This window comes from Bradyrhizobium lablabi (assembly GCF_018129385.1).
GTDB lineage: Bacteria > Pseudomonadota > Alphaproteobacteria > Rhizobiales > Xanthobacteraceae > Bradyrhizobium > Bradyrhizobium lablabi_C.
Genome location: NZ_JAFCLN010000007.1, coordinates 1 through 54189 on the forward strand (window position 1 = coordinate 1; position 54189 = coordinate 54189).

General features: G+C 63.3%; 60 protein-coding genes, 1 pseudogene and 1 riboswitch (1 of these 62 only partly in view). Of the genes and pseudogenes, 34 read left to right on the forward strand and 27 right to left on the reverse strand.

Annotation, left to right across the window (positions count from 1 at the left end; genetic code table 11):
• Positions 1-543 precede the first annotated feature (543 nt).
• A complete protein-coding gene (locus tag JQ628_RS15640; RefSeq protein WP_212223496.1) occupies positions 544-732 on the forward strand; it encodes a hypothetical protein in 189 nt (62 codons plus the stop codon).
• 162 nt (positions 733-894) lie between these two features.
• On the opposite strand, the gene JQ628_RS15645 is transcribed toward JQ628_RS15640, so the two are convergent.
• Together JQ628_RS15645 and JQ628_RS15650 are read right to left on the reverse strand one after the other, a co-directional pair.
• Positions 895-1926, reverse strand: a complete 1032-nt coding sequence (locus JQ628_RS15645) for a patatin-like phospholipase family protein (protein ID WP_433996139.1) — start codon at positions 1924-1926, stop codon at positions 895-897.
• A gap of 409 nt (positions 1927-2335) precedes the next feature.
• Positions 2336-2563 carry a hypothetical protein gene (locus tag JQ628_RS15650; protein WP_212223500.1) on the reverse strand — a complete coding sequence of 76 codons (228 nt, stop codon included), beginning with the start codon at positions 2561-2563 and terminating at the stop codon, positions 2336-2338.
• A 324-nt stretch (positions 2564-2887) separates the two neighbouring features.
• Here JQ628_RS15650 and JQ628_RS15655 point away from each other — a divergent pair, with 324 nt between their 5' ends.
• On the forward strand, positions 2888-3067 hold the full coding sequence (locus JQ628_RS15655) for a hypothetical protein (RefSeq protein WP_212223501.1): 180 nt from the start codon (positions 2888-2890) through the stop codon (positions 3065-3067).
• Positions 3068-3559: 492 nt separating this feature from the next.
• On the opposite strand, the gene JQ628_RS15660 is transcribed toward JQ628_RS15655, so the two are convergent.
• Positions 3560-4300: a hypothetical protein gene (locus JQ628_RS15660; protein ID WP_212223502.1), complete on the reverse strand. Its 741-nt coding sequence runs from the start codon at positions 4298-4300 to the stop codon at positions 3560-3562.
• A 76-nt stretch (positions 4301-4376) separates the two neighbouring features.
• On the reverse strand, positions 4377-4718 hold the full coding sequence (locus JQ628_RS15665) for a hypothetical protein (RefSeq protein ID WP_212223503.1): 342 nt from the start codon (positions 4716-4718) through the stop codon (positions 4377-4379).
• Positions 4719-5060: 342 nt separating this feature from the next.
• Between JQ628_RS15665 and JQ628_RS15670 the strand changes: the two genes are divergently transcribed.
• From JQ628_RS15670 to JQ628_RS15680, 3 genes are read left to right on the forward strand one after another with little or no spacing between them, the layout of a single operon-like run.
• Complete coding sequence (locus tag JQ628_RS15670; protein ID WP_212223504.1) at positions 5061-5750, forward strand: TetR/AcrR family transcriptional regulator; 690 nt, start codon at positions 5061-5063, stop codon at positions 5748-5750.
• The gene (locus JQ628_RS15675) at positions 5747-8434 is read left to right on the forward strand and encodes a molybdopterin-dependent oxidoreductase (RefSeq protein WP_212223505.1); all 2688 of its coding nucleotides are present in this window, start codon (positions 5747-5749) and stop codon (positions 8432-8434) included. Before JQ628_RS15670 ends, JQ628_RS15675 begins: the two co-directional genes overlap by 4 nt.
• Complete coding sequence (locus tag JQ628_RS15680) at positions 8431-9342, forward strand: FAD binding domain-containing protein (RefSeq protein ID WP_212223506.1); 912 nt, start codon at positions 8431-8433, stop codon at positions 9340-9342. Before JQ628_RS15675 ends, JQ628_RS15680 begins: the two co-directional genes overlap by 4 nt.
• 233 nt (positions 9343-9575) lie before the next feature.
• On the opposite strand, the gene JQ628_RS15685 is transcribed toward JQ628_RS15680, so the two are convergent.
• From JQ628_RS15685 to JQ628_RS15695, 3 genes are all read right to left on the reverse strand, one after another.
• Positions 9576-10361 carry a hypothetical protein gene (locus tag JQ628_RS15685; protein ID WP_212223507.1) on the reverse strand — a complete coding sequence of 262 codons (786 nt, stop codon included), beginning with the start codon at positions 10359-10361 and terminating at the stop codon, positions 9576-9578.
• A gap of 109 nt (positions 10362-10470) precedes the next feature.
• Positions 10471-11694 (reverse strand): extensin family protein, encoded by a 1224-nt coding sequence (locus JQ628_RS15690; protein ID WP_212223509.1) that lies wholly within the window; start codon positions 11692-11694, stop codon positions 10471-10473.
• Positions 11695-12038: 344 nt separating this feature from the next.
• Positions 12039-12290: a hypothetical protein gene (locus tag JQ628_RS15695; RefSeq protein ID WP_212223511.1), complete on the reverse strand. Its 252-nt coding sequence runs from the start codon at positions 12288-12290 to the stop codon at positions 12039-12041.
• Positions 12291-12709: 419 nt separating this feature from the next.
• Between JQ628_RS15695 and JQ628_RS15700 the strand changes: the two genes are divergently transcribed.
• Positions 12710-15064 carry an FG-GAP-like repeat-containing protein gene (locus JQ628_RS15700; RefSeq protein WP_212223513.1) on the forward strand — a complete coding sequence of 785 codons (2355 nt, stop codon included), beginning with the start codon at positions 12710-12712 and terminating at the stop codon, positions 15062-15064.
• A 48-nt stretch (positions 15065-15112) separates the two neighbouring features.
• Here JQ628_RS15700 and JQ628_RS15705 read toward each other — a convergent pair whose 3' ends face one another.
• On the reverse strand, positions 15113-16006 hold the full coding sequence (locus JQ628_RS15705; protein ID WP_212223515.1) for a DUF2147 domain-containing protein: 894 nt from the start codon (positions 16004-16006) through the stop codon (positions 15113-15115).
• Positions 16007-16290: 284 nt separating this feature from the next.
• Here JQ628_RS15705 and JQ628_RS15710 point away from each other — a divergent pair, with 284 nt between their 5' ends.
• The 6 genes from JQ628_RS15710 to JQ628_RS15735 all read left to right on the forward strand — a co-directional run bounded on the left by JQ628_RS15710 (position 16291) and on the right by JQ628_RS15735 (position 22749).
• Entirely contained in the window at positions 16291-17025 is a 735-nt protein-coding gene (locus JQ628_RS15710) for a DUF2147 domain-containing protein (protein ID WP_212223517.1), read from the forward strand.
• Positions 17026-17267: 242 nt separating this feature from the next.
• Entirely contained in the window at positions 17268-17591 is a 324-nt protein-coding gene (locus JQ628_RS15715) for a hypothetical protein (protein WP_249127961.1), read from the forward strand.
• A gap of 266 nt (positions 17592-17857) precedes the next feature.
• Positions 17858-19540 carry a FecR family protein gene (locus JQ628_RS15720; protein WP_212223519.1) on the forward strand — a complete coding sequence of 561 codons (1683 nt, stop codon included), beginning with the start codon at positions 17858-17860 and terminating at the stop codon, positions 19538-19540.
• A gap of 186 nt (positions 19541-19726) precedes the next feature.
• Positions 19727-20404, forward strand: a complete 678-nt coding sequence (locus JQ628_RS15725; protein ID WP_212223520.1) for a L,D-transpeptidase — start codon at positions 19727-19729, stop codon at positions 20402-20404.
• A 237-nt stretch (positions 20405-20641) separates the two neighbouring features.
• Entirely contained in the window at positions 20642-20947 is a 306-nt protein-coding gene (locus JQ628_RS15730; protein WP_212223521.1) for a GIY-YIG nuclease family protein, read from the forward strand.
• 236 nt (positions 20948-21183) lie between these two features.
• The gene (locus JQ628_RS15735; protein WP_212223522.1) at positions 21184-22749 is read left to right on the forward strand and encodes a DUF4403 family protein; all 1566 of its coding nucleotides are present in this window, start codon (positions 21184-21186) and stop codon (positions 22747-22749) included.
• 52 nt (positions 22750-22801) lie between these two features.
• On the opposite strand, the gene JQ628_RS15740 is transcribed toward JQ628_RS15735, so the two are convergent.
• The 5 genes from JQ628_RS15740 to JQ628_RS15760 form a co-directional block, all read right to left on the reverse strand.
• Positions 22802-23017: a dodecin family protein gene (locus tag JQ628_RS15740; protein WP_212223523.1), complete on the reverse strand. Its 216-nt coding sequence runs from the start codon at positions 23015-23017 to the stop codon at positions 22802-22804.
• A 284-nt stretch (positions 23018-23301) separates the two neighbouring features.
• Positions 23302-23844: a PRC-barrel domain-containing protein gene (locus tag JQ628_RS15745; RefSeq protein ID WP_212223524.1), complete on the reverse strand. Its 543-nt coding sequence runs from the start codon at positions 23842-23844 to the stop codon at positions 23302-23304.
• 84 nt (positions 23845-23928) lie between these two features.
• Positions 23929-24303: a PRC-barrel domain-containing protein gene (locus JQ628_RS15750; protein WP_212223525.1), complete on the reverse strand. Its 375-nt coding sequence runs from the start codon at positions 24301-24303 to the stop codon at positions 23929-23931.
• Between the two features lie 63 nt (positions 24304-24366).
• Positions 24367-24567 (reverse strand): hypothetical protein, encoded by a 201-nt coding sequence (locus JQ628_RS15755; protein ID WP_212223527.1) that lies wholly within the window; start codon positions 24565-24567, stop codon positions 24367-24369.
• A gap of 352 nt (positions 24568-24919) precedes the next feature.
• Positions 24920-26410, reverse strand: a complete 1491-nt coding sequence (locus tag JQ628_RS15760; protein ID WP_212223529.1) for a hypothetical protein — start codon at positions 26408-26410, stop codon at positions 24920-24922.
• A gap of 198 nt (positions 26411-26608) precedes the next feature.
• On the opposite strand from JQ628_RS15760, the pseudogene JQ628_RS34950 reads away from it, so the two are divergent.
• From JQ628_RS34950 to JQ628_RS15795, 7 genes and pseudogenes are all read left to right on the forward strand, one after another.
• Positions 26609-27028, forward strand: a pseudogene (locus JQ628_RS34950) (transglycosylase SLT domain-containing protein); the annotation flags it as partial.
• 287 nt (positions 27029-27315) lie between these two features.
• Positions 27316-27443: riboswitch (TPP riboswitch) on the forward strand.
• Complete coding sequence (locus JQ628_RS15770) at positions 27431-28444, forward strand: FAD-dependent oxidoreductase (protein ID WP_212223531.1); 1014 nt, start codon at positions 27431-27433, stop codon at positions 28442-28444. (Overlaps the previous riboswitch by 13 nt.)
• The gene (gene thiS / locus JQ628_RS15775; RefSeq protein ID WP_212223533.1) at positions 28435-28632 is read left to right on the forward strand and encodes a sulfur carrier protein ThiS; all 198 of its coding nucleotides are present in this window, start codon (positions 28435-28437) and stop codon (positions 28630-28632) included. Before JQ628_RS15770 ends, thiS begins: the two co-directional genes overlap by 10 nt.
• 322 nt (positions 28633-28954) lie before the next feature.
• Complete coding sequence (locus tag JQ628_RS15780; RefSeq protein WP_212223535.1) at positions 28955-29737, forward strand: thiazole synthase; 783 nt, start codon at positions 28955-28957, stop codon at positions 29735-29737.
• Complete coding sequence (locus JQ628_RS15785; RefSeq protein ID WP_212223537.1) at positions 29724-30332, forward strand: thiamine phosphate synthase; 609 nt, start codon at positions 29724-29726, stop codon at positions 30330-30332. The genes JQ628_RS15780 and JQ628_RS15785 overlap by 14 nt, the downstream gene beginning before the upstream one ends.
• Before the next feature lie 147 nt (positions 30333-30479).
• On the forward strand, positions 30480-32378 hold the full coding sequence (thiC, locus tag JQ628_RS15790; protein ID WP_212223539.1) for a phosphomethylpyrimidine synthase ThiC: 1899 nt from the start codon (positions 30480-30482) through the stop codon (positions 32376-32378).
• A 214-nt stretch (positions 32379-32592) separates the two neighbouring features.
• On the forward strand, positions 32593-33363 hold the full coding sequence (locus tag JQ628_RS15795; protein WP_212223542.1) for a hypothetical protein: 771 nt from the start codon (positions 32593-32595) through the stop codon (positions 33361-33363).
• 17 nt (positions 33364-33380) lie between these two features.
• Here the strand turns inward: JQ628_RS15795 and JQ628_RS15800 are convergent, their stop codons facing one another.
• The gene (locus tag JQ628_RS15800) at positions 33381-33812 is read right to left on the reverse strand and encodes a hypothetical protein (protein WP_212223544.1); all 432 of its coding nucleotides are present in this window, start codon (positions 33810-33812) and stop codon (positions 33381-33383) included.
• A gap of 217 nt (positions 33813-34029) precedes the next feature.
• Between JQ628_RS15800 and JQ628_RS15805 the strand changes: the two genes are divergently transcribed.
• Positions 34030-34575 carry a mismatch-specific DNA-glycosylase gene (locus JQ628_RS15805; protein ID WP_212223545.1) on the forward strand — a complete coding sequence of 182 codons (546 nt, stop codon included), beginning with the start codon at positions 34030-34032 and terminating at the stop codon, positions 34573-34575.
• A 2-nt stretch (positions 34576-34577) separates the two neighbouring features.
• Positions 34578-34961, forward strand: a complete 384-nt coding sequence (locus JQ628_RS15810; RefSeq protein ID WP_212223546.1) for a RidA family protein — start codon at positions 34578-34580, stop codon at positions 34959-34961.
• A 6-nt stretch (positions 34962-34967) separates the two neighbouring features.
• Here JQ628_RS15810 and JQ628_RS15815 read toward each other — a convergent pair whose 3' ends face one another.
• A complete protein-coding gene (locus JQ628_RS15815; RefSeq protein WP_212223547.1) occupies positions 34968-35765 on the reverse strand; it encodes an FRG domain-containing protein in 798 nt (265 codons plus the stop codon).
• A gap of 309 nt (positions 35766-36074) precedes the next feature.
• On the opposite strand from JQ628_RS15815, the gene JQ628_RS15820 reads away from it, so the two are divergent.
• The 4 genes from JQ628_RS15820 (at position 36075) to JQ628_RS15835 (ending at position 38546) form a co-directional block, all read left to right on the forward strand.
• Positions 36075-36956: a DUF2971 domain-containing protein gene (locus JQ628_RS15820; protein ID WP_212223548.1), complete on the forward strand. Its 882-nt coding sequence runs from the start codon at positions 36075-36077 to the stop codon at positions 36954-36956.
• 141 nt (positions 36957-37097) lie between these two features.
• Positions 37098-37349, forward strand: coding sequence for a hypothetical protein (locus tag JQ628_RS15825; RefSeq protein ID WP_212223549.1), 252 nt, complete (start codon positions 37098-37100; stop codon positions 37347-37349).
• A 182-nt stretch (positions 37350-37531) separates the two neighbouring features.
• On the forward strand, positions 37532-37783 hold the full coding sequence (locus JQ628_RS15830) for a hypothetical protein (protein ID WP_212223550.1): 252 nt from the start codon (positions 37532-37534) through the stop codon (positions 37781-37783).
• Between the two features lie 67 nt (positions 37784-37850).
• A complete protein-coding gene (locus JQ628_RS15835; RefSeq protein ID WP_212223551.1) occupies positions 37851-38546 on the forward strand; it encodes a glutathione S-transferase family protein in 696 nt (231 codons plus the stop codon).
• A gap of 95 nt (positions 38547-38641) precedes the next feature.
• Here JQ628_RS15835 and JQ628_RS15840 read toward each other — a convergent pair whose 3' ends face one another.
• On the reverse strand, positions 38642-39115 hold the full coding sequence (locus JQ628_RS15840) for a hypothetical protein (RefSeq protein WP_212223553.1): 474 nt from the start codon (positions 39113-39115) through the stop codon (positions 38642-38644).
• Positions 39116-39246: 131 nt separating this feature from the next.
• Here JQ628_RS15840 and JQ628_RS15845 point away from each other — a divergent pair, with 131 nt between their 5' ends.
• Positions 39247-40014, forward strand: coding sequence for an SDR family NAD(P)-dependent oxidoreductase (locus JQ628_RS15845; RefSeq protein WP_212223555.1), 768 nt, complete (start codon positions 39247-39249; stop codon positions 40012-40014).
• Between the two features lie 107 nt (positions 40015-40121).
• Positions 40122-40616 (forward strand): collagen-like protein, encoded by a 495-nt coding sequence (locus JQ628_RS15850; protein ID WP_212223557.1) that lies wholly within the window; start codon positions 40122-40124, stop codon positions 40614-40616.
• A 54-nt stretch (positions 40617-40670) separates the two neighbouring features.
• Here the strand turns inward: JQ628_RS15850 and JQ628_RS15855 are convergent, their stop codons facing one another.
• Together JQ628_RS15855 and JQ628_RS15860 are read right to left on the reverse strand one after the other, a co-directional pair.
• Positions 40671-40904, reverse strand: a complete 234-nt coding sequence (locus JQ628_RS15855; RefSeq protein ID WP_212223559.1) for a hypothetical protein — start codon at positions 40902-40904, stop codon at positions 40671-40673.
• Positions 40905-40988: 84 nt separating this feature from the next.
• Positions 40989-41255, reverse strand: coding sequence for a DUF2277 domain-containing protein (locus JQ628_RS15860; RefSeq protein WP_212223561.1), 267 nt, complete (start codon positions 41253-41255; stop codon positions 40989-40991).
• Between the two features lie 204 nt (positions 41256-41459).
• Between JQ628_RS15860 and JQ628_RS15865 the strand changes: the two genes are divergently transcribed.
• The 3 genes from JQ628_RS15865 to JQ628_RS15875 all read left to right on the forward strand — a co-directional run bounded on the left by JQ628_RS15865 (position 41460) and on the right by JQ628_RS15875 (position 43699).
• Positions 41460-42521, forward strand: coding sequence for an alpha/beta fold hydrolase (locus JQ628_RS15865; protein ID WP_212223563.1), 1062 nt, complete (start codon positions 41460-41462; stop codon positions 42519-42521).
• A 154-nt stretch (positions 42522-42675) separates the two neighbouring features.
• The gene (locus tag JQ628_RS15870; RefSeq protein WP_212223565.1) at positions 42676-43029 is read left to right on the forward strand and encodes a hypothetical protein; all 354 of its coding nucleotides are present in this window, start codon (positions 42676-42678) and stop codon (positions 43027-43029) included.
• A 67-nt stretch (positions 43030-43096) separates the two neighbouring features.
• The gene (locus JQ628_RS15875; RefSeq protein WP_212223567.1) at positions 43097-43699 is read left to right on the forward strand and encodes an MSMEG_1061 family FMN-dependent PPOX-type flavoprotein; all 603 of its coding nucleotides are present in this window, start codon (positions 43097-43099) and stop codon (positions 43697-43699) included.
• Positions 43700-43848: 149 nt separating this feature from the next.
• Here JQ628_RS15875 and bfr read toward each other — a convergent pair whose 3' ends face one another.
• The 3 genes from bfr to JQ628_RS15890 all read right to left on the reverse strand — a co-directional run bounded on the left by bfr (position 43849) and on the right by JQ628_RS15890 (position 45229).
• Positions 43849-44334 carry a bacterioferritin gene (gene bfr / locus JQ628_RS15880; RefSeq protein ID WP_212223568.1) on the reverse strand — a complete coding sequence of 162 codons (486 nt, stop codon included), beginning with the start codon at positions 44332-44334 and terminating at the stop codon, positions 43849-43851.
• A gap of 140 nt (positions 44335-44474) precedes the next feature.
• Positions 44475-44774, reverse strand: a complete 300-nt coding sequence (locus JQ628_RS15885; protein ID WP_212223569.1) for a (2Fe-2S)-binding protein — start codon at positions 44772-44774, stop codon at positions 44475-44477.
• Between the two features lie 155 nt (positions 44775-44929).
• A complete protein-coding gene (locus JQ628_RS15890; RefSeq protein WP_212223570.1) occupies positions 44930-45229 on the reverse strand; it encodes a hypothetical protein in 300 nt (99 codons plus the stop codon).
• 176 nt (positions 45230-45405) lie between these two features.
• On the opposite strand from JQ628_RS15890, the gene JQ628_RS15895 reads away from it, so the two are divergent.
• Positions 45406-45723 (forward strand): hypothetical protein, encoded by a 318-nt coding sequence (locus tag JQ628_RS15895; RefSeq protein ID WP_212223571.1) that lies wholly within the window; start codon positions 45406-45408, stop codon positions 45721-45723.
• Between the two features lie 224 nt (positions 45724-45947).
• The gene (locus tag JQ628_RS15900; RefSeq protein ID WP_212223572.1) at positions 45948-46229 is read left to right on the forward strand and encodes a hypothetical protein; all 282 of its coding nucleotides are present in this window, start codon (positions 45948-45950) and stop codon (positions 46227-46229) included.
• A gap of 240 nt (positions 46230-46469) precedes the next feature.
• On the opposite strand, the gene JQ628_RS15905 is transcribed toward JQ628_RS15900, so the two are convergent.
• The 3 genes from JQ628_RS15905 to ettA all read right to left on the reverse strand — a co-directional run bounded on the left by JQ628_RS15905 (position 46470) and on the right by ettA (position 50087).
• Positions 46470-47666 carry a lytic murein transglycosylase gene (locus JQ628_RS15905; RefSeq protein WP_212223573.1) on the reverse strand — a complete coding sequence of 399 codons (1197 nt, stop codon included), beginning with the start codon at positions 47664-47666 and terminating at the stop codon, positions 46470-46472.
• Positions 47667-47720: 54 nt separating this feature from the next.
• A complete protein-coding gene (locus tag JQ628_RS15910; RefSeq protein WP_212223575.1) occupies positions 47721-48305 on the reverse strand; it encodes a TIGR00645 family protein in 585 nt (194 codons plus the stop codon).
• A 132-nt stretch (positions 48306-48437) separates the two neighbouring features.
• Entirely contained in the window at positions 48438-50087 is a 1650-nt protein-coding gene (ettA, locus tag JQ628_RS15915; protein WP_212223576.1) for an energy-dependent translational throttle protein EttA, read from the reverse strand.
• Positions 50088-50365: 278 nt separating this feature from the next.
• Between ettA and JQ628_RS15920 the strand changes: the two genes are divergently transcribed.
• The gene (locus tag JQ628_RS15920; RefSeq protein WP_212223578.1) at positions 50366-50557 is read left to right on the forward strand and encodes a hypothetical protein; all 192 of its coding nucleotides are present in this window, start codon (positions 50366-50368) and stop codon (positions 50555-50557) included.
• Positions 50558-50693: 136 nt separating this feature from the next.
• Positions 50694-51656 carry a D-2-hydroxyacid dehydrogenase family protein gene (locus JQ628_RS15925; protein ID WP_212223579.1) on the forward strand — a complete coding sequence of 321 codons (963 nt, stop codon included), beginning with the start codon at positions 50694-50696 and terminating at the stop codon, positions 51654-51656.
• 195 nt (positions 51657-51851) lie between these two features.
• On the opposite strand, the gene JQ628_RS15930 is transcribed toward JQ628_RS15925, so the two are convergent.
• From JQ628_RS15930 to JQ628_RS15940, 3 genes are all read right to left on the reverse strand, one after another.
• A complete protein-coding gene (locus JQ628_RS15930; protein WP_212223580.1) occupies positions 51852-52820 on the reverse strand; it encodes an NAD-dependent epimerase/dehydratase family protein in 969 nt (322 codons plus the stop codon).
• A 101-nt stretch (positions 52821-52921) separates the two neighbouring features.
• The gene (locus tag JQ628_RS15935) at positions 52922-53719 is read right to left on the reverse strand and encodes a creatininase family protein (protein WP_212223581.1); all 798 of its coding nucleotides are present in this window, start codon (positions 53717-53719) and stop codon (positions 52922-52924) included.
• Between the two features lie 56 nt (positions 53720-53775).
• Positions 53776-54189, reverse strand: the 3' portion of a protein-coding gene (locus JQ628_RS15940; protein ID WP_212223582.1) for a DUF4336 domain-containing protein. Its footprint extends 345 nt past the window's final position; 414 of the gene's 759 nt are visible here — the last part of the coding sequence; its start codon lies beyond the right edge, outside the window; its stop codon occupies positions 53776-53778.

A 54189-nucleotide genomic window follows, 5' to 3' on the forward strand; every position in this document is an offset into this window, starting at 1 on the left:
TGCCGGGTGCGCGCTGCACCCGCGGTCTCGTGTGCGCTGCTTGCGCAACAAAAAAATGCACACGAGCATACAGGTGAGCGGAGAACACTCCGACATCCCCTGCGCAATGGCTTTACGGCTTATATCGCGCTCTCCCTGGTGAGCGGGCTTGTTGTCACCATCGCCTCGCGGAAAGTTCCGCAAGGTTTAGCGCCAGCGTCGCGGCGCCAGGACCACACGACTTCGCCGTACGCGGACAGCGCTTCGTCAAGCACGCCGCCCGCGTCCACCGCATCCCATCCCAGCGTTTGGTGGCGATGGCCAACGCCCCTCCTCGGGGATGAGGTGCCGCCGTTATAATTCTGATTTGCCGAATTTGGCCAGCGGAATATTTTTACTAAAGGGGCTTGACATTGATTCTGATAATCAGAATTGGGCTTTGCCCGACGGGTGAATTGTGGCGCCGGCCGCCGCTATTTTTCCCCACACGCTTGTGATCTCGATCACATGGAAACCCGGCCACTGGGCCTATATCTCCGGGCAGGAAATCCAGGAATCATTGACATGAAACGTGCATTGCTTCTGCTTGCATTCGCCGCGCTCGCGGGCACGGCCGTGCTGCTTCCGGTCCGGACGACGCCGCCGACCGTGCTGTCGGATGCCTCAGGAACCGAATGGAGTTGCAGCACCTCGGCCCTGGTGTTCACGACCTGCGCGCCGAACCACAGCCTTCGCCTAGCTGCGTCCCACTAGTGCGCGATGACGTTTCTTCGAATCGTCATCGCACTCTATCTTTTTGTTTGAGCATGATCTCCGCGCAAACGCTTCGCGTTTGTCGCAGGGAAAACCGGTGCCCACTTTTCCGGATCATGCTCTAGTATCGTCGGGCCGCCGCGCGGCCCGACGCGCATTTCGTCATAGATAGACCTTCTCTGCGTCCACCGACGACTCGACGCCGAGCTTTGCAAAATTTTGCGCAAGCCACTCGCCCGCGCATTTGCGGCCCTGATCGCGCAGGAAGATCAGAAAATCCCAATCGGCATTGTACTTGCTGGTGGGAGCGAGCGCGCCCATGAAGGCGTCGTCGGCGATGCTGTGGATCAGCACGTGCTTGAGTCCGTCATCAACGACGCGCTTTTGCGTGACGAGCCTGGTCACGAAGCTGATCGCGCGCATTTCCCGCATCAAGGATGAGTTGAAGCTGATCTCGTTGATGCGGTTGAGGATGTCTTCCGCGCTGCGCGGCACCTCTTCGCGGTACAGCGGATTGATGTGGACGATGACGACATCGGCGCTATCGCAGCCGTAGATCAGCGGGAAGATCGCGGGGTTTCCCATATAGCCGCCGTCCCAATAGGCTTCGCCGTCGATCTCCACCGCATGAAACATGTTGGGCAGGCACGCCGAGGCCATCACGGCGTCGGCCGTAATCTCCTTTCCGGCAAAAACCTTCACCTTGCCGGTGCGGACATTGGTCGCCGACAAGAACAGTTTTACCGGACAGTCTGTCCGCCGCAGCACCTCGAAATCGATCGACTGCTCGACCACATTGCGCAGCGGGTTGTAGTTTGTCGGATTGAACTGATAGGGCGACAGCACCCGCGTGACGAAGCCGATGACGGAGAAGATCGGCGACCATGCCAGCTTGTGGTCCGCCAGCATCCGGTCAAAGGGAGTCGGCTGTAGCGGACCCAATCTGGCCGCATCGCTGACGCGCTTCCAGTAGCCGGCAAGCGCCGTGCGCGCCCCTTCCCGCCCGTCGACCGCAAGCCCATAGGCGAAAGCCGCAGCGTTCATCGCGCCGGCGCTGGTCGCGCTCAATCCCTCGAAGGCCAGGTTCTCTTCGTCCAGCAACCGGTCGAGCACGCCCCAGGTGAAGGCGCCATGCGCGCCGCCGCCCTGAAGCGCGAGGTTGACCGTCCTGACCTGGTTGGAAGAAGCCAAAATCCGAAAACCCTGCTGATCCGCACGCACACAATGGCAAGGTCCGCTCGCCAGAGGCAGGCCATTATTGGCATGGCGAGCCAGCGTGTTGAAAGTGCGGGATCGGCGGCCTCATGCCGCATCAAGCAATCGTGTGACGCAACCATGAGGCAGCAGATTGCGCCGCGTATGTCCTTCTCCCGGGAAATCGGACGTCGAACTAATGCCGCTGGCCGGATCCACTGCGGTAAGTGTGCCGGCGCAAGGTTTCGAGCAGGTCCGCCTGACAGCGCATGCAAATCTCAAATCGGACCGGCGCGCCTCCGATACCGGTTTCCGGGAAAACCAGAATTTCAGTCAGCCGCCTGCGGCAGGCGGGGCACGACGAACGATCCTCTCCACCACCCTTGAGCATTGCAAGACCGGTTCTGTCCTATGAAACCAACGCCAGAGCGTGATCGGCGCGATAGCGCTTGTAGGCATCGATCGCCTTGTTCGACAGCATGAGCTTTCGACGCTCGCCCTTGCGAACCAGGCCTTCGATCGAATCCATCAGCACCCGGCTGGCAATATCGGGATCGCCGAGCTCGCCTGTCCGCTCCAGGTAATCCCAGGCGATCATCATCGAACTTTCCATCAGGATCGGAAGCGGCTCGTCCATGTCACGGCAACGCCGGTTGCAGTGCTGCGTTCCTTTTCGCCCGATGCCGTCAGCGTTCAGCCATGCGCGGGCGAAGCGCGTACGCGCGCTCGCGGCAGAGCGGCACAGGGAACAAAATCGAACGACGACGCCGCATAAAACAAGGGGCCCCGGATGCGGCTCCAGGGCCCCTTGCGTACGGGGGATTTAAAGTGTCGCCGGGGCAGGCACGGCCGAACCATAACGCGGCGGCTTGCCACTTGTTCCCGGCCCAAACGCCGATTTGCCGAGGAACGAGAGCTTGCGCCCGGCGGTTGCCATTTGGGACTCGCTGAGGAGATGAAGATGCCGGAGTACCGGGCGTGTCTGATGAATGACGACGGCAGCGTGCTGAGATCGGTGCAGCTCCTTTGCCCCGACGACGACACGGCGAAGGAATATGCGCGGCAACTGGTCGACGGTCACGCCATCGAACTCTGGAGGGGAGGGATTCGAATCGGACAATTCATGAAGCGCGAGATCTGATCGAACGATCGCGCGGTCTCGCCATCCCTGCGCAACGGGGAGCCAAATAGCCGCGGGCGCATGACCCCTCTATCCCTTGCAGGCCATTGAACGGACACCGCGGATCGGTCAGGATGCCTTCATTGCATCGCACTTGATTTATTGCCGTGACCAAACTTCCCGAAATTCCATCCCTGCAAGTCGGTGATCGCGTCAGGCTATCGGCACTGGGCCGGGAGCGCAGTCCGAAAATGGCGAGGACCGGACTGATCGTCCACGCGATCGGATCGAGCTTTGACGTGCTGTTGGATGGCAGCAAGTTACCGGTCCGGCTGCACCGGACCTATCTGGAGAAGGATGGCCCCTAGCGCAGGATGACTTTTCTTCGAATCGTCATCCCGCTCTATCTTTTTGTTTGAGCATGATCTCCGCGCAAACGCTTCGCGTTTGTCGCAGGGAAAACCGGTATCCACTTTTCCAGATCATGCTCCAGGACACCGACGGCGGCGTGTTCTACTGCGGGTCGTCCGACGGCTTCTGCCCGCTCTCTTCCAGACACTGGATGATGAAGGAGGAAGCATCGCGCGGCAGCACTTTCGCCTGCACGGCGCGGCGGCGGCATTCCTGCAATCCGCGCAAATGCGCGCGCCGCCTTGCCGCTTCCAGCGGCTCCTGGCTGACACGCTGGATCCTCACCGGCTGGTTGTCGGAATCGAACTGCAATTCGTACTTCCTGCCGGCCCGGTCGGTGGCGAGGCACGTGACCTTCGAGATCATCCCGGTCGCGAGCGTGCCGATCTGCTTGCACGTCCCGCTGGAGGGCTCGGCCAGCGGCACGCGCAATCCGTCGACCTTCGGCCGCTCGCTGGAATTGAGCAGCATCTGGTCGATCGAGAGTTCGTAAAAGCTGTCGCCCTCGCGCCTTGCATCCTCGCCGGAGAACGAAACGATGTGGCTCCTGTCCAGGGGATCGTCGATCGCGATGGTGAAATAAGCGCGCCCTGCCCGGCTGTGAAAATATTTTACGGCGCGGCACGGCAGATCGCGGCCGGCGATCTTCAAGGTCGTGCAGCGGCCCGACATCGTCACGATCAGGTCGATGTCGTAGCTCTGCTGCCTGTCGCCGGCGATCGCGATGACGGAAGCGCGCGGAAGATCGAAAGTGTGCGGCGCAAGCGGACCGCCGTATGACGGGCTGACTGCCGGTGTTGCGAGGATGATTGCCAGGACGAGGGCCTGCCGGCAGAGGCGCATCTTGCGAATTCGGGGTCCGTGAAAGGTTTTTACGAATCGAACTTAGACGCGGAAATCCGGCATGTCGATGGTGGCGTCAGGCGAACGCCGGCCGGCGGGCAAGCCCGTTGTGCGACTTGACGAAATCCGCAACGTGCTCCGGCACCGGCTGGCCTTCCATGTCGCAGCGCGACTGGATTTCGGCGGCGACCGCCACCGAGACATCCTCGGTCCAGTGCTCCAGCGTGTTGTAGGCGATCACGCCGACCGGGTTGTTGAATACCCCGTCCAGCATGTCGGCAATCACCCGCTCGAGCTCGGCGCGCTCGAACTCCGCCTCGCGATAGACCTCCTCGCGCGAGCCAAAGCTGTCGACGACGAGATAGATGGTCTGGTCCGCGCCATAGGGCACGGTTGCCGGTGACTTGCGGGCTGGCATATTCGGCTCCGGCCGTGTCGCGATACAAATCGGGGAGTGGCGTGCGGTTCCTATCGCCAAATGAAATATCGGTGAAGCGCGGGCGCAAGCGAACTGAGCTGCCTTCCCTCTCCCTGTTTATGGCGTGGCTTATCGCATTTGGTCAGCGTTTAGCGATTGCGGCCATCCTTCGAGACGCGCGCGATGCGCGCTCCTCAGGACGAGGTCTCGATTTGCGGCGACATAACAGACCCTCATGGTGAGGAGCCCGCAAAGCGGGCGTCTCGAACCATGCAGGCCGAGCAGCGCGCCCTACACGAAACCGTCATTTGACACTTCGTCTTGTTTTGTCAATTTCGTCAAATGAGGCCGCGCGACCGCATCATCGATGCCGCCATGCTGGTGTTCCGCCGGCACGGCTTTCGCCGTTCGTCGATCGAGCAGACGGCGGAGGCCGCCGGGCTGACGCGGCAGGCGCTGTACCATCACTTCGAATCCAAGGAAGCACTGTTCCGCGCGGTGATCGAGCATGTGCATGAGAGCGCGCTCGCCGCGGAGCTTGCGGCCGTGAACGCGGCGGAGAAGGACGGCCGCGCTCTTGCGGACGTGCTGATCGCCGGGATCGCAGCGCGGATGAGGCATTTGCTCGGTTCGTTCGACGGCTCGCCGCACATCGAAGAATTGTTCTCCGAACATCTGCTACAGGCGCGCGACCTCTATCAGAAGTATGGTGCGCTCTATGCCGCGCGGATCGCGGAAACGATCGGGCGGGTATGCCGCAAGCAAAGGCTTGCACTGGCGCCCGGCATGAGCGCTGCTGAACTGGCGCGCTGCGTCGAGATGGCAATGCACGGCGCCAAGACCGCCAATCCCGGCATGCAGCCGGTCGAAAGCTTCCTGCGCGACCTCGAGATCATGGTGCGCACGCTGGTTGCCGGCGCGCTTGCGCCACCCTCGAAATCGCGTCCGGCCAAATTCGCCGGCAAAAAGGCTGTCGCGAAAAAATCTGTCCGCAGCAAACCACCCAGCAAAACGCCAGGAGGTCGCAGATGAGTACCATGACGATCAACGGACGCGCCGCTCCCCTGCCCGACGATCCCGATGCATTGCTGATCGACGTCGTGCGGGGCGATCTCGATCTCACCGGCAGCAAGCTGGTGTGCGGAGCCGGCGTGTGCGGCGCCTGCACCGTGCTGGTCGACGGCGCACCGGTGGTGAGCTGCCTGATGCCGGCAAGCGCGGCCGCGAACAAGGCGGTGACGACGGTCGAGGGCATCGGCGGCGGCGCGCTGCATCCGATGCAGAAAGCCTTCATGGCGTACGACGCGCTGCAATGCGGCTTCTGCACGCCCGGCTTTGTCGTGGAGGCTGCGGCATTCTGCGACCGCTGGCGCGCGGCAAAGGGCACGGCTACGCCCTCGCGCGAAGAAATCGCCGCGGCGCTGTCGGGGCATCTGTGCCGCTGCGGCGCCTATGACGGCATCTTCAATGCGGTGGCGGCCGCTTGCGCCGGCCAGTTCGACGGCCGCGACATCCAGCCGCCGCGCGTCGAAGCGCGCGACAAGGTGACGGGCGCGGCAAAATACACCGTCGATATCAGGCATGATGGCCAGCTCGAAGGCGTGATCCTGCGTTCGCCGGTCGCGCATGGCCGCATCGACGGCCTCGATCTTTCGCCTGCGCTGGCGCTGCCGGGCGTGAGCGCCGCCGTGACGCTGCTCGGCGACGACCGGATGGTGCGCTTTGTCGGCGATCCCATCGCGGCGGTGGCGGCCAGGGACCGCAAGACCGCGCTGGCGGCGATAGCAGCGATCAAATTCACGATCGAAAAGATGCCGTCGGTGATCGGGCTGGACGCCGCGCGAAAGGAAGATGCGCCTGTCGTATTCGACAAGGCGAGCCGCAAGCGGGCGGGCAATGTTTCCGAAGGCGCCGGCGGGCCGGCGCCCTGGAAGGGCAATCTGCGCGGGCCGTCGGCGGCGTTCTCGACCAGAGCGAAGAAAGCGCGAGGCTGGGTCGGCGATGCACGCCAGGCGCGCGACCCGCTGCTGGTCGAGGGCACGTTCCGCACCGCCACGCAGCAACATTCGTGTCTCGAGCCGCATGCGGCGGTGGCGCGCTTCGACGGCGACCGCCTCACGGTGCACGTGTCGACGCAGGCGGTGTTCCATCTGAAGGAGCTGATCGTCAAACGCTACAAGCTCGGCCACGACAAGGTGCGCGTGATCGCCAATCACGTCGGCGGCGGCTTTGGCTCGAAGAGCAGCTTTGGCATGGAGACGGTGGTGGCCATCGAGCTGGCGCGCGCCGCAAAAGCGCCGGTTCGCGTCGTGTACGACCGGCATGAAGAACTTTCGGTCGCGGGCTATCGTCCCGCCGCCGAAATGCAGATTGCTCTGCTGCCCTCGCCGGAAGGAGCGCTCAAGGCGATCTCGTTCACCGCCTATGCCGATACGGGCGCGGCGACCAATTCGATCCTCGCGGGGCTGGCGCGGCTGATCTATCCGGCGGAAGCCAAGGAGCTCAGCGATTTCGACGTCATCAGCAACCTGCCGCCCGGCGCGCCGTTCCGCGGGCCCGGCGGGCCGCCGATGGCCTTTGCACTGGAGCAGGCGATCGACGAGGCCGCGATCCGGATGAAGGTCGATCCGATTGGCTTGCGCAAGCGATGGGATCCCAATCCGAACCGGCAGCGGCTGTATGACTGGGCGCTGGGCCTCGATGTCTGGCGCAACAGGAACGCGGGCGCGCAGAGCGGACGCTACCGACGCGGCGTGGGCGTCGCCACCGGCTACTGGCTCTACATCTGGCAGCCCGGTTCGAAGATCGAGGTGGCGGTGAAGAACGGCCGGCTGATCGCGAGCACGTCGACGCAGGATATCGGCCAGGGCAGTCGCACGGTGATCGCCAACACCGTAGCGCAGGAATTCGGGCTCGAGCCGCATGAAGTCGAGGTGCGCATCGGCGATTCCGATCTGCCGGAGGGACCCGGCGCGGGCGGCAGCCGCACCACCGCTTCGGTGATTCCGCCGACGCTGCTCGCGGTGCAGAAATTGAAGGATGCGATCCGGGAAAACGTGAAGCGACAGCCGGCGCCGGGCTCGAACGCGCCGTGGCGCGAATTGCTGGCGGCTTCGCCCGATCTTTCCGCCTCCGGCGTACGGCCGGAAGATTCGAAGCCGACGCTGCCCGGCATCCGCTCGCCGATGCGGGACGCCGGCTTCATCGGCATCATCTTCGGCTGGATGATGCGGCGCTTCTCCAACCTCGCGATCGGCGCCGGCGTGCCTAGCTCGGTGCAGGTGGTGGAGGTCGAGGTCGACACTTGGCTCGGGCATGTGCGCGTCGTGAGCGTGCACACCGGGATTGCGGTCGGAAAGATCGCGGCCCCCGCGCTGGCGCGCAGCCAGGCGGCCGGCTCGGTCATTCAAGGCATCGGCTATGCGCTCTATGAAGCGCGCGAGACCGATCCGGCGCGCGGCGACATCCTGTCCGGCGGCATGGAGGATTACCGCATTCCGGGGATCGCCGACACGCCGGAGATCGACGTGCACTTTGACGAAGGCGGCTTCGATCACGTGATGGGCGGCAGCGTCGGCATCGGCGAAGTCGCGACCGTGCCGACATCGCCGGCGATCGCGAACGCGATCTACAACGCCATCGGCGTGCGACCGATGGAGGCGCCGATCCGGCCCGATCGCCTGATCGCGGCATTGAAAGGGAGGGACGCAGCATGAGCATGGCGACAGCTACAGCCGAATTCCGCGCCGCCGGCACCGATCTTTCCGAGCGCCGCCGTAGCGGCGTTTCACGCGGGCCGCTGGTCGATATCGCAGCAAGGCCCGAACTGACTGATATCGAATGGGGCGCGGGCGGCGCAGCGCGCATCGGCGCGTTCGTCACCATCGCCGCGCTCGCCAGCAACGAGCGGATCGCCGCCGCCTATCCCGGTCTGGCGGCTTCCGCGCTTGGACTTGCAACGCCGCAGGTCCGTCACCTCGCCACGCTCGGCGGCAATCTCGCGCAGCGCTCGCGCTGCTGGTATTTTCGCAATCCGCACATCGATTGCCTCAAGAAGAGCGGAGCGGATTGCCCGGCGCGGGATGGCAATCATCTCTATGGCGTCGCGTTCGATCTCGGCCCCTGCGTCGCGCCGCATCCCTCCACGATGGCGGCGGCGCTGCTCGCCTATGATGCGCGCGTTGCGACTGACCAGCGCAGTGCGCTCACGATTGGAGAACTATTGGGCGATGGCTCCGACGGCTCGGCCGATCACGCGCTGCGACCGGGCGAGATGATCCGCAGCATCGCGCTGCCGCCGCCGCAGCAGAGCGAGCGCGCACTCTACAAGCGCGCCATCAGCCGCACGCATGCGGAATGGCCGCTGGCGGAGGTCTGCGCCCGCGCTGTGGTGAAGGACGGCGCATTCCAGTTCATCCGCCTCGCCGCCGGCGGCATCGCGCCTCGGCCGCTGCGGCTGGCGGCGAGTGAAGCTGCATTACAGGGCAAGCCGGCAGACGCCGCGACGATTGCGGAAGCTGCGAAGCTCGCGACATCGGGCGCCAAGCCGCTGCCGATGACGGGCTACAAGCTCGATCTGCTAAGCGGGCTGGTGAAGGATTTGGTGGAGCGGCTGGCGAGTTAATCCAGCGACGCTGTTTTCACAAACCAAGATTCGTCATGCCCGGCCACCCGGTCCGGCCTTTCGGCCGGCCGGATGACAAGCTCCGGCGGGGCATCCAGTACGCCGCGGCCCATCGGCTCTATCACTACTGCCTCTGGAATACTGGATCGCCCGCCGGAGCCTGTCATCGGGCGCGCGTTCGCGCGACCCGTTGGCGGGCGATGACGCCTGGTTTGTTGCGACAAGTGCGTTCGTCACTGCCCCTTCACAAATTGCAACCACCTCTCCTGCCCCGACTTGATCGCCGTCTTGCGTTCCGCGTCTACCCCGGTGACCCGGTTCTTCGCTGATAGCATGGCATTAGCCGCGACGTTGTAGCGAGCAAGAGTCCGCTGGGACGGGAAGACGAGCTGACCGTCGACGACCTTGTACTTGCCGAACTCGTCGATCAGCACAGCGACAAAATCATCGTAGGCCCGATAAAAGTCACCGCGCGCTGCCAGCAATCTGGACATCACGGCCGTCATGTCGGCGTGCCGCTTGTCGATGTTGTCGAGCAGGCCGGCCACCGCATCTTCCTTGAGAGACCAGAGCGCGTTGGTCCTGACGGCGTCGCGCTCGCGCTTGAGCAGTTCGGCAAAGCGCGGCATGAACGCCGCCGCATTGGCCTGCGCCGTCTTGATGTCGCGGCGAAGCGCCTCCAGATCGGCCCGGCTTGCCGCGCCGAAATTGAATTCCCTTGCAGCGGCAGGCGGCGCGACTTCGCTCATGAGCTTTTCGGTGGCAGTGCCGGTTTCGGCCGCTGCCCTGGTGGCCATCGCGATCACCTGAAGGAGTTTGCTCGAGCCGTATTTTCTGGAAACCGCCTCGATCTGGCTGACATCGGTGATGTCCTGCACCGCCTGCCGGCTTTCGCCCGCGGAAATGTTTTCCTGTAGCTTGCCGAGATCGGCAACGAAGTAAGCGCCCGCCGCAAGTGCAGCGATCAGGACAGCGAACGCGATCCCGATGCGCCACTTCGAATTTTGGCCGGAAGGCATTTTGGATCGGCCTCCCATTGCAATAGGGTGATCAGGAATCAGGCAGTGGGATTATAGATCGTTATGACGAGCGGGAAATCTGGACTTGTTCGGGCGGCGCGACCGCCTCTCACTCGTCCACCAACTCGTCTTCCTCGTTGACCTTGCCCTTGTGGCGGTGCGTCACCGACTTGCCGCCGAGCGCGCCGGTGATCCAGGAATCGCGCGAGGCGTAGGGGTTGCGTCCGCCGGCGCGTGAGGCAACCGCATCGCCGGAGACGGCGGCGGGCTGGCAAATGACGCGGCCGCTCGAGCGACGCATCAGGTCGAAATGGAAATGATCATAGTGATAGACGTTGGAGCCCGGCGCCAGCACGGTGTTGAACATCTGGCAGGCGCCGCCCTGGATGTCGCGCAGGAAACCCTGCTCTTCCGGCATGCCGCGCCAGCCGTTCTTGACGGTGACCTTGCGGCCGTCGGCGAGCGTGAAGCCGGCGATATCGAGCGCGTTGCCGAAGGCGTGCTCGGAAATATGCGCATGCGCATTGCCGTTCATGCCGCGGCAGGAATAGGCGGAGATCTGCTTGATCTCGACCACGCGCGAGCCGAACCAGCGCTGTGCCGCCGGCTGCACGGACTCGGCGAGCCAGCGGTCGAGCATCGACACGATCGGACACGCCAGCGTCGCGGTCGGCTTGATCGAGACCGGGCCGACCGATGCAACGGGATTGCCGCGGCCGGGGCCGAGCGCCGGCAGCGGCTGCGTGTCCTGCCGTTCGGAATACGGCGCGGGATTTCGCTCGCGCGCGGGATAGGACGGCGCACCCATATAAGGTGAGCGGCCGGCCGGCTGCCGGTAATCGGGCGTGCCCTCGGATGGAAGATCGATGTCATCGCCCTGCTGCGCGACGCCGGGCGCTGCGAGCGAGATCGGTCCCGACTGCGGCGCGCCATAACCCGGCTGGGGTGCAGCGCCGTTGGAATAGGTATTGGCCGGATAGGAATTCGAATAGGTCGGCGGCGGCGCAGCCTGCTGCCGCTGCACCGGCCAGCGCGGCTGGTTGCCGATGGAAGCGGGCGGGCGGAGTTGTTCATCGGCAAAGCCGAAACTGCTGCTGCTTTCGCCGAGCGCTGCGACCTTCAGCGGATATTGCGCACCGCACACGCCGGGGCCGGAAATCGGCTCGACCCGAACAATCTCAAGGCTTTCCTTGACCGCGCCGGATTTCAGGCACGCCACCTCGGCCTCGGCCCGCCACGGCTCGCGCTCGGCGGAAAAAAATCCGCGCCCGCAGCCTGCCAGCGATACAAGGACGAAGGAGCCGACGAGATACAAACGAACTCCACGCGTCATGCGCGCAACTTCGCGCGAATTTATTTAAAGACTCTTCAACGCGTTGATTTTACGACTCTTTAACCACGTTGGGCGGTGCTCCCGCCCTGTGGACATCCCGGAGCGACAGGGAACCTGACTTTTTTCGCCGGGAACGCGCTGTTAGCCTTGTGCGTTAAATGCGGGCAGCGACGACGTGAACCAGGGGAGTTCTCCCATGACTTTCGTCAGCAGACTGAGCGTTGTTACCGCCTATGTCGCCCTCGCCTTCGTCGGAGCCGTGGTGCTCGGCGTGTTCTAGGCGATCCACTCCGAAAGACTTGGATGAATGATGGCCCGGCGATTGAAATGATCGCCGGGCGTTTTCATGTCTTCACCACGAATAGCGCGCGACGCCCTTGCCGGCGTAAGCCGGCGTAAGACTGTGTGACGTTGGAAAATTCGGCCTCGAAGGCGCCGGCGAGCGAGAACGTCGCCACCGTGCCATCGGTATTGTAGTCGCGCCCAGGCAACGCGTTGGCGCGATGTCTTGCTAAGCTAACTTGCCGCGGCCAGCAGACGACATACGCTCCTGCCAAACTCAATCCGATCAGCCGGGTTTCTTTCCGCGATTCCATTGTGAGCTCCGACGATGGGACCGCCTCAAAGGCGGATAATCCGCTCGCATTGTGGGTGTAATCGATCTCAGGTGGACGCCGAAGGACGTCGTCGCGAAGCGGATGGCTGATCAACCAAGCTCACGCACGCTGCGTTTCGCGCGGTTGCTCGTTGGGCCGTGTCATTGCGGCCGCGACGTGCCGGCCTGCCCAATTCCTCATCGCTGGCGGACCAATCGCGGAGATCGTGACGAGGCGGTTTTTGCTTTTCAACTCATGAAGCTACGCAATAGAATTGGCGCAACCGCTGAACCCGCCGGGTGCAGCGGTTTATTGATGGCCGGCGTGACATCGTTTCCTTGAACGCGCCCGGTATTGCTTTTTGCTGTGTCCCTTTGGTCGTGTCAGCGAAACGACCCGTTTTCAAGAGGAAGAAGAACATGGCCGTAACGATTACCTATAATTGGACCGGCGTCGTATTTGGCGGCTTCGTCAATGATGTCGTCACGGGCGGGGCGCAGAACTCGGTGGCTGCCGTCCCCTTTGGCGATGGCGGATGGGCAGCGGCGTGGAACGATGCGTTCCCGCCGGGCAATGTCAGGGCGCGCGTCTTCAGCTCGGCCGATACACCAATCGCCAGCGAGTTTGTCGCCAACGCAACCACAACCAATACTCAGACCGATCCGGCCGGCGCGCGGCTGAACGACGGCCGCGTTGTATTCGCCTTCACCGACACGAGCGTCGATGCAGGTGGAGATATTCACGCACGCCTCATCAACACCTCCGGCTCGCCCACGGGAAGCGACATCGTTATTTCGAGCAACGACAGCGTCGACCGTTCGGCTGATGTCGCCGCGCTCGCCAATGGCAACTACGTCGTGACATGGACGCGCGTCTTCGCCGGCGGCAACAATGATATCCGCGCCCAGATCATGAATGACGCTGGCGCCGTGGGAGGTACTATCGCCATTCAATTCGGCGCCGAGAGCACGGACTTTTCGTCGGTCGCCGGGCTGACGAACGGCAATTTCGTGGTCGTCTGGCAGGAGGAGCCAGCCGGGGGAGGCAGTCAGCAGGTCCGCTTCCAGCGCTTTAGCTCATCGGGAGCGTCGGTGGATGCCAGCTCGGTCCTGATCGACAATGTCGGAACCATCAACTCGGATATCCAGGTGATCGGGCTCAAGGACGGCGGCTTTGCCGTCGCCTATACCGACAACGGCTGGGGCGTTGACGGCACTGAGATCACGCTTGCGATCTTCAACGCCGATGGGACTGCGCGATCGGGCTTTGTGAGAGTCAACCAGACCATCACTGCCGGCAATCAGAACAATCCGGCCCTTACGCAGCTTGACAACGGCTACATCGTCGTCGGCTGGTCGGATGCTGCCACGGGAAGCGGTTTTCAGAAGGCCTTCACCTCCTCAGGCGCGGCGATCGCCGGCTCGGAATTTGATAGTGCCGTCAATGTGACCGAGGCCGAGCTGGTCGCGCTCGATCAGGGCAAGGTGGTATTCGTGCGGTCGAGTACGTTCGCCGACAGCGGTGGCGATGGCTCGATACGCTATAGCGTCACGAACCTGACGCGAACTCAGACGGGCGACGGCGCCAGCGACAACATCATTGGTGACGGTTTGAGCGACGTGATGAACGGCGGCGGCGGCAACGACTTTTTTGTGGCCGCTGGTGGCGACGACTTGCTTGCAGGTGGCAGCGGAAGCGACACGGTCATATTTGGCGGCAATGAAGCCGATTATCTCTTCGCTTACAATGCCGTTTCGAAGATCTTTACGATTACCGACAAGCTTGGCGCCGCCAGCAGCAGCTTTGACGACGGCACCGATACGGTGAACAGCGTTGAATTCTTCCAGTTCTCCGACCGCACGATTGCGACTGCGGCGCTCGTTGGCCCCGAAAGGGACTTCAACGCCGACGGCTTCAGCGACATTCTCTGGCGCAACGATGCCGGCACGACTCAAATATGGAACATGAACGGCGGCACCCTTGCCGGCACCGGCAACCTGGGAAACGTGCCCGCGCCGTGGACGATAGCCGGCACCGGTGATTTCAACGCCGACGGCAAGGAGGACCTGCTCTGGCGCAATGAAAGCACCGGCATCGCCCAGATCTGGCATATGAACAATGGCACCATTCTGGATGCGCACTCGCTCGGCGTGGTTCCGTTGGCCTGGAAGGTCCTCGACACCGGCGATTTCAATGCCGATGGCATGAGCGATATTCTTTGGCGCAACGACAGCACCGGCGTGACCCAGATCTGGGACATGAACAACAACGGCACGATCCTGAGCGCGCAAAATCTCGGGGTGATGCCTGCGGTCTGGAGATTCGAAGGCTCCGGCGACTTCAACGGCGACCTCAAGACCGACCTCGTATGGCGCAACAGCAGTTCCGGCGAGCTCCAGGTCTGGAACATGGATAACGGAAACATCGCGAACGCCCAGTCGCTTGGAGTCATCACGGCGAACTTCAAGATCGAGGGCATCGCCGACTTCAACGGCGACGGCAAGAGCGACTTCCTCTGGCGCAACGACAGCACCGGCGTGACCCAGATCTGGAACATGGACAACTTCACGATCCAGAGCACCCGATCGCTCGGGTCGATCCCCGCCAATTTCCAGGTCGAGGATATCGCGGACTACACCGGCGACAGCAATGCCGACATTCTCTGGCGTAACACGACCAACGGCGTGACTCAGATCTGGGAAATGGACGATGGAGCGATCACCAGCGCCCCGTCGCTCGGCGTGGTGCCGGCCAACTGGCACGTCATGGCCTAGCTGATCATTTTGCTGACGAACGGCCCCATGTGGCGCCGTTCGTGCCGTCTAGCTGCGCGGCCGCGTCTCCATCTGGCGCTGCGTGACGAGCGGTCTCGTCGAAATCCGGATCCAGTTATTGCCCGAGCAATAGAACCGGCCGAGCGCGCAGGCTTCGACGCGCAGCGTGTTCGGGCCTTTCAGGTCGAGCGTGCCGTAATAGGTGTCGCCGCTGTCCTTTGAATAGACGTTGCCGGTCCAGCGCGTGTCGTTCTTCGGCTTCATGTTGATCAGCACGGCCTCGCCCTTTTCATTCGACGAAGGCTGTAGCGTGTAGCCGCACAGCGCGGCGCCGCATTGCGCGATGCGGACGACGCCCTTGTTTTCGGTCTGCCAGTCGCCGATCGGAGTGTCGCCCTCCTCTTCATGCAGCGTCTTGACGACCTGCGGCGTTGCCGGCGCCGGCGGAGGCGATGGTGTGGTTTCGACGGGCTGCGGCACCGGCGGCGGCGCGACACAAGGCTGTGCCGTCACCGCAGGCTGCGCCGGTGGCGGAGGCACGGGAGGCAATGGTCGCGTGGCGACGGTCTGGGTCGAGACCGACGCCGTCGAAAATCCCACGGCAGGAGGAGACGTTGGCGGCGGCGCTGCCGGCGGAGGCGCAGCGGCGACAATCGGGTTTGGCCGGACCGGCAGGGCGGGCGGCGGCGACACCTGCGTTGGAGGCGGTGCGGCCGCCGGAGGCGGCGGCGGGGGCGGAGCGACATCGCGTTCGTCATCGTCGCGGTCGCGGCGGCGCGATTTGTAGATTCCGGAAACCGAGATGGAAGCGCAGGAGGTCGAGCGGCAATGACGTGGCGCCTCGATGTGAATGCGACGTCCTCCGACCGAGAACGAGATTTGGCCGGCATCGGCTGATGTCGTCAGCATCAGCAGCGCGGCAAGACCGTAAAGTCGCTTCATCGGAGCCTCCCATCTCACGGGCCGAGGCTAGGCTCCGGCAGGTCAATTGAATGTGATTTGAGTCACCTCCGCCTGGTCACGTCATGGCCGGGCTTGTCCCGGCCATCCACGTCGTTTTTGCGCCAAAAGCGACGAAGTCGTGGATGCCCGGGTCAAGCCCGGGCATGACGAGCGGGGATGCCGAAACTCCCGTGACGTCGGTCACAGAACGCGCCGACGGGCCGGCGTAGGTTGGCGTCAGGTTCACACGCCTGCCAGTTCACACGCCACACCGGGAGAGTCCCATGAAGAAGCTCTACCTCGCCGCCGCCGCCGCGATGCTGCTGGCGACCACGTCCGCCCAGGCCGGCGGCAATTCGTTCTCCTTCCAGATCGAGGGCCACCGCATCCGCATCGATGCGCCGCGCAACTGCACCTCGCTCGATTGCATCAAGATTTCCGCGCCCAGCCTGAAGGGCAAGTTCGACGGCTTCGGCAAGAAGGATGATGACGACGATGTCGTCGACCAGAAGTCCGCGCCGGCCCAGGCTACCGTGACGCCGCCGCCTGCCGCTCCGGCTCCTGCGCCGACTGCTGCGGCCCCGGCTCCGGCCACCAGCGTTACGACGGCTGCGCCGGTTACCACTGAAGCTGCTCCAGCTCCCGCCCCTGCTCCGGTTGCCGCTGCGCCTGCTCCCGTTGCCGCTCCGGCCGCTCCCGCGCCGGCTCCGGTTGCCGCTGCGACAGCGGTCGCGCCGAACTCGCCGATCGGCGTGTGGTCGACCGAAGAGAACAAGGGCAATGTCCGCATCGAGCAATGCGGCCAGAATCTCTGCGGCTTTGCCGTCAATACCGGCGAGCGGATCCTGATCAACATGAAGCCGCAGGACAACAAATGGTCCGGCACGATCCGCGATCCCGACTCCGGCCGGAAGTACGACTCGACGATCGCCCTGAAGGGAACGAATACGCTGCGTGTGCAGGGTTGCGCCTTCGGCGGCATGTTCTGCGGTGGCCAGACCTGGAAGCGTGTGAGCTAACTGAACCTGGTGCCGTGCAAGAGGCCCCGCGGATTTTCCGCGGGGCCTTCTTCTTACCGCTGCAAATCCGTTAAGCGTTCGTTAACACCGCGCGCCACGAAACATTTCTCCGCTGCGACGAAATCGTTTCGCGTTACGGACGAAAAATTGCGGAAACGGACGCCGCATATCCCTGTTGGCAACGAGGACGCCGACACGGCGCTCGGGCGCAGCAAAAAGCGCAACACTCGAGGGGACATTCAATGACATTTTCCGGTTCGATCTTCCGCGGCGGCAAACTGCTGGTCGCGAGTGCGATGACGCTTGGCCTGCTGACCACGGCCGCTTTCGCCTATACGCAGGAACAGCAGCAATTGTGCACGAGCGATGCGATGCGGCTTTGCGGCCCGGAAATTCCCGACGTCGACCGCGTCACTGCCTGCATGATCCGCAATCAGGCGCTGCTCAGCGACGGCTGCAAGTCGGTCTTCCGGAAGGAGCCCGCCGCGCCCGCGACGCCGGTGAACTACGCGCCATCGGCAAAGCCGTCAAAGCCGCTTCAGATCACCCCGCATAAGCGCGGCTGAAGTGGGATGACGTCTCTTCGAGCCGCCATCCCACTCTAGCTCTTGTTTGAGCATGATCTTGTCGGAAAACCGGTACCCACTTTTCCGGATCATGCTGTAACCGTTTACTCAGGCCGGTCAGGCGCCGTGTCCCACGAACAGGGGCGCGGCGCTTGATCGTTTTGCGGTGCCATGACAAGAACACGCCTCATTCATCCGGCATTCAGCCGGATCAGACTGAAATACATATCCCGCCGTTTGTTTTCTTCCTTCGGAATTTCCCCTTGATGTGGCGCCGGTTTTCATTCGCGCTTCTGCTGATGGCCGGCCTGATGCCGATCGGCTTTGCGCAGGCATCCTCCGATCTGACGCAACTCGCGCAGGCTGAGCCCACGCCGGCGGATTCGACGACGCAGACGCCCGCAGCACCTGCCACGCAAGCCCCCTCAACAACGACGCCCGATCCGGCCGCGCCCGCCGCCGATGACACGCCGGAAGAGCCGATCGGCAGTGTCGCGACCGTCACCGGCAAGGCCACGGTGAAGCGCGATGACAAGACGATCCCGCTTAAAGTGAAGGATGACATCTACCTGAACGATTTGGTGCAAACCGCCGCAAGGTCCTCGCTCGGCATCACTTTCAGCGACGGCACCACCTTCAACCTGAAGGCCAGCTCGGAGATCACCATCGACACGTATGTGTATGAGGACGGCGGCAAGCAGAATGCCGGCGTGTTCGACGTCGCCAAGGGTACGGTGGCCTTTGTCGCCGCGGCGGTTGCAAAAACCGGCGACATGAAGATCACGACGCCGACCGCAACGCTCGGCATTCGCGGCACGTCAGGCCTTGTCGAGGTGCCGGCAGGCGCCTCCGCCACCAGTGCGAACAACGTCAACGTCAAACTCTACGCGGATGCGGATGGGCGTGTCGGCCGCATCGAATTAAACGACCGCGCCGGCGCGCGGCTGGGATTCCTCACTGCGGCCTCAAGCGGCTTTGCGATCCGGCCCGGCACGGGCGGCGCGCGCTTTGCCGCGGTGCCGATATCGATCACGCCGCAAATGATCGCGCGCGACACCGGCTTTGTGCGGCAGGTGCATTCGATGCAGATCGTCGGCCGGCGCATGTTCGACGAGCAGCGCGCTTTCCGCCGCGCCAATCCGGGCTTTGTGAATCCGAACCGGCCGATCCGTCAGCCCGGACAGTTCAGGCCGGGCCAGCCCGGCGGCCGCCAGAACGGCCTGCCGGGACAAGGTCGGCCCGGGCAGCAGCAGCCGGGATTGCAAAACCGTCCGGGACAACAGGTACCGGGTACGCCGGGCCGGCAGGGTCTACAGCCGGGCTCGCCGCAGCAAGGCGGTCAGTTGCAAAGGCCGGGTCAGCCGGGTCAGACCAATCAGCCGGACCGCGCCGGACCGCGGCCGCTGCCGGGTGCGCCCGGTCAGCCGTCGCTGCCTCCGCTGCCAAACCGGCAGGGACAGCAGCAGCCGGGTGGATTGCCGTCACAGCAGACCGGCGCTCCGGCGCAACCCGGACGGCCCGGATCATTGCCGCGCCCGGGTCAGCCGCAACAGACCGGCGCGCCAACACAGGGCGGACAGCCGGGATCGCTGCCGCGGCCAGGTCAACCGAGAGATACGAACCTGCCGACGCAGCCGGGACGGCCGGGATCGCCAGCCAATCCGGCTGGACCTACGCAGCCGCGCCTGTCGCAACCGCCGGGTCAGCTTCCCGGGCGGCTGCAAAATCAACAGCTTCCGGGCCAACAACTGCGTGGCCAGCGGCTACAGCAGCCCGGCCAACCGCCCCTGCCGCAGCAAGGCGGCGGACAATTCCGGCAAGGCCGCATTCCCGGCGCACCCGCCGTGCAACGGCCGGCCTATCCAGGCAGGCCCGCCATTCAGTCACCGCGTCAGCGCGCGCCATCCTCCGCCCCGCCACGAGAGAGGAAGCAACGGGACGTGCGCTAACTCACTGAAAACCATCTCAGCGCATGCGAATGTGTCGTGGCGGACCGTTCGCACGAAACAATTCCTTAAAGCGACGAAACCATTTTGGCGATTTCGTGCAAACGTCCCGAAACGGTTGATGGTTATTGATGTTCCCAACGACATGCCGGGGGACACCGGCGTGCGGGCGCAAAACAGGGGACGATCATGTTCAAGTCAGTCAAGAATTCCCGGCTCGTTGTCGCCGCCTTGGGCGCGCTGACGGTCGGTGCCATCGCTCTTTCCACTTCCGCCGCGGCCGCGCCGCTGCCGCTCTTCCCGTTCTTCCAGCAGCCGCTACAGCAGGCCGCCCCGCCGGCCCAGGTCGCGCCGTCCGACGACGATGACGCCCCGGCTGACTTCCAGTTGCCGGCCCGCCTGAAGCGCCAGGTCGTGAACTATCCGACCCGCGAAGCGCCGGGCACCATCATCATCGATACGCCGAACACCTATCTCTACCTCGTGCTCGGCAACGGCCAGGCGATGCGCTACGGCATCGGCGTCGGCCGCGAAGGGTTTACCTGGTCGGGCACGCAGTCCATCACCAAGAAGGCGGAATGGCCGGATTGGACCCCGCCGCCGGAGATGATCGCTCGCCAGCCCTATTTGCCGCGCCACATGGCCGGCGGCCCCGGCAACCCGCTCGGCGCCCGCGCGATGTATCTCGGCAGCAGCGTCTATCGCATCCACGGCACCAACGCACCGCACACGATCGGCACCCGCGTTTCCTCCGGCTGCCTGCGCCTCGTCAACGAAGACGTGATCGACCTCTACAGCCGCGTTCACGTCGGCACCAAGGTGATCGTGCTGCCAATGGACCGCCGTGCCGAGCTCATCGCCCGCTAAGTGAACCGAAGTCCAGCATGCAAGATGGCGCCCCTGCGGCGCCATTTTGTTTTTTGGTTTGGCCATCCTTCGAGACGCCCGCCTGCGGCGGGCTCCTCAGGATGAGGTCTGAGTGCTTGGCTCGTGTCGCGTGCCGCTGTCAGCGTGACTTAGCATTTGCCGAGTTGACCGCCAGCCGTTAGCCTCACCCTGAGGAGCGCGCACTTGCGCGCGTCTCGAAGGATGGGGCGTGTAGCGATGACGGAAGGAGCGTGGCTCTACATTCTCCGATGCGCCGACGGTAGTTACTATGTCGGCACAACACGATCATCGCTTGAGATAAGAGTCGCTGAGCACAATGCGGGTACGTTCGAAGGCTACACTTCGTCGCGCAGACCGGTTGAGCTGATCTTCTCGCAATGGTTCGAACGAATAACCGACGCCATCGAAAACGAACGCAAGCTCAAGAAGTGGAGCCGTGCGAAGAAGGAAGCGTTCATTCGCGGAGACTTTGCTTCGCTTCAACAATTGGCAAAGCGCAAGTCACCGCATTCTTCGGTATAAGGTGAGAGAAGCGCAAGCTGCCATCCTTCGAGACGCCCGCCTTCGGCGGGCTCCTCAGGATGAGGGAGAGGCTGGCTTTAATTTCAGTACACGGTAGCGGCGGCAGTAGCCTCACCCTGAGGAGCCGCGAATGCGGCGTCTCGAAGGGTGCGGCGTGGCGAGATCGAGGAACCCGCCGCCCTAGCGCCCCCCTGCCACGGCCTGTAGAATTCCCGCTGATTCAGTCCGGGGAGATGATGCCGTTCAAATTGGATCTCAAGGTGATCCTGATCGCGGTCGCGGTGGTCGGGGTTTCGTTTTTCGTCAGCCTGAAGGCCATGGACTGGTTGGCCCCGCGTGGCGGCAAGGCGCCGGTGCTGGCTGAATTGCCGCCGCTGCCGCCGGCGCCGCGCTCCTCGCGCGTGCTGGCCAATGTCGCGATCGCACTGTCGGCGATCCGCGACGCCGCCGACCGCTCCACACCGCGCGCATTTCAGGGCAAGGCCGACAACCCGGTGACGCAGGTTCTGCAAAATGCCGATATCGGCTGGACCGCCTCGCGCGGATCGATCGCCGCCAGCGGCGGCCAGGACGTCATGACGCTGTCGACGGCGCTGACGGGGACGCTCAACGTCACCGGCTCGCTATCGGCCAAAGCCACCGGCGCGGTCGGCGATGCGCTCGGCGGACTGCTCGGCAATGACGCGGCCAAGCGGATCGGCGGCATCAACATCAAGAACCTCAACGCCACCGGCGAGATCAAGGGCAACGTGGTGATCACGTCACGCCCGAAGCTGGCGGCCGCCTGGCGGATCGAGCCCAACCTCGCCGCGCAGGTGAACCTGACCGACTCCGCGCTCACGGTCGCGGGCGCGCGCGTCAACGTGCCGGCGCAGGTCAAGCCGCTGATCGACAAGAACGTCGCCGAGCAGCTTGCGATCGTGCAGGCGCGCATGAAGAACGATCCGGCGCTGGAGCAGAATGCACGCATCCAATGGGCAAAGGCCTGCCGCTCCATTCCGCTACAGGGCGCCAGCCCTGCCGGCTCGATGCCGGCGCTCTGGCTGGAGCTGAAACCGACCCGCGCGATCGCGGCACAGCCGCGCGTCGATGCTGCCGCCGTCACGGTGACCATGGGCATCGAGGCCGAGACCCGCGTCACGCCGGCCGAGACCAAGCCGAACTGCCCGTTCCCGGCCACCATCAGCATCGTGCCCCCGACCCCGGGCGGCGTCGCGATCGGCGTGCCGATCGACATGCCCTTTACCGAGCTCAACAAGCTGCTCAACAGCCAGTTCGCCGGAAAGACGTTTCCTGAAGATGGTTCGGGGCCGGTGGACGTGACCGTGAAGAGCGCGAGTCTGGCGGCCTCCGGCAACCGGCTGCTGATTTCGCTGCTGGTCTACGCCAAGGAGAAGACAAGCTATCTCGGCCTCGGCGCCGAAGCCTATGTCCATATCTGGGGCGTGCCGGTGCTCGACCAGGCGCAGCAGACGCTGCGGCTGACCGACATCGAGCTTGCGGTGGAATCCGAAGCGGCGTTCGGACTGTTAGGGGCCGCAGCGCGCGCGGCGGTGCCGCATCTACAGCGGGCGCTGGCCGAGCGGGCGGTGATCGACCTGAAACCGTTTGCGGACAATGCGCGCAAGAAGATCGCGGCCGTCATATCAGACCTGCGGCAGACCGATGACAGCGTGCGGGTGGCGGCCGAAATCTCCAGCCTGCGGCTGGCCGAAATTGCGTTTGATTCAAAGACACTGCGCGTGATCGCGGAATCCGAGGGCACGATCAGCGTCAACATCTCCGCCCTGCCGGGGCTGTGACTGGAATAGCGCCCTCTCCCGAGGGAGGAGAGGGCGCGGGTGGTGGAAAATCTCACGAACCTTCGAACTTGAAGGAGACCTTCACCTTCGCACGGTAGGCCTCGACCTTGCCTTTGGCGTCGAGTTGCAGATCGAGCTCGACGACTTCGGCCACGCGCAGGTCGCGCAGCGTTTCGCCGGCCCTGGCGACGGCGGCCGCAGCGGCCTTCTCCCAGGATTCGGGGCTGGTGCCGATCAGCTCGATCACCTTGTAGACGCTTTCAGCCATTGACGTCCTCCCGTTGTTATGGACAGGACGCAGGATGCTTCCTGCCGCGCCGGCAAGCGTAACATCGCGCATAGCGTGCCGAAAGGATGCGGCGCACCATCTTGTTTAAGCATGATCTTGTCGGAAAACCGGCACCCGCTTTTCCGGATCATGCTCTAACAAAAACGCGCCCGGCGAAAACCGGGCGCGTTTCCGTTTTATCGATCAGCCGATGCCGTGTGGCCTTTTATTCAAGCATGATCTATTCAAGCACGATCTTTCGGAAGACTTTTCCGGATCATGCGTTAGGTCGAATACTTGAACTCCGGCATCGCCTTCAGCTCTTCCTTGGTCGCGTTGAAGACGGCGTGATCCGGATACCACGGATTGGGCTTCGACGCGCTGGTCGACGTGGTCGCAGCGCCCGTCGTGGTCGTGGAGCCGCCGGGCTTTGCGCTGCCCGCACCCGGACTTGCGCTGGAGGTCGAGCTGTAGGCGACCGGCTCGGTCGAGAATTTCACCTTCTCGAACGGGACCGCGACGAGATGCTCGCCGACACCGAGGAAGCCGCCGACGCCGATCACGACTGCGACGATCTTGCCGTTCTTGTCGGTGAGGAGATCGTTGATCGAGCCAACGCTCTCGTTCTTGTCGTTGTACACGCTCAGGCCCACGACCTTCGACGCGCGCCAGTTACCCGTGAAGGTTGACGGCGAGGTCGAGGTGTCGGACGCAGCCGGCGGTGCCATCTTGGTCGAGTCGCTCGGCGTCGTCGGCGACTGCGCGAAGGCGACGCCGGCGAGCAGTGCGGTACCCGCCAGCCCGGCAACGGTATACTTGGCTAACATAAGCTTTCTCCCTCAGTAGAAATCGATGAGGGGAAAACCCGGGGAACCTGCAAGTGTTCCGGCCCTTCACGCCGGAACATGCGATCAAAAGCCGCCCCAATAGGGCGGCACGCCGTAGTAGCGGTGCAGTTCGATTTCCTGCGACCGATCGCCCCAATCGAAATCCTTGTCGGCGCGAAACGATGGCGCGCGCTTGAGCTCGTCATCGGCGATGTCGAGCTCGTAGGCTTCGAACCTTCTGTTGTAGTGAAGCTTGCTCCACGGCAACGGCAGGAGATTGCCGCCCATGCCGAGGAAGCCGCCGAACGACAGAACCGCGTAGGACACCTGGCCGCTGACCTTATCGATCATCAACCTCTCGATGTGGCCGATCTTGGCGCCGTTCGACCGGCGCACCGCAGTCCCCTCGACGCGATCGCTCGCAATCAACTGATGTGGTCTGGACATGACGTCAGGCATGCTCACCCTCCCTGCGCAGGATCGATGAGCAAACCAACGCCGGTGGTGGCAGCCGGGTTCCCGTCAGGCGGCGAGTGGTTCCGCGCTCGCGTGCCGCTCGTCAAAGAACGCTACCGCTTCGAACCGGTAGTCGCAGGCGCGGCACGTCCAGAGATAGGAGATGCGGCCTGAGCCTTGCTCGACCCAGTCGGGGGCAAAGATCGGCTTGCCGCACTGGGCACAGGGATTTCCGCGGGGCAAATAGCCAATATCTGTTTTGGCCATGGCTCACTCCTACTATCTTTTCTTATATCTGTTGTCTGTGTGGATGTTCAGGCTTGGGTGCATTGGACAGTGTTGCTGCCGCAACTGGACACTTCTGTGCTGAAAAAACTCTAGCCCCAGTTTGCGTCTTTTGCACGACAAAGATTCCTGTGCGGCGATTCGTCATTGGGCGTGAAGCAAAGCGATTTATTTTTTTGCAACGGCGAGAACGCGCACATGTCCCGGGCGCGGTGCAGCGTTCTTCACGATGCACCGCAGAACCGGGACCCACAATGCAAGTGAGGCGAAGAAGTGTGAGCCCCGGCTCTGCAGCGCAACGCTTCGCGCTGCTCTGCGTCCGGGGCACGAGAGATCACTTTGCCTTCGGATCGACGGCGGGCTCGATCGTGTGCACCGCACCGGCCTTACGCAGGTGAATGGTAGCGATGTCATCGGAATAGATCTTTTGCCAGCCGTCCATATGGTCGAGCAGTTTCGTCGCCGCGCTCTGCGTGCGCATCAACGTAGCTTCGATATTGTATTGGTCGAGCAGGCGGAACAGGTTTTCCGGCTTCATCAAGCCTGAGGCCGCGTTGTGGTCGACGAAGAATTTTTCGCCGTAGAGCTCGGTGCGGCCGTCGATGAAAGGCGCAACACCGTTCGCGATCAGGTAGCCGCCGAAATCATAATCGTTGAAGACGCGGGCGAGATTCAATTTCTTCAGTTCTGTGACGGCCGCCACCGGCGAGCCGCGCATGTGCGGCTCGAAGCGATGCAGCGAGCACCAGGCGAATGTCGCTGCGATCAAGGCAGCGGCAAGGCTGGCAAACAGCACGCCGCGCGAGGGTGACGCAGCATTTGATTGCGGCGCGGCGCCGCCGATCTGCCGCGCGAGCGGTGCGGCGAGAATGATCGGCGCGAGCAGCGCCAGATTTTCAGCGGCGCGTCCCTGAGAGAGGGCCATGTGCAGGAGGCCGAGCAGCAGAACGATCCGCATCAGCGGCAATTTGATGCCGCGGAACAGCGCAAGGCCGATACCGAGCAGGAGGCCGATTTCCAGCGGGCCGAGGCTGGAGAAATCCGCCGGCTTCCATTCCATGATCAGCGGCAGCGCTTCGCCGAGTGCGAGGATCTTTCGCGAAGCGAGCAGCGCGTTCCAGCCATAGGGCGTGACGCAGCTTGCGGCGAGCGCGGCAAGGCCGAAGACGAACCAGCGCAGCAGCAGGACTTTTTGTTTGGCCGGATCGGCGCCGATCACCGCATCGAGCGCGACCGCGCCTGTTAGCATCAGGCCGAAGACAAAGCCGCCATGCAGGTTGGCCCATAGCATCATCAGCGGCAGCAGCCAGAACGACGGCACGGTGCGGCGGTCGGCGGCGGCGATCAGCCCGCCGGCGAAGGCGACCATCACCGGCAACGCCAGCACATGCGGCCGCGCCAGCAGATGCGGCACCGTCAGTGCGAGCGCAGCGGCGATGAACACCAGCGTGGTGCTCTCGCTGAGGCGTCGGACCAGGAAGTTCGTCAGCTGCGCAAAGGTCGCGGCAATCGCAATGGCGGCGAGCACCACCGGCCCGCTCCAGCCCGCGAGCGAATAGGCCTTTGCGTAAAACACCTGCGACAGCCATTGCGTGGAGATCCAGGGCTGGCCGCGCATGGTGAAGGAATAGACGTCAACCGTCGGCACCGTGCCGTGGTCGATGATCCACTGCCCGATGGTGACCTGCCACATCGTGTCGGGGTCGATCAGCAGGCGGTTGCCGGCCAAAAGGAACAGCGCATAGATCGCAACGCCCACCCATAGCGGCAGCAGCCCGCGCAGGGGGTGCGCGGCTTCATCGGTATGTGCGAGGGTGACGCTCATGGACGGCGGCTGATTTTCCGTGGTTTTCAGCCGGATCGAAGCATGCCAAGGCATAATTCCTGGTAAATCCGCCCCGGTTTTTCTGTCGTAATCGTGGCCGGCAAGCGCCTGATTATGCCGGGTTTTCGCCACATCTCCGCAGTAATTGCGGTGCGTAAAGTGTTAACGCTGCGATTGCGCCGCGTGGGGGCCATTTTGATGAAGCGGCTGACGTTCCTGATCTGTGTCGTTATGGCGGCATGGCCCGCCCCTGGCGTGCAGGCGCAGGAGGGAAAGCCGCAGGGCCGCGCCCAATATGAAGGGCTGATCGCGGCGCATGCCAAAGCCAACATGGTGCCGGAAGCGCTGGTGCACCGCGTGATCGTCCGCGAGAGCAAGTACCGCCCCGACCTGATCGGCAGCGGCGGCACGATCGGGCTGATGCAGATCAAGCTCGCGACTGCGCGCGGCGTCGGCTACACCGGCGACGCCTACGGCCTGCGCGATCCCGACACCAATCTCGCCTTCGGCGTCAAGTATCTCGCGGGGGCGTATCGCGCGGCGGGCGGCGATCACGATCGCGCCATGCGTTATTACGCGAGCGGCTATTATCACGTCGCAAAGCAGCAGCGGCTGGAACGGAGAGCGCAAGCTGCGCCCGTGCTGGCGAATGCAGCGCCGCAAGAAGCCGCCGAGCCGAAGGAAGAGGTGGCGAAGCCGAAGCGGGCGGTAGCAAAACCGCTGCAACTGGTGCCGAGGTTCGCGGAAAGCGCGAAATCGAAGGACGCAGCCGCCAAGCCGAAAAGCTCGTCTTCCAGGAAGCTCGCCGAGGCCAAGGCGGCGGTTCCGCGGCCCCCGGCCGCCGTCGGCGCCGGTGCAAAGCCCGCCCCGGCGCGTTGACACGCCCTGCCATCTGCTTACATTAGCCCTGTTCCGAGGGGTGCTCCGAGGTGGAGCTGAGATACCGCAAATCAGGCCGAACGGCCGGGACCGCGGTGACCCTTTGAACCTGATCCGGGTCATGCCGGCGAAGGGACAGGGATGTACCAGAGTTCTGATACGAGGGGGCGATCCCCCGTTACCATCATAGGCGCAGGCGTAGCCGGCGCGTGGCAGGCGTTGCTGTTCGCACACGCCGGGCACGCGGTGACCTTGCATGAGCGCAGTGACGCCGCGATGACGCTTTCCACAAGCCACTGGGCCGGCGGCATGCTGGCGCCATGGTGCGAGGCGGAAGCGTCCGAGCCCGTGATCAGCCGGCTTGGCGTGCGCTCGCTCGATCTCTGGCGCGAGCATTTTCCGGACACGCCGTTTAACGGTTCGCTGGTGGTGGCGCATCCACGCGACCGCAGCGATTTCGAGCGCTTTGCGAAGATGACCAGCGGGCACCGGCGGCTGGACGCGCGGGGATTAAGCGAACTCGAGCCGTCGCTGGAAGGGCGATTCCGCGAAGGGCTGTTTTATCCGGACGAGGGCCATGTCGAGCCGCGGCGCGTGCTGCCGGAATTGCATGCGCGCATCGCGAAGGCCGGCGGCACTATCAAATTCAACAGCGATGTGGTGACCGACGATCTTGAAGGCATCGTGATCGATTGCCGCGGGCTTTCTGCACGCGACACCCAGCCGGACCTGCGCGGCGTCAAGGGCGAAATGATCATCGTCGAGACTGATGAGGTGGAGCTGTCGCGCCCGGTGCGGCTGATCCATCCGCGCTGGCCGCTCTATGTGATCCCGCGCGGCGACGGCCGCTTCATGCTGGGCGCCACCTCCATCGAATCGGAAGACAGCGGCGTCAGCGTGCGCTCGGCGCTGGAGCTGCTGGGTGCGGCCTACGCGGTGCATCCGGCGTTTGCGGAAGCGCGCATTGTCGAATTCGGCGCGGGCCTGCGCCCGGCGTTTCCCGACAATCTGCCGCGCATTGCGATCGACAAGGAAAGGATTTCGGTGAACGGGCTCTACCGCCACGGTTTTCTGCTGGCGCCTGCGCTGGCGGAGCTGACGCTTGGCTATGTCGAGCGCGGCGTGATCGACAATGAGGTGATGCAATGCGCGTGATCGTGAACGGCGAGCCGCGGGAGATCAATTCGTCCCGCGTCGATGCGCTGCTCGGCGAGCTCGAATATCAGGGCACGCATTTTGCGATTGCGGTGAATTACGACGTGGTGCCGAAGAGCCGCTGGGCCGAGACCGCGCTGAAGGCCGGCGACGAGATCGAGATCATCACGCCGCGGCAGGGAGGGTGATGTGGTGAACGTACACTCTCACCTCTCGTCGTCCCTGCGAAAGCAGGGACCCATAACCACCGGCCGGTGTGGTTACGAGAGGTATCTGCCAGTGTGCCTCAAGAGACATCACGCGGTATGGATCCCGGCTTTCGCCGGGATGACGGAATGGGGCACGCACGCGCCTCACACTCCGCCGTCATCGCCCGGCTTGACCGGGCGATCCAGTACGCCGCGGCTTCTCGATTCGATCGCGCGGCCTCTGGAATACTGGATCCCCGCCTTCGCGGGGATGACGACTGTGGGTGGGATGACGACCTGTGTTGCTGAAGGACTTTGATCGATGCTGAACTTCTACGGCAAAACCTTTTCCTCGCGCCTGTTGATCGGCAGCGCGCTGTATCCCTCGCCCGCGGTCATGCAGGCGGCGATACGCGCCTCCGGCGCGGGCATCGTCACGGTGTCGCTGCGGCGGGAGGCTGCGGGCGGCAAGACAGGCGATGCGTTCTGGTCGCTGATCCGCGAGCTCGATGTCACGGTGCTGCCGAACACGGCCGGCTGCCGCAGCGTGCGCGAGGCGGTGACGACGGCAAAGCTGGCGCGGGAATTGTTCGGCACGCCCTGGATTAAGCTGGAGGTGATCGCCGACAACGACACGCTTCAGCCGGATGTGGTCGGCCTCGTCGAAGCCGCCAGCATTTTGATCAAGGACGGCTTTGAGGTGTTTCCGTATTGCACCGAAGACCTTTCCGTCGCGATGCGGCTGGTCGACGCCGGCTGCAAGGTCGTGATGCCGTGGGCGGCGCCGATCGGCAGCGCAAAAGGCATCATCAACCGCGATGCGCTGAAACTGCTGCGCGACCGCCTGCCTGACATCACGCTGGTGGTCGACGCCGGCATCGGCGCGCCCTCGCATGCTGCCGAAGCGCTGGAGCTCGGCTATGACGCGGTGCTGCTCAACACCGCCATCGCAAAGGCCGCCGACCCCGTCGCGATGGCGAATGCGTTCAAGCTCGGCATCGAAGCCGGCCGCGCGGCCTATGAGGCCGGGCTGATGGAAGCCCGCGATTTCGCCTCCCCTTCCACCCCTGTCATCGGGACACCGTTCTGGCATGCCGTATCCTGATAAATTCTACCCGGTCGTCGACAGCGTCGCCTGGGTGACGCGGCTGACAAAACTTGGCGTCGGCACCATCCAGTTGCGCGCCAAGGAGCTGAACGACGCCGAGGCGCTACAGATCGTGACCGATGCGCTGGAGGTGACGAAGGGCACGAACACGAAACTGGTCGTGAACGACTACTGGCGCGCAGCGATCGTCGCCGGCGTAAAATATCTGCATCTCGGCCAGGAGGATTTGGCCGACGCCGATCTCGGCGAAATCCGCAAGGCGGGCCTCAATCTCGGTATCTCCACTCACGACGATGCGGAGCTTGCGACGGCGCTTGCCGCAAAACCGGACTATGTCGCGCTCGGCCCGATCTTTCCGACCACGCTGAAGGCGATGCGCTTTGCGCCGCAGGGCGTTGCAAAAATCACCGAATGGAAAAAGCGCATCGGCGACATCCCGCTGGTGGCGATCGGCGGCATCAAGTTCGAGCAATCAGCGGAGATCTTTGCCGCCGGTGCGGATTCCATCGCTGTCGTTTCCGACGTCACCCAGAACGCCGACCCCGACGCGCGGGTGCGGCAATGGCTGGGCAAAAGCGCGGAGGCGGCGTGATGGCACACTCTTTCCTCGTCATTGCGAGCGAAGCGAAGCAATCCACCTCTCGGCACGGGGATAGATGGATTGCTTCGTCGCTTTGCTCCTCGCAATGACGGCAGCAACAACACACCGGAATGACAGAGAAATCGAACGGAGGATAACATGAACATTCGCTCCAATCCGAAAGACACCCTTCCCGCCGTCACCACCGGCCCCCTTCCCTCCTCGCGAAAAATCTTCGCGACGCCCGAGGCCGCGCCGGACCTGCGCGTGCCGCTGCGCGAGATCATCCTTTCCGAAGGCGCAGGTGAGCCGAATCTTCCCGTCTACGACACCTCCGGTCCCTACACCGATCCGGCCGTCACCATCGACGTCAATGCCGGCCTGCCGCGCAATCGCATCGCCTGGGTGAAGGAGCGCGGCGGCGTCGAAGAGTATGAAGGCCGCACCATCAAACCGGAAGACAACGGCAATGTCGGCGCCTCGCATGCCGCAAAGGCCTTCACGGCGCATCACAAGCCGCTGCGCGGGCTCGACGGCCACAAGATCACCCAGCTCGAATTCGCCCGCGCCGGCATCATCACCAAGGAGATGATCTACGTCGCCGAGCGCGAAAACCTCGGCCGCAAGAAGCAGCTCGAGCGCGCGGAAGCAGCGCTCGCCGACGGCGAAAGCTTTGGTGCCAGCGTGCCCGCCTTCATCACGCCGGAGTTCGTTCGCTCTGAGATCGCGCGCGGCCGCGCCATCATTCCCTGCAACATCAACCATGCCGAGCTCGAGCCGATGATCATCGGCCGCAATTTCCTGACCAAGATCAACGCCAATATCGGCAACTCCGCCGTGACGTCGTCGGTGGAGGAAGAAGTAGACAAGATGGTGTGGGCGATCCGCTGGGGCGCCGACACCGTGATGGACCTCTCGACAGGCCGCAACATCCACACCACCCGCGAGTGGATTCTTCGCAACGCGCCGATCCCGATCGGCACCGTGCCGATCTACCAGGCGCTGGAGAAATGCGAAGGCGATCCCGCCAAACTGACCTGGGAGCTCTACAAGGACACGCTGATCGAGCAGTGCGAACAAGGCGTCGACTATTTTACGATCCACGCCGGCGTGCGCCTGCCCTACATCCACCTCACCGCCAACCGCGTCACCGGCATCGTCTCGCGCGGCGGCTCGATCATGGCCAAGTGGTGCCTGGCGCATCACAAGGAAAGTTTCCTCTACACGCATTTCGACGAGATCTGCGACCTCATGCGCAAGTATGACGTCTCATTCTCGCTCGGCGACGGCCTGCGCCCCGGCTCGATCGCGGACGCCAACGACCGCGCGCAGTTCGCGGAGCTGGAGACGCTCGGCGAGCTGACGAAGATCGCGTGGGACAAGGGCTGCCAGGTGATGATCGAGGGCCCCGGCCATGTGCCGATGCACAAGATCAAGATCAACATGGACAAGCAGTTGAAGGAATGCGGCGAGGCCCCGTTCTACACGCTTGGGCCGCTGACCACCGACATCGCGCCGGGCTATGACCACATCACCTCGGGCATTGGCGCCGCCATGATCGGCTGGTTCGGCTGCGCCATGCTCTGCTACGTCACGCCGAAGGAGCATCTCGGCCTGCCCGACCGCAACGACGTCAAGGTCGGCGTCATCACCTACAAGATCGCAGCCCACGCCAGCGATCTCGCCAAGGGCCACCCCGCCGCGCAACTGCGCGACGACGCCCTCTCCCGCGCCCGCTTCGATTTCCGCTGGACCGACCAGTTCAACCTCGGCCTCGATCCGGACACGGCAAGAAACTTCCACGACGAAACCCTGCCGAAGGAGGCCCACAAGGTCGCCCACTTCTGCTCGATGTGCGGCCCAAAATTCTGCTCGATGAAGATCACGCAGGACGTGCGGGATTACGCGGCGACGCTGAACGATCCGGCGGCGGTGGGGATGAGCATGGCCGGCACCATCGAGGACGGCATGGCGAAGATGAGCGAGAAGTTCAAGGAGATGGGGAGCAGCGTGTATCTGGATGCGGAGAAGGTGAAGGAGAGTAATCGGGTGTTGTAAAATGCAGCACCCCACCAAACGAAAGGCCGGGCGCTCGCCCGGCCTTTTCTCTTTGCGAAGAGCGAAAGTGGGAGCGTCATCGGCGGCCTTTTCAACGTAGCGGATACACTTCGCTAACCTAGCCTGCGAACTCCTTACCTCTATTGGTCGTGTCCCCGCCCGATATTGATGTAAGCTGATAGAGCAGGACATTGTGCGGGGCGGAAACGCACCTTTGAAATATGCATTGCACGGCCTGATATTTTCTCTCCTTCTCGCCGGAACGTCAGTCGCGCCGGCGCAGGAACAGCCGCGCGTGGTCGCCCCCGCGGAGGTTGTGCTTTACATCCAGTCAGACCTGAAGCGCACCGAGTTCGTTCAGCCGCTGGTTTGCGCGCTTCAGCGCGTGCTCGCCGCACCCGTCTCTGTGCAAACTCTGGACCTTCCGCTCGGACCTGAATTGCTCGCAACGACCACTCAATTCGAGGCCGCCAAGGTGGCGGACCGGTTCATCGAGCGAACGGCGGGCGAAGCAAACGCGCCTTCGTTCAGGTATCTTCTCATTCCGTTCGATCTAAAGGTTGAGGCTTGGAATTGGCGCTATGCGTTTTCTACGAGCTTTGGCGACGAAACGACATCCTACCACGTCGGCGTCGTCTCAACTGCACGGATCGCCGCCGGCAATTGGTGGCTGCAATCCCCATGGGACCACGAGATCACGGCGACCCGCGCTTACAAGCTGATTCTCAAATCAATCGCGCGGATCACAGGCCATCGCGATACGGGCGGCTGCATTCTCACAACTTCGCTTAGCCTTGAGGAATTGGATCGAAAATCATCCGAGTTTTGCCCGGGTGACCGGGCCGCGCTTGTTGCCGCCGGCGTCCTCAAGGAAAAAGAAGAGCAGAATGGCCCTCGCTGCATGACCGTTGCACGGCGATCGCTTCCGGCACCGCTTGTGACAGCACGCAGGATGTTGGACGATTGGTGGGTTAGGCTGCGCTAACCGGCCCTACGCTCCCCTCACCGCATCGTAATCGCCAGCCCGCTCAGATCCGCATTCGCCATCAGCCCCACCTGATGCCCGGTCAGCTCCAGCACGGCGCCCTTCTGGTTGGTCAGCACGATGGCGCGGGCGCCGCGGCCGACCGCGAGGCCGGCGCCGGCGGCGCCGTAGACGCCGGCGACGTCGCTGGCGCGCCAGATGTTGCTGACGCGGCCACGCAGCACGGTTTTGGAGCCGCCGAACACAAGGCCGTAGTCGAGGCCGCCGGTGGAGAGGCCATAGGAGCGGCCGCGGAAGGTCAGCACGCCCGAGCCGCCGGAGCCGCCGATGATCCAGCCGGCCTTGTAGATCGTCAGCGTGACAAAGCCGTCGTCGGCGCGGGCGGAGGAGACGCCGGCGAAGGCGATCAGCGCAACGAGGGCGGCACGGGCGGCGGATGCAAGCTTCATGGAAGAGTCTCCCGGGATGGTGCGAGCAGAGGGGGCGGCGGCTCGACGAATCACACGGGCGAATCTAGCCGATGCCGGTACATGCGAGAAATGCGCAGGGGTACGCGGCGGTTTGAAGGCGGACGCGCGGCTCGCGGCCGGCGCACGGAACCATGCCTTTGCGGCCATCGCGCGGCGCAATAGAGTGAGGCATGCAATCCGCGCGCGGCACCGCAAGATGACAACCGATAGGGCTGAAGCCGCGAACGGCGCGGCCGACAGGCTGCCCGACATGCTGCGGCAAAACCTGCGGCTGGTGTTTGTCGGCACGGCCGCCAGCACGCGCTCGGCTGCGATGGGGCATTACTACGCGCATCCTGGCAACCGCTTCTGGCGTGCGATTTTTGAGGCCGGTCTCACACAGCGCCGCTATCAACCGGACGAGTTTCGCGCGCTACTGCCGCTCGGCATCGGCTTTACCGATCTCAACAAGTCGCAGGCGGGCATGGATCATCAGCTCACGACGGATGCGATCGACGTCGCGGGGTTCAGGGCGAAGATCGCGCGCTTTTCTCCGAAGGCGATCGCCTTCACCAGCAAGAAGGCGGCGAGCCTGTTCTACGGCAGGCCGACGGGCACTATAGCGTTCGGCAGGCAGCCATTGCCGGAAGGGCACACCGAAGTCTTTGTGCTAACCTCGCCCTCCGGCGCCGCGTCCGGGCATTGGAGCCTCGAGCCCTGGCGCGAACTGGCAACATGGTTTTTGTCGAGGGAGCAGACGTAGCGATGTCCATCAAGCATTTTCCGCCGCCGCCCGGCATCAAGGCGCCCCCGCTGTCGTTCGCCGCGCGCAGCGGCGACCTCTTGTTCATCTCGGGCATTCCCGGCTTCGATGCGGCAGGCAACCTGCCCGATACGTTCGAGGCGCAGTTCGCCAATGTCGTCACCAACATCAAGCGCATCCTCGACGAGGCCGGCGCGACCATGCGCGATCTCGTCAAGGTCAACGTGCTGCTGACGCGCGCCAGCGATGTGGCTGCGATGAATGCACTCTATGCCGGCGCGTTCGGACCGGCGCCCTACCCGGCCCGCACCACCTGCGTCGTGGTGGCGCTGCCGAACCCGGCGATGCTGATCGAAATCGAGGGCGTGGCGTCGCTGGCGAAATAGCCGAGGCTATTGCCGCAGCAAATTTCTGAGCTTGATGGTTTGAGCGATTCCTTCCTTCCCCGGAAAGATCGTGCCGTGATGTATTCCCATCAGGATCAAATCTTGGAGTGCGGTTCTGCATTCTGATCTCGGTATTTCCAATCTGACCAATGCGGAGCCCAAATTGACTGCCCTGCTGGTCAAATATTCCTCCAGTGACCCTTCATTCGTTTTCAGGAATGTGAACAGCCCAAATTGATTGCCCAACCGATTGTTCTCATGGTCCTGCACCGAGATGATTTGCAGCTGTCCTCCCGGGGCCTTTGCTTCGACCTCACCCCTATTGAGCACCCAGATCGCGACGTTACCGCCTCCATCCCTCTGCTCGAAAAGAAACCATGAGAATGCAAAGTAGGCAGCAACATACGGGCTAAATGACCAATCAAGGAGCCTGGTCGGCAATCCGTGATGTTGCGCCATGGCGAGCACGCGGGGATCATCGAATGAATAGCGCCATGCAGAATAACGTTCGCACTCCTCGTAAAACTCCGTGATCAGTTCTTTCGCGAGCCTGTCCCTGTTTGCCGCCTGCTTGTCGGAATATGTCCGGTCGAATGAAGATTTCAGCGGCCAGTTTGCATTGCCTTGACCTCGAAAAATGTACCGCTTGTAGACGTCATAATCGTGAGCCCCGGGGAGTTCATCCCGAATGCCGTGCTTGAACTGGTCCCAAGTCTGGAAAACGCGAACTCTAAACCCGCGCGCAAACGCTTCGGTCGTTGTTCGCGCTGCCAAACTCGCTCTTTTACCCGCCCGTCTCGCCAAGGTTGCGCCTCCTGACTGACCTGATCCAGATTAGGCCGCGCCACGAAAAGTTGCAAATTTGACGTTTATCAACCGCGCAGCGGATCGACAGCGCGGATTGGCGTTGGAGCAATTCCTCCTTTCGCGGGGGGCATAACGGTGGGTGACGCTGTGGGCCTTCGTTTGTGAGAGCTTTGGCGGACGCCGCCCGGCTAACCCACCCTACACCGCTGACCCTTCGGGCAGGAAATCAGAAAAATTTCCTTTGAACCTGCCCGCCCTTCCGATGACTTATCAGTGTCAAGGCGCGACAGCCCGGAGGGCTTTCGGATGGCCTATTTCAAGTACATACCGTACGAGCGATTCGCGAATTATCGCGAAGGGAAGATTCGTTTCACGCAGCCCGGCGCATTCAACGATCCCTTCGAAATGCCGGCGTTCAAGGCGAGGGATGCGGAAGCTGCGCGGCTCGCAGGCCTGGCCGGACTTTCGACCCAGACCGGCGAAATCCAGGCCGGCCTCACGCAGGGCCGTATCCCGGAAGCTGCATTCACCCTGCCGATCTTCTATTTCATGGGCATGATGCCGCAGCAGCGCCAGGAAAAGGCCATCCCCTCTGCCGATGCCGTGGAGAAGCTGAGAACGATCGACCAGAAGTTCGGCATCCTGTCGCTCTCGATGACGGCGGACAATCTGCTGCTGTGGGCGCATTACGCCAATGAACATCGTGGGCTCGCGGTGGAAATCGATCCCGGCAACAGAGAATTCAACAGCCGCGCCAGCGATGACAACTTCCAGCTCGCCGAGCGCGTCAAATATTCCGCGATGCGCCCGAAAATTCCGGAGACCGAGGAAATCCTGTTCGAGCATTTCTTCGTCAAGAGCCGCGAATGGTCCTACGAGCAGGAATACCGGATCGTCCGCAACCTCAAATCATCGATCGAGAAGAAAGAGGGCGAGCCTCCGATCCATCTCTATGCCTTGCCGCCCGCGGCGATCCGCAAGGTCATTTTCGGATATCGGGTCACCACCGATCAAGCGCGTGCGCTGATCGCCGCGACCAAAGCCGATCCGGCCTTTGGACATGTCGCGTACGCCAAGGCGGTGCTCGACCCCGGCCAGTTCAAAATCCTGATCCGCGATTACGAGGAAACGCCGGAGCGACCGAACGTCGAGGTCGTGGATCTCCAGGGAAATGTCGCCCGACCCTGAAGCGAACCGCAGGTCATCCCATTCCCGTTGAACCTTGCTCCCTCCCCCGACACCAACCTTAGCCGGGCATCAACGCCCTTTTGCCTCCGCAAATTGCATTGCGGAGCGCAGTTTTTTGACCCCTCAGGAGAACCCTTTCCCATGCGTCGTTTGTCCCTTTTCGCTGCCGCCGCCGTCTTTGCCGTTTCTGCACTCGCGGCGTCCAGCCCTGCGGAAGCCGCCTATCATCTGATCCGCTGGGAGGACTCCGGCTTCTGCCAGATCTGGGACGAGAACGTCCCGACCTCGCCCTGGCCGACCAACTACACCATCGTCAGCGAACAGCTTCTGACCTTCGGCGATGCGCTGGTCTACAAGGACGGGTTGCTGCGCAGCGGCATGTGCGCGTTCTGATTTTTGGAAGCACTGAAAACAAAGGCCGGCGGCTTTTCCCGCCGGCCTTTTTGTGCGCGCCGTTTGAACCAATCACGATTTGGCCACACTCAACCAATGCCCGGCCTATTCTGATGCGGGCGCCGCCTCCCAACCTTCCCCCCGCGGAGGCCGGCCAGACTTTTCCCAACAGGAGCTACTCGATGCGTATTTTCGCCCTTTGCGCCGCCGCCGGCGTTGCCTTGTCTGCGCTTGCCGTGACCGGCTCGGCCAATGCCGCGCCCTTCCACCTCATCAAGTGGAGCGGCAACGATCTCTGCCAGATCTGGGACAATGGCGTTCCGACCCAGCCCTTCCCGGCCAACTACACGGCCATCAGCAAGCCGGTGCCGAGCTTCGACGCCGCAATGGCCGTCAAGACCGGCCTGATGAAGAAGGGCGTCTGCAAGCTCTGAGCGATTTTCGCTTGTTATGAGCGGCCGGTGAGCACATTCTCGCCGGCCTTTTCATTTTGGGGGCATCATGCTGACGCTCTACTCCTATCCCACGCTGTTCGGCGTCGCCGACAACAACGGCTATGGCCTGAAAGTGTTCGCGTTTCTGCGGCTGGCCGGCGTGCCCTTCACGCATGAGCACATCTTCGATGCCTCGAAGGCGCCGCGCGGGCAACTACCCTATATCGTCAACGGTGAAGATACGGTCGGCGACAGCGAAACGATTTTGGCCTATCTCACACAGAAATACCGGCTGACGATCGACGCGCAGCTTTCGAAGGCCGAGCGCACGACCAACTTGCTGGTCACGCGCACGCTCGACGATCTCTACTGGGTGATGTCCTATTCGCGCTGGAAGGACGAGCGCTACTGGCTCCTGTTCCGCGATGCGCTGCTGCGCGAGCACCCGAGCCTGACCGTGGATGGTCTTGCGAAGGCGAAGGAGTTCAACGCCCAGCGCTATTACTACCAGGGCATCGGCCGGTTCGATCCCGATGCCGCGATGGCGCGTGGCCTCTCCGATCTGCGTGCGATCGCCGATTTGATTCCCGCGCAGGGCTATGTGCACGGCGAACAGCCGACCAGCATCGACGCGGCGATCTATGGCTTCATCGCAAATATCTATTATTACGACATCGATACACCGCTGAAGCAGTTCGTGGTGGCGCATGACAACATCGTGCGGCATTGCCGCGCGATCCATGATGCGGTGAAGAGCACGTAGTGAAATCGTAGGATGGGTAGAGCGCAGGCGAAACCCATCGCGGCAACCATGTGGAATGTGATGGGTTTCGCTTCGCTCTACCCATCCTACGAGTGCTAATGCGCTTTCATCAGTGCGTCGCGCGCGGCGGCAAGCTCCAGGAATGCGCGCTCGCTGCCGCCGCCGTCCGGATGCGCCGTCTTGGCGGCGCGCTTGAAGGCGCGATGGATCTCGGTGGCGGCAAGGTGCCGGCCGAACGGTAGCCCCAGCAACTGGCGATAGCGCTCCTCCAGTGTCATCGGCTTTGGCTCGCTGCCGCGCCTGCCGAACTGCGGCGCGGTCAGCGTGTTCAAAACCTCCAGCACGATGCCGAGCCGGCGCCGCGCGATCAGCCTTGCCTCGCCATCCGCCCATCTGGACGTCGCATTGCGCAGGCTCGGCATCGACTGCATCGCGGCGAGCCGCAGGGTCGGGTTCTCGCTGGCGCCTGATATCGACGTCACCAGCCGCACGACCTCGTGCCAGTCGGGCGTATCCGCCGCGAAAAACCGCTCGGCGGAAAGCTTCCAGTCCTTCAGTTGCTGATCCATGGCCATGACCCCGAACGGATAACAGCTCAAACGGAATACCAGCACCGCGCTCGCCTGTATCACATTCCAGATCGGGAAATTTTGATTTAGCCTGATGTCTCCAATTAAAATCAAAATGCGAGGAAATGCCCATGCCGCTGCTTGAAAACCACATCGCCGTCGTCACCGGCGCCGGCTCCGGAATCGGCCGCGCGATCGCCGCCGGCTATGCCCGCGAGGGCGCGCGCGTGGTGGTGCTCGACGTCAACCAGCCGACGGCCGCCGAGACGGCGCAGGCCATCCTCAATGCCGGCGGCAAGGCCGAGAGCTTTGCGCTCGATGTGACCAAGCGCGGCGACTGCATCGCGATGGCCAGGCAGGTGGCCGACAAGGTCGGGCCGGTCTCGATCCTCGTCAACAATGCCGGCATCGCGCGGCGCAACGGCATGCTCGGGGAGAACGAGGCCGTCATCAAGGACTGGGAAGACATCATCGCGATCAATCTCTCGGGCGTGTTCAACGTGACGCATGCGTTCCTGGCGCCGCTGCGCGCGAGCAAGGGCCGCATCGTCAATATCGGCTCGATCCAGTCCTTCCTGCATCTGAAGACGCCGAGTTCGCCGGCCTATACCGCCTCGAAACACGGCGTGCTCGGCTTCACCAAGGCGCTCGCCGCCGAGCTCGGCAGGGACGGCGTGCGCGTCAATGCGATCGGCCCGGGCTTTATCGAGACGCCGCTAAACGAAAAGGTGCGCGCGTCCAATCCGGAGCTGGCAAAGACGTTTGTCGCGCATACGCCGCTCGGCCGCGCCGGCAAGGCCGAAGACATCGTGGGGCCCGCAATCTTCCTCGCCTCCGATCTTGCCGCCTATGTGACGGGTACGATCCTGATGGTCGACGGCGGGTATCTCACAGTGTGAGCCGTGTCATCTAGTTGTTAATCGATCTGCCTCGTGCTGTGCCTGCAATTGAAGCTGTCATGCAGGGCCGATAAAACGGCCTGACATTTTTCGTTGGAGTTTTTCAGGTGGCAGACGAAACGATCAGGCAGGGACGGTCGGGACCACAGGGGCCGCGCGGAAAGCCCGGCGAGCCCGGACGTGCGGGCCCGCAAGGTCATCCCGGCAAGCGCGGGCCCGATGGCGCGCGCGGCAAAGCCGGCCCGCCCGGACCGCCGGGTAAGCCCGGTGTTCAGGGCAAGGCTGGCTCGCAAGGCGCGCGCGGCGAACAGGGGGCGCGTGGCGAGGCCGGACCGCAGGGACCTGCCGGACCGCAAGGCGAACCGGGACCGCCCGGCCAATTGCCGTCGATCGAGCAGGTGATGCCATGGCTGCATCTGATCTTCGATGCCTGGGAAGATCACCGCCGGATGCGCGAGCGCGAAGCCGCCGAGCGCGCCGCGCAGGAAGCGGCCGCGCTGGAGGCCGCCGAATTCGACGATGACGATGACGATGATGATGACGACGATCGCAAGAAGAAGAAAAAGCACAAGCATAAACACAAGGACAAGGATGACGACTAATCCTTGAAGCAGCTTCAGGCGCAAACCTCCCGGACCGGAGTGCGCCTGAAGCTATTATTTGGCAGTCGTGCCCTGGGGATTTTCACGCGCAAGCATGCCCATGCGGCGAAACTGCCAGCACATCAGGCGATACCAGAGATAACCGGCGGCCGCACCGCAGATCGCCAGGATGACGATGTTGGCGGGTCCGAAATCTCCGCTCCACCAGATCATCCAGCCGGTCCACAGAACAGCGAAGGCGATCGAGCCCCATTTCAGGCGGGTGATGGCATCGGCGATCGAATTCATGGCGCGTCTCCACGGCCGGGAAAATCTCCGAGATCATGGGCGCCGCCGCATCGCTGCACCGTGAGATGCATCACATGCGCAAAGTCATCCAAACCGAGCCCGCGAGCGTTCCCTCGCCTTCTCCGCTTCGACGTCGCGGTCGCGCGGCGGCGCATTGGTTTGCAACGAAGCCAGCAGACGCCGGGCACTGTCCGAGACTTCGGAGACGGCGCGGTTGAACGCCTCGGCATTGGCTTGCGAGGGCGAATTGAAACCGGACAGTTTTCGCACGAACTGCAACGCCGAGGCGTGGATTTCGGCATGGGTTGCCGGCGGCTCGAAATTGAACAGCGTCTTGATGTTGCGGCACATGATCTTCTCCTGGTTCCCGGGCGCAGCACTTTGCCTGAGGACGAACGGCGGATGCGAAATCCGACACCCGCGCAGCATCTTGGCACAGGATGTGCGACGAAGGCCAACGACAAGCGGTTCGGCAATCTCGTGACGACGAAATGAGTGCGTGTTAGGCTTGCTGCAAGCGGCCCGGCAAAGCGGCTGCATTCGGGGAGACCAGCCATGAAGTTTTCAGCCGCCGCGCTGTCGGCCGCCTTCATCCTCACCTCATTCGCCGCCGGCGCCGCGGATTATCCCGCGCCGAAACAGGGCGAGTGGATCGCAAAGGATTTCAAATTCCACACCGGCGAGACGATGGGTGAGTTGCGACTGCACTACACCACTGTCGGGGAGCCGACCGGCCAGCCGGTGCTGGTGCTGCACGGCTCCGGCGGCTCCGCAGCCAGCATGCTGACACCGGGGTTTGCGGGTGAATTGTTCGGCGCCGGCCAGGCGCTCGATGCCACAAAATATTACATCATCATCCCCGACGGCATCGGCCACGGCAAATCATCAAAGCCGTCCGACGGCATGAAGACCGCGTTTCCAAAGTACAATTACGAAGACATGGTCGACGCGCAGTATCGCCTCGTGAAGGAAGGCCTCGGCATCAAGCATCTGCGGCTGGTGATGGGCAATTCGATGGGCGGCATGCATAGCTGGATCTGGGGCACAAAGTATCCGAATGAGATGGACGCGCTGGCGCCGATGGCGGCGCAGCCGACCGCGATGGCTTCGCGCAACTGGATGCTGCGGCGGATGATGCTGGAGACCATCCGCAACGATCCCGACTATGTCAGCGGCAATTACGTCACCCAGCCGCGCATGATGAAATATGCGATTCAGGCCTTTGGGCTCGCAACGTCAGGCGGCACGTTGGCCTGGCAGGCACAGGCGCCGACGGCCGAGAAAGCGGACAAGATCGTGGACGATCGTCTGGCGGCACCGGTCACCGCCGACGCCAATGATTTCATCTGGCAGTGGGAAGCCTCGCGCGATTACGATCCTTCGCCCGGCCTCGAGAAGATCGCGGCAACAACGCTCCTGATCAATGCCGCCGACGACGAACGCAATCCGCCGGAGACCGGGATCACCGAAGCGGCGATGAAGCGCGTGAAGAACGGAAAGCTCTATCTGATCCCGGCAAGCCCGCAGACGCGCGGCCATGGCACCACCGGAGCGGCATCGTTCTACACGCAGCCGCTGCGCGAATTGCTACAGAGCGCGCCGCAGAAAACGATGTGAATTTCCGCGGCGGATTTTGCATCGCATCAAGGGCGATTGAAATATCGCTCATTATTTGAGCGTGCATCCGCGCGCGGGCTCGGGCCTAATCGCGTCCAACGAGATTCGGCGCGCAGCGCTCATGCGGCGCAAGACCGGCCACGCGGAGGATCGCATGCAAAGACTTGCGCAAGCCGGGTTGCTTGCAGGCCTGATGGCGCTCGGGAGCACCGCATTCGCGATCGACAACGGCCAGTACGATCACGTGCCGCCCGAGATCCGGGCCTGGTTCAAGAGCGTGATCGCGCCGAACGGCGTGCCTTGCTGCGACATATCGGACGGCCACCGCACGGAATATGACGTGCGCAACGGCGCCTATTGGGTGCCCATCGAAGGGACCTGGATGATGGTGCCGGAGCGCGCCGTGATCCGCGACCGCGGCAATCCGGTCGGCGAAGCCGTGGTCTGGTACGTGCACCATCGCGGCAGCATCATCATCAACTGCTTCGTGCCGGCCGATGCGGCTTAGACCGTCTCAAGGTGACGGTTCCGTGACGCGGTGATAGTGTTCGCCGACACAGCGCCGGAGAAAGCCCGTGACCGATCTTGCCGCCAGCGACCTCGCCGCAATCTATGCAAAGCCGACACCGCGCGTCATCGCAAAAGCGCGCCCGGAGATCGATGTTCATTCGAAAAAATTCATCGAGATGTCGCCGTTCTGCGTGCTCGCCACGTCGGGCTCCGACGGCAGCGTCGATGCCTCGCCGCGCGGCGGCAATCCCGGCTTCGTGCATGTCGCCGGACCCAACGAGCTCTTCATGCCCGACCGCTCCGGCAATAACCGCATCGACAGCTTTCGCAACATCGTCGAGGGCACCGGTCTGCTGCAACTGATCTTCTTCGTGCCCGGCATCGATGAGACGCTGCGCGTCGGCGGCAAGGGCACGCTCACCACCGACCCAGCGTTAATGAATTCGATGATCGAATTCGGCAAGCCGCCGCGTGCGGTACTACGGATCGAGGTCGGGGAAGCCTATTTCCACTGCGGCAAGGCGCTGATGCGCTCAAAGCTCTGGACGGCGCAGCGCGTCGAACGCAGCGTGATGCCGAGCATCGGCGAGGTCATCCACGACCAGACCGGGCTTGGCGAACGGGAAAGCCAGGAAGCGATCTACGAGCGCTACAAGACGCAATTGTAGGACCGTTCAACACCGGCCGTCATACCCCGCGAAGGCGGGGTATCCAGTACGCCGCGGCTTCTCAGATCGCTCGCTGATCTCTCTGGAATACTGGATCGCCCGCCTTCGCGGGCGATGACGACTGCATGTGGTGGCGTGAGTGCGCCCGCTCAGTCCTCGGCCTCGAGATGGCCGACATGCTTCTGCGTGTAGAGTTCCAGCCCGATGCGCTGGATCAGGTCGAGCTGGGTTTCGAGGAAGTCGATGTGGTGTTCCTCGTCCTTCATCAGGCTCTCGAACAGGTCGCGCGAGACATAATCCTTGACGCCGTGGCAGTAGGTCGCCGCTTCCTGGTAGAGGTTGCGCGCGCTGTGCTCGGCGGCGAGATCGCACTCGATGATCTCCCTGACGTTCTGGCCGATCCGCAGGGGATCGAGTACCTGCATGTTCGGGAAACCGTCGAGGAACAGGATGCGGGCAGTGAACTTGTCCGCGTGCTCCATCTCCTCGATGCTTTCCTTGCGCCAGACCTTGGCCATGTCCAGCAGACCCCAATTGTCCAGGATCCGGTAGTGCAGCCAGTATTGGTTGATGGCGGTGAGCTCGTGACGCAGGCCCCGGTTCAGATAGTCGACGACTTTGGGATCGCCCTGCATGATTTCACTCCGGAGTTTGCGCCGGCTCGGCGCCGGCCAGAAACTAATTTAGAATACTTCTAAATCAGATTCCGGGCAGGAGCAACCCTCCTGCGGCAATTGGCGAAAGGCGCGGGAAAATCAGCCGGTTTCAGAGATTTTCAGGATGCGGCGAGGGCGAACTCGGCGTGGCCGAAATGCTCGTCGGCCCGGTTGTCCTCGGCCCGGTTGTCTTCATCGTCTTGGGCATGGCTGTGCGGGCAGCCGGCACAGCAGGCCTTGGCGCAGGGACCGAGCGCCTCCTCGATGATGGTCTTGATGGTTCGCGCGCAGCGGCCGCATTCGGCGCTGCAACCGAGGCAGCCATAGAGCTGCTTGGCATTACGCGGCAGATCTCCGGCCGCTTGAACGGCGCTGCGGACATCATGGTCGCTCAGGACATTACAGGAACAGACGATCATGAAGCTCGGCAGGGCCCAACAGTGATGCTTACCCATCGATATGGAAGCCGCCTTGCCGATGCAAAGGGAAAAACTGCGTTTTGAAGCAATTCCAAACTGAAGCCCGACCTAAACTAGAACGACTCTAAAAGAGTCGGACAGCCGCAAACGGGGAGCTAATCGCCGCCGCCTCCACCGCCGCCACCACCACCATCTCCGCCGTCGCCACCGCCGCTGCTACTGGAATCGCTGGAGGAGCCTGAGTCGTGCGACGAGGAGCTGTGGCCGCCAAGCCAACTGGAAAGGCTCCAGCCATCGCCACCACCGCCGGTGCCGCTCGCAAAGCCGCTGTCGGTGGCGCCGTCATAAGCGGAACGCCGGGCCGCCGGCCGCTGGCTTCCGAGGCGCGTCATCATCCAAAAGACGATCGCCGAGACAATTCCGGCCGTAACAAGGAACCAAGCCATCGGGTTCATCGCCTAATCCTCTCTGGCAGACTGCTCCCAACCCTACAAATGGAGGGCATCTGCTTTTCCGCAAATTCGTCGCTCAAGCAGGCTAGCCCGTTCATTGAAGGTTCAAGCGGAATATGGAACCTTTGGCGAGGACAGCCGCTCCGCTGTCGCTTTTGCTCCACGGGAAAGGTGAAGCCATGAAGAAGACCCTGATGGCAGGCGTTGCCGTCGCTACTTTGGCTGTTTCGGCTGTGGCGGTGCCCGCCCCGGCCCAGGCGCAGCGCGGCGTTGCCGCCGGCGTCGCGGCAGGCTTGATCGGCGGCGCCATTGTTGGCGGCGCGATCGCCTCGCAAAATCCCTACTATTACGGACCCGGCTATTACGGTCCGGGATACGGCTATTACGGCGGCGGCCCAGCCTATGTCGCCGAGCCGGGTTACGACTGCGGCTGGGAGCGCCAGCGGTTTTGGGATGGCTACGCTTGGCGGGTCCGCAACGTGCGCGTCTGCTACTGATCCGTTCACCTTCATTAATTCGGCATGGCGCCCCGGGAAACCGCTGGTTTTCCGGGGCGCCTTGCGTAAGGGGCCATAAAAAACCGCTTTTTTCCGGCCACTAGCGACCGCCGTTTACTTTCGGTTGACCGTTCTGCGCTTCCCTTTTGCGAGACGGCCAATCTGAAGACAACGTGCGAGCTAAACCCGGCGCCGGCGGGCGCCACTCCAGGAGAGTTCAAGACATGAAGAAGACACTTGCCGCCCTGGTGGCGGTCGCAACGGTTGCCGGTTCGCTCACCGCGACGCCCGCCAGCGCGGGGGGCCGCGGGGTTGCCGCGGGCGTGGCAGCCGGCCTGATCGGCGGCGCGATCATCGGCGGCGCGATTGCCTCCAGCCGCCCGGCCTATGCCGCACCGGCGCCGGTCTATGTGGACGAAGGCCCCTACCCGGCCTGCCATATGGTCCGCGAGCGGTTCTGGGACGGCTACGCCTGGCGCTTCCGCCGCGTCGAGGTCTGCGACTGATCTCAAGCCGCAGCGGCGCTTTCTTACAAACCCGGCCGAGACCATCGGCCGGGTTTTTGTTTTCGTCCTCGTCCTCGGGCTTCGTTTTCCTCATCCTGAGGAGCGGCCACTTGGCCGCGTCTCGAAGGATGAAGGCCCGGCTGTGGCCTCATGGTTCGAGACGCGCCAACGGGTCCGCGCGAAGCGCGGCCCGATGATAAACTCCGACGCGCTCCTCACCGTGAGGAGCGCACAGTTCTCTCAGCGTCCCGCGCTCATCGCGCGCAGCACGGCTTCGCTCGGCCAGCAATCGACCTTCAGCCCGGCGGATTTCTGGTATGCGCCGAGCGCCGAACGGGTCAGCATGCCGGCCTTGCCGTCGAGCTTGTCCTTGTAGAGGCCGATGCGCGTCAGATGCCGCTGCATCGCCTCGACCGAGGCGGTACGCAATTGCGTCGAGGCCGACCATGGCGTTGCGAAGGGTTGCGGGCTCGTCATGCGGTCGGCGAGATGACCGACGAACAGGACATAGAGATCCGAGAAATTGTATTCCTTGATGACGAAGTAGTTCTTCGTCGTCAGGAATGACGGGCCATAGATGCCTTCCACCTGAAGCAGCGACGCCGGCTGCGCCTGTTCGGAGGCGCTCAGCTTTAGTCCGCGCACCGGGACGAAACCTGCGCGCAGCCATTCGCCGATCGGCTTCTGAACTTCAGGCACGCCCATGGTGCAGTCGACATTGTCGGGCGCACGCACCTCATAGGCCCAGCGCAGGCCCGGCTGCCAGCCCTTGTTGACGAGTTGCTTCGCCGCGGAAGCGAGCGCATCCGGCACCGAATGCCAGATGTCGATCTTGCCGTCGCCGTCGAAATCGACGCCGTGCTTGTAGTATTCCGACGGCAGGAATTGCGTGAGGCCTGTGGCGCCGGCCCAGGAAGAGCGGAATTCCTTGCGCGTCACCGCGCCCTCGCCGAGGATCTTCAGCGCGAGGATGAACTCGCCGCGATATTGATCCTTGCGGCGGCCGACATAGGCCTGCGTCGCCACCACGCGCAGCGTGTCATAGGGCAGCGAATAACGGCCGTAATCGGTTTCGCGGCCCCAGATCGCCAGCACGATGGTGGCGGGCACGCCGAACTGCTTTTCGATTTGATCGAGCGCCGCGCGATGCTTTTGCATCAGCCGCTGCCCCTCGCCCGCCAGCCGCGCGATCGAGGCTTCCTTGATGTAGTCCTGCGGCACCTGCACGAATTCGGCCTGTGACGGCGCGCCGGTGGCGGGGCGTCCCGGCAGGATCAGGTCAGGCAGCTTGTAGTCGGGCTCGAGGCCGCGCGTCTCGCGGTCAAAAGTCTCGCGCGAGACGCCGGCGGCCTGCGCCTCCGGCCAGAGCGAAGCAATGAACTGCGTGAAGGCGGCGTCAGCGGCGCGGGCGGGCGATGCGCCGAAGGCGATCGTCATCGATACGGCTACGGCTATTGCATGCTTACGCAGACCCATAGCCCGATCGATCCCTCAGTGCTCGGCGGCGCGCTTGGCCTCGTCCTGCGCGATGTTCGAGATGCGGTCGACATAGGCGATGCCGATCGCCGACAGGATGAAGACGGTATGGATGATCGTCTGCCACATCACGCCGGTTTCGGTGTAGTTGGTCTTGCCCGATGTCAATGCGCCCGCTTCGATAAAGGTCCGCAGCAGGTGAATCGACGAAATACCGATGATGGCCATCGCGAGCTTGATCTTCAGCACGCTGGCGTTGACATGGCTGAGCCACTCCGGCTCGTCGGGATGCCCCTGAAGGTTGAGGCGGGAGACGAAGGTCTCGTAGCCGCCGACGATCACCATCACGAGCAGGTTCGAGATCATCACCACGTCGATCAGCCCGAGCACCGCCAGCATGATCTGCTGCTCGCTGAAATCGACGGCGTGGGTGAACAGGTGCCAGAGTTCCTTGACGAACAAAACGACATAAATGGCCTGCGCCACGATCAGCCCGACATAGAGCGGCAATTGCAGCCAGCGCGAGCCGAAGATCAGCATCGGGATGGGACCGAGAGGCTTGGTCCTCTTCGGCAAGCGCGATTCGATCGTGGCGGACATTTGGAGAGACTCGCGAAAGGGTTTGGTTGAGGATGCCCCTATCTACGCAATCTCGGCAAGCCGAGAAGTGACAACTGGCCGCAGCCATCCGCCATAAAGTTGTCGGATGGCGGCGCGGTCAGGATGCCGGAATCAGCGCGTCAGCTTCTTGTACTTCACGCGGTGCGGCATGATGCTGTCCTGGCCCAGCCGGCGCATCTTGTCTTTTTCGTAATCCTGGAAATTGCCCTCGAACCATTCGACATGGCTGTCGCCTTCGAAGGCCAGGATATGCGTGGCGATGCGGTCGAGGAACCAGCGATCGTGGCTGATGATGACGGCGCAGCCGGCAAAATCCTCCAGCGCCTCTTCCAGCGCGCGCAAGGTATCGACGTCGAGGTCGTTGGTCGGTTCGTCCAGCAGCAGCACGTTGGCGCCGGACTTGAGCATCTTGGCCAGATGCACGCGGTTGCGCTCACCGCCGGAGAGCGCGCCAACCTTCTTCTGCTGGTCGGCGCCCTTGAAGTTGAAGGCCGAGCAATAGCCGCGCGAATTGACTTCCTTCTTGCCGAGCAGGATCAGCTCGTTGTTGCCGGAGATTTCCTCCCACACGGTCTTCTTGCCGTCGAGCGCGTCGCGCGACTGGTCGACATAGCCGAGATGCACGCTCTCGCCGACGGTGATGGTGCCTTTGTCCGGCTTTTCCTGGCTGGTGATCATGCGGAACAGCGTGGTCTTGCCGGCGCCGTTGGCGCCGATCACGCCGACAATGCCGCCGGGCGGCAGCTTGAAGGTGAGGTCATCGATCAGCACGCGATCGCCATAGCCTTTGCTAAGGCCCTCGAAATCGACGACGTTCTGACCGAGCCGCTCGGCAACCGGGATGATGATCTGCGCGGTCGTGGTCTGCTTCTCGCTGGCTTGCTTGAGCAGCTCCTCGTAGCGCTGATAGCGCGCCTTGGACTTGGCCTGGCGCGCCTTGGGCGAGGACGCGATCCATTCCTGCTCGCGCGCCAGCGTGCGCTGATGGGCGGCCTCCTCGCGGCCTTCCTGCTCCAGGCGCTTCTGCTTCTGCACCAGCCAGGAGGAATAGTTGCCCTCATAGGGAATGCCGCGGCCGCGGTCGAGCTCGAGGATCCAGCCGGTGACGTTGTCGAGGAAGTAGCGGTCGTGGGTCACGATCAGGATCGCGCCGGGATAGTTGCGCAGATGGCCTTCCAGCCATGATACGGATTCCGCGTCGAGATGGTTGGTCGGCTCGTCCAGCAGCAACAGTTCCGGCTGGTCGAGCAGCAGGCGACACAGCGCGACGCGGCGGCGTTCACCGCCCGATAGTTTTGTGACGTCGGAATCGTCGGGCGGGCAGCGCAGCGCGTCCATCGCCTGGTCGACCTTGCTGTCGAGATCCCACAGGCCCTGCGCCTCGATCTCGTCCTGCAATTTGGTCATCTCGTCGGCGGTCTCGTCGGAATAGTTCACCGCCAGCTCATTGTAGCGGTCGAGAATCGCCTTCTGCTTGGCGACGCCCTCCATGACGTTCTCGCGCACGGTCTTGCTCGGATCGAGCTGCGGCTCCTGTTCGAGATAGCCGACGCGGGCGCCCTCGGCGACCCAGGCTTCGCCCGTGTACTCCTTGTCGAGGCCGGCCATGATCTTCAGCAGGGTCGACTTGCCGGAGCCGTTGACGCCGAGCACGCCGATCTTGGCGTCGGGGTAGAAGGACAGATGGATGTTATCCAGCACCTTCCGGGTCGGGTAGCTCTTGGTCAGACCCTGCATGAAATAGACGAATTGGCGCGCCATCGCGATCCCTTGGAAAGTGTTGGATTTATCGGAAATTTTGCTGCCGCTCACATAGCGGCGCGGGGACGAAAGGGCAACCGGGGGAACCCGTTTTCCCTTTCTTCACCACGGATGAATACGGGATGGTCACCATGTGTGCGCGGGCACACCCTTTGTGTGCCCTGGATCACGACAAATGAAACCAACTTTTAATAAATCGGGCGAAAACTCGTTTTCAGCGCGACAAAAAGCGTGATCAAGGCGGCAAAAGCCGCGACGAACACACCGGGCCTTGCGTCATGGCTATGATCGATTCCGCAACCCTTCATGTCCCGGCCGTCAGCCGCGCCGCGAAGGCCATTGCCGAATTCAAGGCCTTCTGGCGCGCCTTCTTCCTCAGGGCGTTCGACCCGTACCGGCCGGAACTGCACTATATGCGCGGCCCCGGTCCCGCCTGGCGCGCCAAGCATACGACGCCTTCGTCCCACTGAAGGCCGGCTATCTAACCCGACATAGCTGGTGATGCTTCCCGGACGCTTGCGCGGGCCCCGAAGGCGCGCGACCATGGCGGCCCTTCCCGGACGGCACGCTCGAAGCGCCGTCACCCCTACCTGATCGGACCTCCCCATGACGCGGCTGCGCTGTGCAATCCCGGACGACTATTTTGACATCGCTCTCTCGGTGGCGGACTGGTCGACAATCCGCGACCGCGTCGACATCACCGTGTTCAAGGAGCCGTTTGCGAACGAGGCGGCGGCCGCGGATATGCTGAAGGATTTCGAGATCATCTGCGCGATGCGCGAGCGGACGGCGTTTCCGCGCTCGCTGTTCGAGGCGCTGCCGAAGCTGAAGCTCTTGATCACGTCGGGCATGCGTAATGCTTCGATCGACTCTGAAGCGGCCAAGGACCGCAACGTAGTCTATTGCGGCACCCAATATACCCGCGACCCGACCGCGCCGCTGACCATGGGCCTGATCCTGGAGCTGACCCGCGGCATCGGCCGCGAGAACGCGCGCATGCATGCCGGCGAGCCCTGGCAGGTCTTTGCCGGCACCGAGATCGAAGGCAAGACGCTTGGCGTCGTCGGCCTCGGCAAGCTCGGCAGCAAGATCGCCGGCCTCGCAAGAGCGTTCGGCATGAACGTGATCGCGTGGAGTCCGAACCTGACGCCGGAAAAATGCAAGGAAGCCGGCGTCGGCTATGCCAGCAAGGAAGAGCTGTTTTCAACTGCCGACATCGTCACCATTCATGTGGTGCTGAGCCAGCGCTCGCGCGGCCTGGTCGGTGCCGCCGATCTCGCGCGGATGAAGCCGACGGCGTATCTGGTCAACACCGCGCGCGGGCCGATCGTCGACGAGGACGCGCTGCTCGAGGTGCTGAAGCAGAAGAAGATCGCCGGCGCGGGCGTCGATGTCTTTTCGGTCGAACCGCTTCCGGTCGACCATCCCTTCCGCAAGCTCGACAACCTCGTGCTGACGCCGCATCTCGGCTACGCGACCAAGGAAAGCCTCGGCATCCACTACAGCCAGATGGTCGAGTGCATCGACGCCTTCACCAAAGGCGGCGAGCCGCCGCGGCGGCTGGCGTGAGTTAGGCGGGCGGCGCAGGCTTCTCAAAATATCGAAAACAACCCCATGCACAGTAGCCGATTACCGCCGAGGGGGCCCGGTCGCGGTATTTGACACGTCGGGCAAATCAGGGGCATTGCGTCACCATCGCAATCCGTCAGCGCCACCCGCAACAACTTCACGGGCATCCCGCGCAGGCTGGCGCGAGATCGCCGCTCAAGCTGCGATCCTGCGCTCGACCGGTTGCCTTGCGGCCTCGGCAAATCCCCGCCGCCAGGACGGATATGCCGGCTGCCAGCCGAGCTCCTGCTTGGCCCTGTCGTTCGAGGCTGCGCGGACCTGCGTCATCATCGAGACCATGTGCTCGCCGGCGAGCAGCCGGCCGACCCAGGCCGGGATGTGGATCGGTGGCTTCGCGCCGAGGATCCCGGCCAGTGCCGGGAGCCACTCGCTGACCGGCGCCGGATCGTCATCGACAATGTTGTAGATCTCGCGGGGCCTGCCGCGCTCGATCGCCGCCACGGCCGCGGAGGCGGCATCATCGACATGCACGAACGACCACCAGCCGGCCCCGGTGCCGATCAGCGGCACGCGCCGATGGCGCACCTCATCGGTCATGGCGCGTGAAAACATCCCGGTGCCGGGCCCATAGAACGATCCGTAACGCAGCACGACGCCTTCGGGCTCCATCGATGTGGTTACGGTCTGCTCGAGATAGCGCAGCGCGTTCAGCGTTCGCCGCAGCTCGCGCGGCGGATCAGGATCGGGCGCGTCGGTCCCGGTTTCGATCGCGTCGCTGTCCCGACCGAAAGTCCAGCCGCAAAAACTCTGCGCGATGAAGCGCTTTGCGCCGGCCTCGCGCGCGGCGGCCAGCAGATGGTCGGTCCCGTCGGTGCGCAGGCGGTTGGTGTTGGCAAACGCCCGGTCGAAATGCCGCAAATCCGTCGCGGTGGCCAGATCGGTCATTTGATCGATGACGACGTCCGGTCTTGCCGAAATGACGGCGGCACGGACCGCCCGCGCGTTGAGGCCATCGGCCACCACGGGTTCCGCGCCGGCCCGCCGGATGGCGCCGGCCTTTTCCGGCGAACGCGTCATGCCGATGACGGAATGGCCGGCGTCAACCAATGCAGGAACAAGCGAGCGCCCGACGGCACCGGTCGCGCCGGCAACGAAAATGCGCATGCGAACCTCCCGGTTTTCTGGAACTGCGGCTTGGGGCCGACCAAGGTAATTCCCGATGCGCACAAAAGGTTGCTTAGGGCGGCGGAAACGCGATGAGGCGGTTATTTGCCGGCGCGAAACGCCCTGATCTGGTCGACTGCATTCTCGATCTTCAGATCGAGATAGATTTTTCCAAGTTCAGCGGAGGCCAGCGCCGGCGTGCCCTGCACGCCGGTCTGCTCGCTGGCAGCGGCGATCTGGTCCTTGCGGATCCATTTTTCGGCATCGAGGAACATGACTGCGGATGTATCCGAAATGCCGGCATGCAATTCCTTGCTCGTGATGCCGCGCTTCGCCAGCACCTCGTCGAACTGCTTGTCCGCCCTGGTATAGAGATCGCCGACATAGAGCACGCGGGCGCCGCTTCCTTTTGCGAGCGCGCTGAGCGCCTGCGCGACGCGCGCCATTTCTTCCTGGCCGCCGCCATGGTCACCCATCAAGGCGACGAGCTTGAACCCCGCCGCCAGTGCGCTCTGCGCGACGTTGCGCACCACGCCGGAGAACACGTCGGACTGTAGCGTCACCGAGCCGGGAAAGCGCATATGCGCGGTCCTGGCAGTGGCATCGCCGGTGATGGCGAAGGGAATGACGGGATAGACCAGGGCGTCGCCGAGCTTGGCGGCGATCTGCTCGGCGCAATAGCGGGCGATGAAATTGTGCTTACCGATCGCCATGTGCGGGCCGTTCTGCTCGCTGCTGCCGACGAAGATGATCGCGGTGCTTTTTCCGGCGGCGATGGCGTCGCGCACTTCCGGCCAGGTCAGATCGTCGATCCAGACTGAACGCGTCTGCGCGGTGGCGGGCAGCGCCGCGGCCAGGAAGATGGCGCTCGCCACCACCATCCATTGCAATGTTTTCACAGGGCGCCCTCCGGCCGATGGAATCGCCGCCAGCATAGGCGAGGCATCCCGGGCGCTCAAACTCCTCGCCGCTCCAGCACCCAGCGAAAGGCGCGGCGCAGCTCCGCAGAGCCGTCGCGCTCGTAGCAGCGGCCGTGCGCGAGAATGATCCGTTCCGGATTCCAGCGGATCAATTGTCCGACGGCCTCCTTCAGCGCTGCGTTGTCTCGCGAAAAGCTCACCCGCATATCGCGCGGCGTGCTGCCATCGGGATCGCGAACCCCGCCGATCCAGGTGAGAAGCCGCATGGCGTAACCCAGCTTGTGCGGCTCGAAATTCTCGATCAGGTCGGTCAGCACAAGTGTGCGCGAGGCGCGATGGAAGAACACGACTTCGGTCATGTAGCTTCCCTCGATCGGCAGCGTCGCGATCCCGTCATCCCAGGGATAGCCGGATTGCCGGTCAAGCGCCGCGCAGGCGAAATCCAGCCG

Excerpts from the sequence above, each read along its gene's own strand:
- JQ628_RS15640 (WP_212223496.1), top strand. The coding sequence starts at position 544 with ATGAAACGTGCATTGCTTCTGCTTGCATTCGCCGCGCTCGCGGGCACG.
- JQ628_RS15650 (WP_212223500.1), bottom strand. The coding sequence starts at position 2,563 with ATGGACGAGCCGCTTCCGATCCTGATGGAAAGTTCGATGATGATCGCC.
- JQ628_RS15655 (WP_212223501.1), top strand. The coding sequence starts at position 2,888 with ATGCCGGAGTACCGGGCGTGTCTGATGAATGACGACGGCAGCGTGCTG.
- JQ628_RS15660 (WP_212223502.1), bottom strand. The coding sequence starts at position 4,300 with ATGCGCCTCTGCCGGCAGGCCCTCGTCCTGGCAATCATCCTCGCAACA.
- JQ628_RS15665 (WP_212223503.1), bottom strand. The coding sequence starts at position 4,718 with ATGCCAGCCCGCAAGTCACCGGCAACCGTGCCCTATGGCGCGGACCAG.
- JQ628_RS15670 (WP_212223504.1), top strand. The coding sequence starts at position 5,061 with ATGAGGCCGCGCGACCGCATCATCGATGCCGCCATGCTGGTGTTCCGC.
- JQ628_RS15675 (WP_212223505.1), top strand. The coding sequence starts at position 5,747 with ATGAGTACCATGACGATCAACGGACGCGCCGCTCCCCTGCCCGACGAT.
- JQ628_RS15680 (WP_212223506.1), top strand. The coding sequence starts at position 8,431 with ATGAGCATGGCGACAGCTACAGCCGAATTCCGCGCCGCCGGCACCGAT.
- JQ628_RS15685 (WP_212223507.1), bottom strand. The coding sequence starts at position 10,361 with ATGCCTTCCGGCCAAAATTCGAAGTGGCGCATCGGGATCGCGTTCGCT.
- JQ628_RS15690 (WP_212223509.1), bottom strand. The coding sequence starts at position 11,694 with ATGACGCGTGGAGTTCGTTTGTATCTCGTCGGCTCCTTCGTCCTTGTA.
- JQ628_RS15695 (WP_212223511.1), bottom strand. The coding sequence starts at position 12,290 with ATGGAATCGCGGAAAGAAACCCGGCTGATCGGATTGAGTTTGGCAGGA.
- JQ628_RS15700 (WP_212223513.1), top strand. The coding sequence starts at position 12,710 with ATGGCCGTAACGATTACCTATAATTGGACCGGCGTCGTATTTGGCGGC.
- JQ628_RS15705 (WP_212223515.1), bottom strand. The coding sequence starts at position 16,006 with ATGAAGCGACTTTACGGTCTTGCCGCGCTGCTGATGCTGACGACATCA.
- JQ628_RS15710 (WP_212223517.1), top strand. The coding sequence starts at position 16,291 with ATGAAGAAGCTCTACCTCGCCGCCGCCGCCGCGATGCTGCTGGCGACC.
- JQ628_RS15715 (WP_249127961.1), top strand. The coding sequence starts at position 17,268 with ATGACATTTTCCGGTTCGATCTTCCGCGGCGGCAAACTGCTGGTCGCG.
- JQ628_RS15720 (WP_212223519.1), top strand. The coding sequence starts at position 17,858 with ATGTGGCGCCGGTTTTCATTCGCGCTTCTGCTGATGGCCGGCCTGATG.
- JQ628_RS15725 (WP_212223520.1), top strand. The coding sequence starts at position 19,727 with ATGTTCAAGTCAGTCAAGAATTCCCGGCTCGTTGTCGCCGCCTTGGGC.
- JQ628_RS15730 (WP_212223521.1), top strand. The coding sequence starts at position 20,642 with ATGACGGAAGGAGCGTGGCTCTACATTCTCCGATGCGCCGACGGTAGT.
- JQ628_RS15735 (WP_212223522.1), top strand. The coding sequence starts at position 21,184 with ATGCCGTTCAAATTGGATCTCAAGGTGATCCTGATCGCGGTCGCGGTG.
- JQ628_RS15740 (WP_212223523.1), bottom strand. The coding sequence starts at position 23,017 with ATGGCTGAAAGCGTCTACAAGGTGATCGAGCTGATCGGCACCAGCCCC.
- JQ628_RS15745 (WP_212223524.1), bottom strand. The coding sequence starts at position 23,844 with ATGTTAGCCAAGTATACCGTTGCCGGGCTGGCGGGTACCGCACTGCTC.
- JQ628_RS15750 (WP_212223525.1), bottom strand. The coding sequence starts at position 24,303 with ATGCCTGACGTCATGTCCAGACCACATCAGTTGATTGCGAGCGATCGC.
- JQ628_RS15755 (WP_212223527.1), bottom strand. The coding sequence starts at position 24,567 with ATGGCCAAAACAGATATTGGCTATTTGCCCCGCGGAAATCCCTGTGCC.
- JQ628_RS15760 (WP_212223529.1), bottom strand. The coding sequence starts at position 26,410 with ATGAGCGTCACCCTCGCACATACCGATGAAGCCGCGCACCCCCTGCGC.
- JQ628_RS15770 (WP_212223531.1), top strand. The coding sequence starts at position 27,431 with ATGTACCAGAGTTCTGATACGAGGGGGCGATCCCCCGTTACCATCATA.
- thiS (WP_212223533.1), top strand. The coding sequence starts at position 28,435 with ATGCGCGTGATCGTGAACGGCGAGCCGCGGGAGATCAATTCGTCCCGC.
- JQ628_RS15780 (WP_212223535.1), top strand. The coding sequence starts at position 28,955 with ATGCTGAACTTCTACGGCAAAACCTTTTCCTCGCGCCTGTTGATCGGC.
- JQ628_RS15785 (WP_212223537.1), top strand. The coding sequence starts at position 29,724 with ATGCCGTATCCTGATAAATTCTACCCGGTCGTCGACAGCGTCGCCTGG.
- thiC (WP_212223539.1), top strand. The coding sequence starts at position 30,480 with ATGAACATTCGCTCCAATCCGAAAGACACCCTTCCCGCCGTCACCACC.
- JQ628_RS15800 (WP_212223544.1), bottom strand. The coding sequence starts at position 33,812 with ATGAAGCTTGCATCCGCCGCCCGTGCCGCCCTCGTTGCGCTGATCGCC.
- JQ628_RS15805 (WP_212223545.1), top strand. The coding sequence starts at position 34,030 with ATGACAACCGATAGGGCTGAAGCCGCGAACGGCGCGGCCGACAGGCTG.
- JQ628_RS15810 (WP_212223546.1), top strand. The coding sequence starts at position 34,578 with ATGTCCATCAAGCATTTTCCGCCGCCGCCCGGCATCAAGGCGCCCCCG.
- JQ628_RS15820 (WP_212223548.1), top strand. The coding sequence starts at position 36,075 with ATGGCCTATTTCAAGTACATACCGTACGAGCGATTCGCGAATTATCGC.
- JQ628_RS15825 (WP_212223549.1), top strand. The coding sequence starts at position 37,098 with ATGCGTCGTTTGTCCCTTTTCGCTGCCGCCGCCGTCTTTGCCGTTTCT.
- JQ628_RS15830 (WP_212223550.1), top strand. The coding sequence starts at position 37,532 with ATGCGTATTTTCGCCCTTTGCGCCGCCGCCGGCGTTGCCTTGTCTGCG.
- JQ628_RS15835 (WP_212223551.1), top strand. The coding sequence starts at position 37,851 with ATGCTGACGCTCTACTCCTATCCCACGCTGTTCGGCGTCGCCGACAAC.
- JQ628_RS15840 (WP_212223553.1), bottom strand. The coding sequence starts at position 39,115 with ATGGATCAGCAACTGAAGGACTGGAAGCTTTCCGCCGAGCGGTTTTTC.
- JQ628_RS15845 (WP_212223555.1), top strand. The coding sequence starts at position 39,247 with ATGCCGCTGCTTGAAAACCACATCGCCGTCGTCACCGGCGCCGGCTCC.
- JQ628_RS15855 (WP_212223559.1), bottom strand. The coding sequence starts at position 40,904 with ATGAATTCGATCGCCGATGCCATCACCCGCCTGAAATGGGGCTCGATC.
- JQ628_RS15860 (WP_212223561.1), bottom strand. The coding sequence starts at position 41,255 with ATGTGCCGCAACATCAAGACGCTGTTCAATTTCGAGCCGCCGGCAACC.
- JQ628_RS15865 (WP_212223563.1), top strand. The coding sequence starts at position 41,460 with ATGAAGTTTTCAGCCGCCGCGCTGTCGGCCGCCTTCATCCTCACCTCA.
- JQ628_RS15870 (WP_212223565.1), top strand. The coding sequence starts at position 42,676 with ATGCAAAGACTTGCGCAAGCCGGGTTGCTTGCAGGCCTGATGGCGCTC.
- bfr (WP_212223568.1), bottom strand. The coding sequence starts at position 44,334 with ATGCAGGGCGATCCCAAAGTCGTCGACTATCTGAACCGGGGCCTGCGT.
- JQ628_RS15885 (WP_212223569.1), bottom strand. The coding sequence starts at position 44,774 with ATGATCGTCTGTTCCTGTAATGTCCTGAGCGACCATGATGTCCGCAGC.
- JQ628_RS15890 (WP_212223570.1), bottom strand. The coding sequence starts at position 45,229 with ATGAACCCGATGGCTTGGTTCCTTGTTACGGCCGGAATTGTCTCGGCG.
- JQ628_RS15895 (WP_212223571.1), top strand. The coding sequence starts at position 45,406 with ATGAAGAAGACCCTGATGGCAGGCGTTGCCGTCGCTACTTTGGCTGTT.
- JQ628_RS15900 (WP_212223572.1), top strand. The coding sequence starts at position 45,948 with ATGAAGAAGACACTTGCCGCCCTGGTGGCGGTCGCAACGGTTGCCGGT.
- JQ628_RS15905 (WP_212223573.1), bottom strand. The coding sequence starts at position 47,666 with ATGACGATCGCCTTCGGCGCATCGCCCGCCCGCGCCGCTGACGCCGCC.
- JQ628_RS15910 (WP_212223575.1), bottom strand. The coding sequence starts at position 48,305 with ATGTCCGCCACGATCGAATCGCGCTTGCCGAAGAGGACCAAGCCTCTC.
- ettA (WP_212223576.1), bottom strand. The coding sequence starts at position 50,087 with ATGGCGCGCCAATTCGTCTATTTCATGCAGGGTCTGACCAAGAGCTAC.
- JQ628_RS15920 (WP_212223578.1), top strand. The coding sequence starts at position 50,366 with ATGGCTATGATCGATTCCGCAACCCTTCATGTCCCGGCCGTCAGCCGC.
- JQ628_RS15925 (WP_212223579.1), top strand. The coding sequence starts at position 50,694 with ATGACGCGGCTGCGCTGTGCAATCCCGGACGACTATTTTGACATCGCT.
- JQ628_RS15930 (WP_212223580.1), bottom strand. The coding sequence starts at position 52,820 with ATGCGCATTTTCGTTGCCGGCGCGACCGGTGCCGTCGGGCGCTCGCTT.